Here is a 57,671-nt window from a genome sequence, read left to right on the forward strand (position 1 = left end):
AACTCCCCGATGGCCATCAACTGTGCCGCGGCGGCCTGGCTTTCCATCCGCTGACCGGCCCGGATCGCCTCGATCCAGCCCCGAGATTGCTCGGTCGGCGTTTTCAGGACGTGGTGCCACACCTTGGTCATGTCATCGATCCAGGCCCAATACAGCGACGGGTCCTCCCGAGGCGGCGGCGCCTCATCACACAACTGCTCGAACATACGTTCGATTATAGCAAATTCTGCTGACTTAGACTTCTGTGATGTCTCGGGACCATCTTCCGCGAGGCAGGCGTGGCTCGACTGGAACCGAAGAAGAAGCCTCGGGTCGGCGTGGCGGCGGTTCGCCTATCCGGCCCCGAATGCGTGCTGACTACTCGACGGCACCGAGTACGTTCTGACCGGCGGACGCACGCGCGTGATCCTGCAGCTCATCGACGACCACTCTCGCTTTGCCGTCGCCTGGCAGGTGGCGTGGGGTGAGACCGCCCAAGCCGTCATCGCCGTCTTCGTCAAGGCGGTCATCAACCGTCACCGATGTCTTGATATAGAACTGACACCGATGTCCTGAGACATCACACTCACTCAAACTTTCTGGCCGAGCTTTGTGGGTAGGTGGTAGATGAAGCCCGGCCCGAATCCGCCGAACGCGGGTGACGCAGCCCCGCAGCGGGAAACCGACTTGTCGCGGACCACTAGACTGGACCCCTGAATCGAGAGTCGAGGAGAGTAGTGGAGACCCAGCAGAACGGGGCCCAAACCGGAACCGCCCGGGTGAAACGGGGCATGGCAGAGATGCTCAAGGGCGGCGTCATCATGGATGTCGTCACCCCAGAGCAGGCCCGGATTGCCGAAGGCGCCGGCGCCGTCGCAGTGATGGCGCTGGAACGGGTACCCGCGGACATCCGCGCCCAGGGTGGGGTATCGCGGATGAGTGACCCCGACATGATCGAGGGCATCATCGATGCGGTCACCATTCCGGTGATGGCCAAGGCCCGGATCGGGCACTTCGTCGAGGCGCAGATACTGCAGAGCCTCGGGGTGGATTATGTCGATGAATCCGAGGTGCTTACCCCGGCCGACTACACCCATCACATCGACAAGTGGAACTTCACCGTGCCGTTCGTGTGCGGTGCCACCAATCTGGGCGAGGCGTTGCGACGCATCACCGAGGGTGCGGCGATGATCCGATCCAAGGGCGAGGCCGGCACCGGCGACGTCTCCAACGCGACCACGCACATGCGCGCCATAGGCGGTGAGATCCGTCGGCTCACCTCGTTGTCTGAAGACGAATTGTTCGTTGCCGCAAAGGAATTGCAGGCGCCCTACGATCTCGTCGTGGAGGTCGCCCGCGCCGGCAAGCTGCCGGTCACGCTGTTCACCGCCGGCGGCATCGCGACCCCGGCCGACGCCGCGATGATGATGCAACTCGGCGCCGAGGGCGTGTTCGTCGGCTCGGGGATCTTCAAGTCCGGCGATCCGGCCCAGCGGGCCGCGGCGATCGTCAAGGCCACCACCTTCTATGACGATCCTGACGTGCTGGCCAAGGTGTCGCGCGGCTTGGGCGAAGCGATGGTCGGCATCAACGTGGAGGAGATCGCGGAGCCGCATCGCCTGGCCCAACGCGGCTGGTAAGAACTATCCGTGGCGATCGAAGAGATCCTCGATCTCGAGCAGCTCGAGGTCAACATCTACCGCGGTAGCGTGTTCAGCCCGGAATCGGGATTTTTGCAGCGCACCTTCGGCGGTCATGTGGCCGGTCAGTCGCTGGTCTCGGCGGTGCGCACGGTCGACCCGCGCTACCAGGTCCACTCGCTGCACGGCTATTTCCTGCGCCCGGGAGACGCCAAGGAACGCACGGTCTTCATCGTCGAGCGGACCCGCGACGGGGGGTCGTTCGCTACCAGGCGGGTCAACGCGATCCAGCACGGCGAGATCATCTTCAGCATGGGTGCGTCGTTCCAGACCGACCAGGAAGGCATCAACCATCAGGACGCCATGCCTGCGGCGCCGCCACCGGATGGACTGCCCGGCCTGAACTCGGTGAAGGTATTCGACGACGCGGGGTTCAAGCAGTTCGAGGAGTGGGACGTCTGCATCGTGCCGCGGGAGAACCTGAAGCTGTTGCCCGGCAAGGCTTCCCAGCAGCAAGTGTGGTTCCGGCACCGCGACCCGCTGCCCGACGACCCGGTGCTGCACATCTGTGCGCTGGCCTACATGAGCGACCTGACCCTGCTGGGCTCGGCGCAGGTCAACCATATGGAGGAACGCCAGCACCTGCAGGTGTCGTCGCTGGATCATGCGATGTGGTTCATGCGGGCATTCCGCGCTGACGAATGGCTGCTCTACGATCAGTCCTCGCCGTCGGCCGGCGGGGGCCGCGCGCTGTGCCAGGGCAAGATCTTCAACCAGAGCGGCGAGATGGTGGCCGCGGTGATGCAGGAGGGGCTGACCCGCTTCAAGCGTGACTACCGGTCGTGAGCCCACCGCGGATCGGGGTGCTTGCGCTGCAGGGCGACACCCGCGAACATCTGGCCGCCCTGCGTGAAGCCGGCGCCGACGCGCTGACGGTGCGCCGCCGCGCCGAACTCGACGCGGTGGACGGGCTGGTGCTTCCGGGTGGGGAGTCCACCGCAATGAGCCATCTGTTGCGTGATTTCGACCTGCTCGAGCCGTTGCGCGCGCGGCTGGCCGACGGGCTGCCGGCGTACGGGGCGTGCGCCGGAATGATCCTGTTGGCCACCGAGATTCTCGATGCCGGAGCCGACGGCCGCGCCGCGCTGCCGTTGCGGGGGATCGATATGACGGTGCGGCGCAACGCCTTTGGACGTCAGGTCGATTCATTCGAAGGTGATATCCCGTTCGAGGGGTTGGATTCTGCGGTACGTGCCGTGTTTATCCGGGCACCCTGGGTCGAGCGGATCGGCTCGGGCGTGCGGGTGCTGGCCCGAGCGGCCGGGCACATCGTGGCGGTACGCCAAGGTGCGGTGCTGGCGACGGCGTTCCACCCGGAGATGACGGGAGACCGGCGGGTGCATCGGTTGTTCGTCGAAATGGTCGAGGGCCGCCACTAGGTTCAGAGCACCGGCCGCATGATTCACACGACTCGAAGAGCGGCATCGCCGCAGCGGCAACCCCAGCCGACGACTACGCGGCGGATAAATCGACCGGACTACGGGGTTCCATCGATGCCGGGCGAGCCGGGTGGTGTACCGGCGCCCGCAGCTCCACCGCTGCCGCCAACGGCGTTGGCGGGGTTGCCGAAGTTGGTTGCGTTGCCGCCGTCGCCGCCGTCGCCGCCCGCGCCCGCGCTGCCGGTCCCGCCGTTGCCTCCGGCGCCCGCTGTGGCGGTCACCGTGGACGCCGCGTTGTTGATGATCGCCGCACCGCCATTGCCGCCGTCACCGCCGGTGGCCCCGTTGGTCCCGGCGGCCCCGTCACCGCCGGTGGCGGTGCCCAAACCCTCGGTGTATGCGTAGCCGCCGTTGCCGCCGTTGCCGCCGCCGGTAGTCCCGGTGCCGCCTGCCGCGCCGTTGGCGCCGACGGCGTTGACCACCGAGCCGTTATTACGAATGATCGTCGAGCCGCCGTCGCCACCGTCGCCGCCGCGCCCGGCGGTGCCGGTGCCGCCTACCCCGCCCGCACCCGCGTTGACCTGCCCGGACCCGCGGGCTTCGGCGTAGCCGCCGTTGCCGCCGTTGCCGCCGGTGGCCCCGCTGGTCCCGGCGGCCCCGTTACCGCCGGTCGCGGTGCCTGACCCGGCGGTGCTCGCGTTGCCGCCGTTGCCGCCGTGGCCGCTACCGGTGGTGCCGGTGCCGCCTGCCGCGCCGTTGGCACCGGCCACGTTGAGCGCCGACGCGCTGTTGAGGATGGTCGCCGAGCCGCCGTTGCCGCCGTTGCCGCCGCGCCCGGCGGTGCCGGTGCCGCCTACCCCGCCCGCACCCGCGGTGGCCTGTCCGGACCCTTGGGTCTCCGCGTTGCCCCCGTTGCCGCCGTTGCCGCCGGTGGCCCCGCTGGTCCCCGCGGCCCCGTTCCCGCCGGTGGCGGTGCCTGACCCGGTGGTGAACGCGTTGCCACCGTCGCCACCGTTGCCGCCGCCGGTGGTGCCGGTGCCACCCGCGGCGCCGTTGGCGCCGGCCGCGTTCAGCGCCGAGGCGCTGCTGGTGATGACCGCCGAGCCGCCGTTGCCGCCGTTGCCGCCGCGCCCGGCGGTGCCGGTGCCGCCCACCCCGCCCGCACCCGCGGTGGCCTGCCCGGACCCGGAGGTCGTGGCGCTACCGCCGTTGCCGCCGTTGCCGCCGGTGGCCCCGCTTGTCCCGGTGGCCCCGTTCCCGCCGGTGGCGGTGCCTGACCCATCGGTGAACGCGTCGCCGCCGTTGCCGCCGTGGCCGCTACCGGTGGTGCCGGTACCGCCGGCGGCGCCATTGGCACCGACCGCATTGGCCGCCGACGCGCTGTTGAAGATGGACGCCGCACCGCCGTCGCCGCCGTTACCGCCGCGCCCGGCGGTGCCGGTGCCACCCAGCCCGCCCGCACCGGCGTTCACCTGCCCGGACCCGAAGGTCGTGGCGCTACCACCGTTGCCGCCGTTGCCGCCGGTGGCCCCGCTGGTCCCGGTGGCCCCGTCGCCGCCGGTGGCGGTGCCTGACCCGGAGGTGGACGCGTGGCCGCCGTTGCCGCCGTTGCCCCCGCCGGCGGTGCCGGTGCCGCCCGCTGCGCCGTTGGCGCCGACCACATCGGCCGCCGACCCAGCGTTGAAGATGGACGCCGAGCCGCCGTCGCCGCCGTTACCGCCGCGCCCGGCGCTGCCGGTACCACCCACCCCGCCAGCACCCGCGGTGACCTGCCCGGACCCGCTGGCTCTGGCGTCGCCGCCGTTGCCGCCGTCACCGCCGGTGGCCCCGCTGGTCCCGGCGGCCCCATTACCGCCGGTGGCGGAGCCCGACCCGGAGGTGAACGCGTAGCCGCCATTGCCACCGTCGCCCCCGCCGGTGGTGCCGACACCGCCAGCGGCGCCGTTGGCGCCGACCACGTTCAGCGCCGACCCGCCGTCGTAGATGGCCGCCGCGCCGCCGTTGCCGCCGTTGCCGCCGCGCCCGGCGGTCCCGGTACCGCCCACCCCGCCCGCACCCGCGGTGACCTGACCGGACCCGTAGGCCTCGGCGTTGCCACCTCTGCCGCCGTTGCCGCCGGTGGCCCCGCTGGCCCCAGCCGCCCCGTCGCCGCCGGTGGCCGTGCCCGACCCTAAGGTGGTCGCGTTGCCGCCCTTGCCGCCGTCGCCGCCGCCAGTGGTCCCGGTACCACCCGCCGCGCCGTTGGCGCCGACCGCGTTGCCTGCCGACCCGCCGTTGAAGATGGCCGCCGAGCCGCCGTCGCCGCCGTTGCCGCCGCGCCCGGCGCTGCCGGTACCACCCTCCCCGCCCGCACCCGCGGTGACCTGCCCGAATCCGGACGTCGTGGCGGTGCCACCGGCGCCGCCATCGCCGCCGGTGGCACCGTTGGTCCCGGCCGCACCGTCACCGCCGGTGACCGTGCCCGACCCTGTGGTGTACGCGCTGCCGCCGTTGCCGCCGTTGCCGCCGCCGGTCGTGCCGGTACCACCCGCCGCGCCGTTGGCTCCGACGACGTTGACCGCCGACCCGGCGTTGTAGATGGACGCCGAGCCGCCGTCGCCGCCGTTGCCGCCGCGCCCGGCGCTGCCGGTACCACCCACCCCGCCAGCACCTGCGTTGGCCTGCGCCGACACCCCGTGGGCCTCGGCGTAGCCGCCGGCGCCGCCGTTGCCGCCGGTGGTCCCGCTCGTGCCGGCGCCGCCGGAACCGCCGGTGGCATCACCCGATCCGTAGTTGTTCGCGTCGCCGCCCCTGCCGCCGTCACCGCCGGCGCCGCCGACACCGGGCGTCCCGCCCTGGCCACCATCGCCACCGGTCACGGCAGCCGCAGTAGTCAGGCTCACCGATCCACCGTCGCCGCCGCGGCCCCCCGCACCCCCGGTCCCCAAAGATCCGCCGGTCCCACCGGTACCTCCCGTACCGGCCGCCCCCCCGGCGCCCGCAGCACCGCCCTGCCCGCCGGTGCCGCCGGTACCGCCGGTCACCCCCGTCGCCGCGCCGTCGGCGCCACGCCCGCCGTCCCCGCCAATACCGCCTTGTCCGCCCGAGCCATTAGTACCCCCGACGCCGCTGTTCCCGCCCGTGCCACCGGCCCCACCCGCGCCTCCGGAAAGCCCGGTAGCACCAGTCCCGTCACCGAGCACACCGCTGGCGTCGGCGCCAATAGCGCCGTTACCGCCGACCCCGCCCTGCCCACCCGTGCCGGCCGCGCCTGCCACACCGCCCCCGGACCCGCCTGCACCACCGGCACCGGCCGCACCCCCGGTGCCCCCGCTGCCCCCGGCACCCCCGGCCGCACCGGCAGCCGAAGCACCGTCACCGCCTAAACCACCCGTACCCCCGCTACCGCCCATGCCGCCGCTACCGCCATTACCAAAGAACAACCCGTGCGCACCACCAGCACCACCCTGGCCACCGGCCCCACCAACAGCCCCAGACACACCTGCCGCGCCACTACCCGCGACCGCTGACGCCCCCGTGCCACCGTTTCCACCCATCCCACCGGCCCCACCGGCCCCGCCCTGACCGAAGAAGAATCCACCCGCACCGCCTGCACCACCATTGCCGCCCGCCGTGCCTGCCACACCCGCTGCACCGTTGGCGCCCGCACCACCGTCGCCACCACGGCCCCCAGTGCCGAACAACCCCGCCGACCCGCCCGCTCCACCGTTTTGCCCGGCCGCCCCCGCCGCACCGCTTCCGCCGTTGCCGAACAACAAGCCACCGTCACCACCGCGACCCCCCGCCGTAGTGGCGCTGGCTCCATCACCGATCAATGGCCGTCCCAGCAACGCCTGCGTGGGCGCATTGATCACCCCGAGGAGCAACTGCTCAATGCTGGCGGCCTCCGCCGCGGCATACGCCTGACCGGCCCCGGCCAAGGTCTGCAAAAACTGCTCATGAAACCCCGCCGCCTGCGCACTCAAGGCCTGATACTGCTGCCCGTGCGCCCCGAACAGGGCCGCGACGAGCGCCGACACCTCATCACCAGCTGCCGCCGCCAACTGCGTCGTGGTCGCCGCGGCCGCAGCGTTCGCTGTCTGCACCGCCGCCCCGATGCCGGACACGTCACCGGCCGCCGCCGCCATCAACTCAGGAACAGCAAACACATACGACATCGACGACCCTCACCTTCACGACACGATCCCCAGGCCCGTCCGGCGATCATTGGCGCGAAGCGTAACCCGTGCATTGCAACCCGTTCGTCAATTTGCTGGAACTGCTTTGTGCGAGTGTCGCGCCGACAATACGAGCGGACACCACCCCACCGATTCAGGGTTACGGGGTAGCGGTTGCGTGGCGGTTGTCCCGGCGGAGGTGGATCAAGCCGGGCGAATCAGGCGCCACGTAGACTCGATGGGCGAACTTTTCAGCGAAAGAGGTAAGTCAGAGTCATGAGCGGCCATTCCAAGTGGGCCACCACCAAGCATCAGAAGGCCGTCAAAGACGCCCGCCGCGGCAAGGAATTTGCCCGGCTGATCAAGAACATCGAGGTCGCCGCCCGCACCGGCGGGGGAGACCCGGCGGGTAACCCGACGTTGTACGACGCCATCCAGAAGGCGAAGAAGACCTCGGTGCCCAACGACAACATTGAACGGGCCCGCAAGCGCGGCGCTGGTGAGGAAGCCGGCGGTGCCGACTATCAGACCATCATGTACGAGGGCTACGGACCCAATGGTGTTGCGGTACTGATCGAATGCCTGACCGACAACCGCAACCGCGCGGCCGGCGAGGTCCGGGTGGCGGTCACCCGCAACGGCGGCAATATGGCCGACCCCGGGTCGGTGTCGTACCTGTTCACTCGCAAGGGCATCGTCACCCTGGAGAAGAACGGCCTCACCGAGGACGACGTGCTGACGGCCGTGCTGGAAGCCGGGGCCGAGGACGTCAACGACCTCGGCGACAGCTTCGAGGTGATCTCCGAACCCACCGACCTGGTCGCGGTACGCACCGCCCTGCAGGAGGCCGGTATCGACTACGAGTCCGCGGAGGCCAGCTTCCAGCCGTCAGTCAGTGTGCCGGTCGACGTGGAGGGCGCCCGCAAGGTGTTCAAACTGGTCGACGCGCTGGAGGACAGCGACGACGTGCAGAACGTGTGGACCAACGTCGATCTGTCCGACGAGGTGCTGGCCGCGCTCGACGAGGAGTAACTGCGGTTAGGGGTGCCACCGGCTCGCGGTGTGCACCACCATCCCGCCGGCCTCGGTGGGGTACAGGTGCCAGGTCCGCCACCGCCATCCGGCGCCGTCGGGCTCGGCGGCCAGTGCCGTCAGTGCGGCGTCGTCACCCGGGAACACCCCGCCCAGCCAGCCGGTTTGACCTGCGCACTGGGTCCGCAGTTCGCGCGCAAGCGCGCGGAATCCGGCTGCGTCATGCCCTTCGATATGTGAGCGCAGGGTGTAGCCGGTTGCTTCGGAGCGCTCGGGCAGATTGCCGCCGGCAGTGCAGGACACCTGCTCGGAGAACCGGAGGCCGCCGTGCTCGGCGACCACGACATGCGACGCGCCCAGCACGCCCAGCAACAACGCCCCGCCGCGCGGATGGTCCAATCGACAGGTCGCCAGCGGGTTGGGGGCGGCCTCGTTGAGTGTCAATCCCAACCGTGCTCCGGATACGTCGGCCGGGGTGACGGCTAGCTGGTGGAGCGGCACGGTTCACAACCTACCCAGCGTGTCCCTGGCCGACGATGTCACCGGCACCGGTTACGCTATCGAACAGCTGTTCGGTGCGACGTGGGGAGCTGTGGTGCGGGTGATGGGCGTCGATCCCGGGTTGACGCGATGCGGGCTGTCCCTGGTGGAGAACGGGCGCGGGCGGCAGATCACCGCGCTGGACGTCGACGTGGTCCGCACCCCGTCGGGCGAGCCGTTGCATCGAAGGCTGCTGGCCATCAGTGACGCAGTCGAGCACTGGCTGGACACCCACCATCCGGACGTGCTGGCCATCGAGCGAGTGTTCTCCCAACACAATGTGTCGACGGTGATGGGCACCGCGCAGGCCGGTGGCGTGATCGCGCTGGCAGCGGCCAAGCGCGACATCGAGGTGCACTTCCACACGCCTTCAGAGGTCAAGGCCGCGGTGACCGGCAACGGCGCCGCCGACAAGGCGCAGGTTACTGCCATGGTCACCAGAATCCTTGCGCTGCAGGCAAAGCCGACGCCGGCCGACGCCGCCGATGCGCTGGCGCTGGCCATCTGCCACTGCTGGCGGGCGCCGATGATTGCGCGGATGGCCGCGGCTGAAGCGCTGGCTGCGGAGCATCGGCGCGCCTACCAGGCCAAGCTGAAGGCCGCCCGATGATCGCGTCGGTGCGCGGTCAGGTGCTCCTCGTGGCGCTGGATCATGCGGTCATCGAGGCGGCCGGCGTCGGGTACCGGGTGAATGCGACGCCGTCGACGCTGGCCACGCTGCGGCAGGGGAGCGAAGCCCGGTTGATCACCGCCATGATTGTGCGGGAAGACTCGATGACCCTGTACGGGTTCTGCGACGGCGAGACCCGGGACCTGTTCCTGACGCTGCTATCGGTGTCCGGGGTGGGGCCGCGCCTGGCGATGGCGACCCTGGCCGTGCATGACGCAGCCACCCTGCGGCAGGCGCTGGCCGACGGTGACGTCACCGCTCTTACCCGGGTGCCCGGCATCGGCAAGCGCAGCGCCGAACGGATGGTGCTGGAGCTGCGCGACAAGATCGGCGCGGTGAGCTCAGCCGGCCCGGCGGCCGCCGCGAACGGCCACGCGGTGCGCGGTCCGGTAGTGGAGGCGTTGATCGGCCTGGGCTTTGCGGCCAAGCAGGCCGAGGAGGCCACCGACAAAGTGCTGGCTGAGCACCGGGAGGCCACCACATCGACGGCCTTGCGGGCTGCGCTGTCGCTGCTGGGCAAGAAATGAGCGACGACTTCGACGAGCGCGACGTGGCCCCGACGCTAGCCGTCGGCGAGGGCGACATCGACGGCAGCCTGCGGCCGCGTTCGCTGCGCGAGTTCATCGGGCAGCCGCGGGTCCGCGAGCAGTTGCAGCTGGTCATCGAGGGTGCCAAGAACCGGGGCGGAACTCCCGATCACATCCTGCTGTCCGGGCCACCCGGATTGGGTAAGACGTCGTTGGCGATGATCATCGCCGCCGAGCTGGGATCCTCGTTGCGCGTCACGTCGGGTCCCGCCCTGGAGCGGGCTGGTGACCTGGCCGCGATGTTGTCCAACCTGGTCGAGCATGACGTGCTGTTCATCGATGAGATCCACCGCATCGCCCGGCCCGCAGAAGAGATGCTCTATCTGGCCATGGAAGACTTCCGGGTCGACGTGGTGGTCGGCAAAGGTCCGGGGGCGACATCCATTCCGCTCGAGGTGGCCCCCTTCACTCTGGTCGGCGCGACCACCCGGTCCGGGGCGCTGACCGGCCCGCTGCGGGACCGGTTCGGTTTCACCGCGCACATGGACTTCTACGAACCCGCCGAGCTGGAACGGGTGCTGACCCGCTCGGCCGGAATCCTGGGCATCGAGTTGGGCCGCGAGGCCGGTGCGGAGATCGCGCGCCGCTCGCGCGGGACGCCGCGGATCGCCAACCGGCTGTTGCGCCGGGTCCGCGACTACGCCGAAGTGCGCGCCGACGGTGTCATCACCCGCGATGTCGCCAAGGCGGCGCTGGAGGTGTACGACGTCGACGAACTGGGCCTGGACCGGCTCGACCGGGCGGTGTTGTCGGCGCTGACCCGCAGCTTCGGCGGCGGGCCGGTCGGGGTGTCCACGCTGGCGGTGGCGGTCGGCGAGGAGGCCGCGACGGTGGAGGAGGTGTGCGAGCCTTTCCTGGTACGCGCGGGCATGGTGGCACGGACACCACGCGGCCGGGTAGCGACCGCGAAAGCCTGGACGCACCTGGGCATGACGCCACCGGCGGGAGTCAACCAGCCTGGACTGTTCGACTAGGAGGACGTGAGATGGTCACTGCCGCTCTGGTTTTCGCCGCTCTGGCTGCGGTGCTGCACGTGTACATCTGGACCATGGAGTCGTTCACCTGGACGTCGAAACGCACCCGCGCGACCTTCGGCACCACCGCGGAGGAAGCCGAAACCACCAAGCTGCTGGCGTTCAACCAGGGCTTCTACAACCTGTTTCTGGCCGTCGTCGCCGGTGTCGGCATCGTCTTGGTGCTGCTGGATCGCCGGGTCCCTGGCGCCGCGTTGATTTTCGCGGGCGTGGGGTCGATGGCGGCCGCTGCGGTGGTGCTGCTGATCTCGGCGCGCAATAAGGCGCGGGCGGCGGTGACTCAGGGTTTATTCCCGGTGATCGCGCTCGGCCTCCTGGCAGCCTCGGTCGCGCATCCCTAGCGGAGTGTCTGCAGGTCTCGCCGTAAGGGTGGCCAGCCGGGGTCAGCTGGACCGCCCGGGGAGACCGGCGGTGGTTTCGGTGGGGCCGTACGCGTAGCCATTACCTCCGCCGCCTCCCATGCCCGGTCTGGTGCCGCCGTTGCCTCCATAAAGGTTGAAGCTATCAGCGGCACCCACTCCGCCCTCCCCGCTCTTCGACCCGGTTTCTGCGCCGCCGTGACCATTGCCGCCGGGCGCACCGACTGCGGGTGGCACACCCTGAACCCACCCTGCCGCACCGCCGCCGCCTCCGCCGCCGTTGCCGCTAGCAGCCCCGGCCCCACCGCTGCCGCCGACGCCGCCCATAGAGAGCTGGTAGGTGGCGTTTCCACCGTGGCCACCGTTTCCTGCGACACCGCCGGGACCTCCGGCCGCGCCACCTCCACCGCCACCTCCTGCGTATGCTCCGTTGCCGGCCGACGCGCCGGCGCCGCCGCCGCCGCCGCCCCCGCCATTTCCGCCAGTGGTGCCGGTGGCGGTCCCACCTCCACCGCCGCCTCCGCCGCTGCCCCCACCGGCAAGAGCGTTGGTGGCCGAGTTGAGGGCCGGTCCGCCGGTACCGCCACCGCCGCCCTTGCCTCCGGTTCCTCCGATTGCGGAGCCGCCTCCGCCATTGCCACCGTCCCCGCCGGCGCCACCGCCGCCGGCGCCGCCCCCGGATGCGAAACCGAACGCGGTGGCGGTGTTCGAGCCGCCGTTGCCTCCGTTGCCGCCTTGGCCGCCGTTGCCGCCGTTGCCGCCCAGGGTGTTACCGGCGCCGGGTGTTCCGCCGTCGCCGCCTCTGCCGCCGTTGCCGCCCATGCCACCGCGGGCGCTGGCGGTGCCGGTGGTGCCGGTGTTTTGGCCGCCGTTGCCGCCGTCGCCGCCTTGGCCGCCGTTGCCGCCTTGGCCGCCGTTGCCGCCGCCGGTGCCGTTGATGCCGTCGCCGCCGGTGCCGCCTTTACCGCCTTGGCCGCCGGTGCCGGCGTTGCCGCCGGCGGTGGGGGTGGTTGCGGTGGTTCCGGTGGTGCCGGCGGCGCCTTGGCCGCCGTCGCCGCCTTGGCCGCCGTTGCCGCCGGTGCCGTTGGAGCCGGTGGTGGCGTTGTCGGGGGCGGCGCCGGCTGCGCCGGCTTTGCCGCCGGTGCCGCCTTGGCCTCCGGTGGCGCCGGCGCCGCTGGTGGTGCCGGTGTTGGTGCCGCCCAGGCCGCCGGTGCCTCCTTGACCGCCGTTGCCGCCGTTGCCGGCTTGGCCGCCGCCGACGCCGCCGATTCCGGCTCCTGCGGCACCGCCTTGGCCGCCGGCACCGCCCTGGCCGCCCTGGCCGCCGGCCTCGGGTGTGGCGCTGGAGGCGCCGGTGGTGCCGGTGGCTCCCTTGCCGCCGTTGGCGCCGTTGCCGCCGTTGCCGCCGGCGCCGATGGCGCCGTTGGTGCCGCCGTGGGTGCCGGTGCCGGCAGCGCCGGCGCCGCCGCCGTTACCGCCGTTGCCGCCGCGAGCGCCGGCGCCTCCGGTGGTGCCGGTGTTGTCGCCGCCGTTCCTACCGTCACCGCCGTTGCCGCCTTGACCGCCGTTGCCGCCGTTGCCGCCGCCGGTTTGGCCGATCCCGGCGCCGCCGTCACCGCCGGCGCCGCCTTGACCGCCGTTGCCGCCGTTGCCGCCGTCGGTGGGCGAGGTCCCGGAGGTGGCGGTGATTCCGTTGGCCCCGTTGCCGCCATGGCCGCCGTTACCGCCCTGGCCGCCGGTACCGATGGCACCGTCGGCGCCGCCGTGGGTGCCGGTCCCGGCGGCTCCGGCGTCACCGCCGGTGCCACCCTTGCCGCCGACGGCGCCCGCACCGCCGGCAGCGCCGGTGTTGTTGCCGCCGTTGCTGCCCTGGCCGCCGGTGCCGCCGATACCGCCCTGGCCGCCGTTACCGCCACCGGTGTTGTCGATACCCACACCACCGGCACCGCCGGCGCCGCCGGCGCCGCCCTGGCCGCCCTGGTTGCCCGGCGCCGGGGAGATGCCCGCCTTAGCCGGCGCTCCCGCAGCGCCCCCGCCGCCGTTACCGCCTAGGCCGCCGTTGCCGCCGGTGCCGTTGCTGCCAGCCACACCGTTGTCGACCGTTTTGCCGGCCGCGCCGGCATCCCCGCCGGTGCCGCCCTGACCACCCTGACCACCCATACCGCCGCCGGTGGCGCCGGTGGTGGTGGTGCCGGTGTGGGTGCCACCCAGGCCGCCGCCACCACCTTGACCGCCGCTGCCGCCGTCACCGGCCTGCCCGCCGCCCACACCGCCGATTCCGGCTCCTGCGGCACCGCCTTGGCCGCCGGCACCGCCCTGGCCGCCCTGGCCGCCGGCCTCGGGTGTGGCGCTGGAGGCGCCGGTGGTGCCGGTGGCTCCCTTGCCGCCGTTGGCGCCGTTGCCGCCGTTGCCGCCGGCGCCGATGGCGCCGTTGGTGCCGCCGTCGGTTCCGGTGCCGGCAGCGCCGGCGCCGCCGCCGCCGCCGCCGTTGCCGCCTTTGGCACCGGCACCTCCGGTGGTGCCGGTGTTGTCACCGCCGTTCCTACCGTCACCGCCGTTGCCGCCTAGACCGCCGTTGCCGCCGTTGCCGCCGCCGGTTTGGCCGATCCCGGCGCCGCCGTCACCGCCGGCGCCGCCGTCACCGCCGTTGCCGCCGTTGCCACCGTCGGTGGGCGAGGTCCCGGAGGTGGCGGTGATTCCGTTGGCCCCGTTGCCGCCATGGCCGCCGTTACCGCCCTGGCCGCCGGTACCGATGGCACCGTCGGCGCCGCCGTGGGTGCCGGTCCCGGCGGCCCCAGCGTCACCGCCGGTGCCACCCTTGCCGCCGACGGCACCCGCACCACCACCAGCGCCGGTGTTGTTGCCGCCGTTGCTGCCCTGGCCGCCGGTCCCGCCGATACCGCCCTGGCCGCCGTTACCGCCACCGGTGTTGTCGATACCCACACCACCGGCACCGCCGCCACCGCCGGCACCGCCCTGGCCGCCCTGGTTGCCCGGCGCCGGGGAGATGCCCGCCTTAGCCGGCGCTCCCGCAGCGCCACCGCCACCGTTACCGCCCAGGCCGCCCTGGCCTCCGGTGCCGTTGCTGCCAGCCACACCGTTGTCGACCGTTTTGCCGGCCGCGCCGGCATCCCCGCCGGTGCCGCCCTGACCACCCTGACCACCCATACCGCCGCCGGTGGCACCGGTGGTGGTGGTGCCGGTGTTCGAACCCCCGAGGCCGCCGCCACCACCTTGGCCGCCGCTACCGCCGTCACCGGCCTGCCCGCCGCCGACACCGCCGATGCCTTTGCCGCCGTCGCCGCCGCCACCACCGGCACCGCCCTGGCCGCCCTGAGCACCGGGGGAGGGGGCCAGGAGGTCGTCGTTGCCGTTGACTCCGGTGGCGCCGCGGCCGCCGTCACCGCCCGCACCGCCCCGCCCGCCGCCGCCGTGGGCGCCGTCGGCGCCGCCCTGGACACCTTGGCCGCCGGCCCCGGCATCGCCGCCGGCGCCGCCCTGGCCGCCGTCGGCGCCTTTGCCGCCGCCGCTGGCTCCGGTGGTGGTGGTCCCGGTGTGGGTGCCGCCCGTACCACCATCACCACCGGCCCCGCCGATACCGCCGGTGCCGCCGTTACCGCCGCCGACCCCGTTGATCCCGGCGCCGCCGTTACCGCCCTGGCCTCCGGCCCCGCCCTGCCAACCCGCGGTGCCCGCGGTGGGGACAGTCGAGGAGAGCCCGGTGGTCCCGAGATCGCCGCGCCCGCCGGTGCCCCCGGTACCGCCGGTCCCGCCGCTGCCCGCGCCGCCGCTATGACCGTGGGTGCCGAACACTCCGCCCGATCCAGCGGCCCCGCCCAGCCCCGCACCGCCACCGGTGCCGCCGGTACCGCCGGTGCCGCCCTCGATCTGGTAACCGAGACCGCTACCGCCCTCACCGCCCATGCCGCCGGTCCCGCCGATCCCCCCGACACCGCCAGACCCCCCAGCGCTGAACAACCCGTAGGCCGAACCGCCGTCCCCACCAAGACCCCCGGTGCCCCCGTTAAAACCCAGACCGCCCTTACCGGCGCTCAGACCACCACCAGCGGTCCCGGTCTGACCGGTACCGCCTTGTCCGCCGATCCCGCCAGCACCGCCATCACCAGCCCCCCCACCGAACAGGGCCCGCCCAGCCCCACCAGCACCCCCGGTGCCACCCGCTCCGCCCACACCGCCAAAGCCATCTCCGCCGCTACCGCCCACCCCGCCGACCCCGCCGAACCCGGCCAACCAACCCCCGGACCCGCCGGCACCACCGGTGGCGCCGATCCCACCCGCCACCCCGGTGCCGCCCCTACCGCCGGCCCCACCATTGCCCCACAAACCCGCATCACCACCCCGACCACCGGCCTGCCCCACCGCACCCGAGCCGCCGGCCCCACCGTTGCCCCACAAAATCCCGCCATCGCCCCCCGCCTGGCCGGTGCCCGCCGCCCCATTGGCCCCATCACCGATCAACGGCCGACCCAGCAACGTGTTCGTCGGGGCATTGATCACCCCCCACACACCCTGCTCCAACACCTGCAACGGCGAAACATTCACCACCTCCGCAGCCCCATAGGCCGCCCCCGCACCACTCAACGCCGCCACGAACCGCTCATGAAACACCCCCACCTGCACACTGAGGGCCTGATACTCCGCACCGAAAGTGCCGAACAACCGCGCCACCGCCGCCGACACCTCATCACCGGCCAACGGCGCCACCCCCACCGTCGCCGGCCCCGCCGCCAACGCCGCCGCCCGCACCACCTCCCCAAGACGACCCAACTCACCCGCCGCCACAGAAACACCCTCAACCGAAGCAACCACAAACGACGACAATTCAGGTCCTCTCCCAAAGACACCACAACGCGAATTCGCGAGAAACGCTACACGCGACACACCCTCACCACAGCCAATGCCAGAAATTGAAAGAAATGTCGTATTGAGCGTTTGCGGCATGTTACGAGTCGTTCATCAGTGCTGGCGAATGAGTTGGACTCGGATGACGTCCCGAACGCCGATGTACTGGCCTTAGCTGCAGTTGTCTTTCAATACACGAACAAATCAGAATACGTGGGTGAATTAATTAAGTTGGGCGCAGCACGGACCGGGGTGATCACCGCGCCACGGCGCAAGGCCGCAGCGCCGACGCAACGGGTTCTCAAGGCAGACAGAGCGTTACGACAGGGGCATGCCTGCTGAATGAGCGGTCGTCGCGCAATGTGGGTGGGCGCCGGTTCGAGGTCGAAACTTCGCGGTGGTGGCAGCGGGGCGTAGGCGAGTAGTCCCCAATTAATAGTGAACGCGACTCGCCGATCCCAAGAAACGTCCACGGTTCAACCACCCAGCGACGCGTTAGCCTGTGCTGCAACAGTCAGCACAATCAGCGGTTTCCCGTATTGAGGCCGCACGACCTGCCTTACCTACCTGACCGCAATATTTGAATTTCATTCGAGTCTGCCAAAAGGTCGCAGTCTCACATGTAGCGCGACGGCGTCCGTTGTGTATGTGGCAGAGAGCAGAGATGGTGCTGTTGCGCGACCGGCGGTTAGTCGGATGGCGGCCACGGAGGAGAACAGCCTGGGGCCGCGCAGATGCAGCGGGTCCTGTCGCTTGAGCGACTAGGCGTCCGGGTACCCACCCAGGTACCTACCGAGGGAGATGCCATGAAAACCGTCGAGGACCGTCGCGCCCGAAGCCGCATTCCGCGTTCGCGCGGCGCCGTCACTGGGTTGCTCCTAGTCATTCTGGGCGTCTGGGGAGCGCTGATCCCGTTCGTCGGCCCCAATTTCGACTTCGCCTACACCCCCGGACAGGCCTGGACCGCGGCACGTCTATGGCTGGAAGTGCTGCCGGGCGTGGCCACCGCGCTTGGCGGTCTGTTGTTGATCGCTGCCCGGAGTCGCGGCCCCGCGATGCTGGGCGGATGGCTGGCCGCCCTCGGCGGCACCTGGTTCGTGGTCGGCACCGCTTTCGCGCCGATTCTGCGGATCGGCAGTGTTGGAGACCCGGTCGGCGCGTCGGATGCCAAGCGCGCTGCTGTGCAGATCGCGTACTTCTCCGGGCTAGGTGCGTTGATCATTTTTCTCAGTGGGGCGGTCTTGTCGCGCTTAGTGGTTCGGTTAGCACGTGACGTTCAGTCGGTGCCGTCGGCCCAGCCGGTGGAGGCTCGGTCCGAGCAGCAGTACACCGGCTTGGTCGAGCCGGATCGCGACCCGCAGCAGACGGATGTGCTGACCACTCCGCGCGACCAGTACGTGCCCGCCGAAGGGCACAAGCGTGGGTTGTTCCGACGGCACCGCACACCGGTCGCGCACCAGTAGTGAGCACTGGCAGGGGCCTGACCGGGCTGTGACCAGCTCGGTCGGCGCCATCTTGGGCGTCTGGGACCGGGGTGCCGCCGCTGAAATTGGGGTTTCCACCAGTCCGCTGGTATCAAGCGCTGCGTTGTCAGCCGGATTGGCCATTACCCCCTACCAGATCATCAATACCGTTGTCGGGGCGGCGCCGGGGCATTTACATGCGCCCGTTACTACGCATACGCCAATGAATCCGGATACGTGACTGAATTCAGTGCGCGGAGGTCCGCGCCAGGGCGCAAGTTCCACCACTCGGCGGCACCGTACTCGGCGACGCCGCGATGAGTGCGCAAGGTGTGCAACGTGTTTCAGTGGAAACGACTACCGGTCCAGCGCGATGCGACCGGTGACACGGGATGAATAGGTGGCTCGAGGCCGCATGGGAACTGTGACAGCGGCGGAAAACGAAAAATGAACCCTCATTGCGAAATCGCTGAGCTGCAGTGCAGTTCAGCGGCGATGCTTCGCAGGGGTAGCGATGGTCAGTGCCGCGCGTTAGGCAGCTAACTCTTAACGCTACGTGAAATTTCAGAGCGGCGTCGCTACCGCCTCTATTGAGGCTGACAATTGATTAATCTTTAAACCGATTAACAGGCTGCGGATCCACGGCGAGGGGCCGGTGACTGTAGTGCTGCCGGTGCCCTCGCGGATGTGGGAGACGTCATTCATGTCATTGGAGGTCATCACTGCGAAGCACCCAGCTCAGCCGCTGCGGAACTGGGCAACCTTGCGTCCTCGCTGAGCGCGGCCAATGGTGCCTGTTCGACGGGCTCAATGGAACATCGTCATTCCGACTAAAGCACCGAAAAAGCAGGTGCCCGGCTGACCAAGCCGGACACCTGCCTCAACCGTCGCCCCACCTACAGCAAGCCGAGCAACTGCAGATCGCTGGCGTACTTTTCGATGACCACCGGCGTGACATGCGGGATGTCCTTGTCCGGTCCGATCTTGGCTTCCTGCACTGCCGCGCGGAACCGGTCCGTCGGGGCCATCGAACCGTTGATCGGCTTCTCCGGCTGCTGGTAATTGTGCAGCAGTGGCAGCAATGAGTACTGCCGTTGCCGTTCCGGCAGACCCCGCAGCGAGGTCTCGAAGCGTCGCAGCCACTGCTGGTAGTCGCCGATCCGCTCGATCGCATACCCGGCGTCCACCAGCCAGTCGATGAACTCGTCGAGGCCGATGCCGTCGTCGTACGGGTTCATCACGTGGTAGGTCTGGAACCCGATCTCGGGAACCTGCGCACCCAGCGTCGAGATCGCGTCGGCGATGAACTCCACCGGCAACCCGTCATAGTGGGCGCGCTGACGGTTGCCATCGGCGTCCAGTTCGTAGAACGACTTGGGCGCGATGCCGGAGGCCACCACACTCAGGATGGTCCGGGTGAACATGTCCGGCAGGTTCAGCTGACCGGCGTAGGTGGTGTCAGCCAGGATCATGTCGCAGCGGAACACCGCTACCGGCAACCCGCACAGGTCGTGCGCCTCGCGTAGCAGCACCTCACCGGCCCACTTGCTGTTGCCGTAGCCGTTGGCGTAGCTGTCGTTGATCTTGCGTGTCGCGCTCATCACCCGGACGTCGGCGTCCTCGACGAACTTGCCCGGTGTGATCTGGTCGCCGACTCCGATGGTGGAGACGTAGGTGTACGGCTTCTGCTTGCTGGTCAACGCGATCCGGATCAGCTCGGCGGTGCCCAATGCGTTGGGCCCGAACAGTTCGCTGTACGGGAGCACGTGGTTGACCAGGGCGGCGGGGTCGACGATGAGGTCGACGGTGTCCGCCAGCCGCTGCCAGGTCGCAGCGTCCAGACCCAGGTTGGCCTCGCCCTTGTCGCCGGCGATCACCTCGAGGTGATCGGCCGCCAGCTTGCGGTAGTGCGCCAGCAGCTTGGGGTCACCGCTGTCGAACGTCCGGTCCAGGCGCTCACGGGCGTCCGCGTCACTCTTGGCCCGTACCAGGGCGATGACTTTGCCGTCGACCAGGTCCATCCGTTCCAGCCAGTCCAGCGCCAGGTAGCGGCCCAGGAAGCCGGTGGCGCCGGTCAGCAGCACGGTGCGCACCTCAGTGGCCGGTCCGGGCAGCTGCGGGGCGGCGGCCAGGGTTGCGGCGTCGATGAACTTGTCCAAGGTCAGGTCGGCGGCGTGCACCTCGGTGGCGCCCCGCCCGTGCACCGAGGCGAAGGTAGGCCGCTTGGATCCGGCCTGCTCGGCTTCGATGTAAGCGGCGACAGCGGCCAGGTCGTTGGCCGGGCTGACGATCACGCCCACCGGCACGTCGACGTCGAAGATCTCGTTCAGCAGGTTGCCGAACGTCAACGCGGACAACGAGTCGCCGCCGAGATCGGTGAAGTGCGCCTCGGGAGACACCTCGGAACTGGCTGCCCCGAGCATGGCGACGGCGGCCCGGGTGACGGTGGCCAGCACGGGGGCGTCCTTGCCGGTGCGGCGAAGTTCGCTCAACTCGTTGGCTTGGCCGGCGGCCAGGTCGGCATACAGCTGTTCCAACCGCTCCCCGTAGTGCGCCTTGAGCTTTGGCCAGGCCAGCTTGCGGATGCCGGTCAACAGGCCGTTCTCCAGGGTGAACGGCGCGGTCTCGACGATGAAGTCGCGCGGCACCTCGTAGGACTGCAGGTCGGCGTCGCGGGCCACGGTCTGCAATGAGTCCGCGATCAGCGGCTTCAGCTCGTCGACGGAATACCGCGCCAGCGCGTCTTCGGTGGGCACCACGACCGCCAGCAGGTAGGGGTGTGCGCTGTTGCCGTAGACGTAGATCTGCCGGACCAGCGGGCTGTTGCCGAACACCGCTTCCAACTTGGCGACGGTGACGAACTCGCCCTGCGCCAGTTTCAGCACGTTGTTGCGTCGGTCGACGTAGACCACCCGGTTGGGACCGACCTCGGCGACGACGTCGCCGGTGCGGTAGTAGCCGTCTTCGTCGAACACGTTCGCGGTGATCTCGGGCCGTTTGTAATAGCCGGGGAACATGTTCTCGGTCTTGAGTAGCAGCTCGCCGCGCGGATAAGGCCGGTCGGTGTTGAAGTAGCCCAGGTCAGGCACGTCGGCCAACTTGTAGTCGATCACCGGTGGACGCTGCACTTCGCCGTCGAACAGGACCATGCCGGCCTCGGTGGAGCCGTAGCCGTCCAGCAGGTGCATTTCGAGCAGCGACTCGACCCAGGCCTTCAGCTCCGGGGAGGTGGGCGCCGAGCCGGTCATCGCGAAGATGAACCGACCGCCGAGCAGCTGCTGGCGCTGCCTGACCAGCACCTCGGCCGGGTCGGCGCCGTTGTCGACCTCGCGCAGGAATTCGCCGTACAGCGTCTCCCAGATGCGTGGCACGAAGTTGAGCTCCGTAGGCCGCACCAGGGCCAGGTCTTCGAGCAGGGTGGACAGGTCACTCTTGGCGGCGAAGTACGCGGTACCGCCGTTGCCGAGCGTGCCGTAGAGGATGCCGCGGCCCATGACGTGGCTCATCGGCATGAAATTGAGGGTGATCGACGCGGCGGTGGGGCCGAACCAGTTCTTGGCCGACCGGCGGAACATCTTGGCGACGTTGTGCTGCGGGTACATCGCACCCTTGGGCGCACCGGTGCTGCCGGAGGTGTAGATCAACAGCGCCAGCGCATCCTCAGCCACGTCAGCTACCGGGGCGCCCGGTAGGGCTTCGCCACGTCCGAGCACGTCAGCCAGCGTTTCGACCGGCACGCCGGAGTCGGACAGGGCTGCCACGGCACCATCGAGGGCCTCCCGTTGGTCGTCGACCTCGGGGTGGTAGTCGAACACCACCAGCTTGGCGGGGGTGAACCCGGCGCGGATCAGCTGCACGGCGTCGGTGAGCTGGTTGATGCTCGCCGCGAGCAATCGGGGCTCGGTCTCGGTGACGATCGGCTGCAGCTGCGCGATCGAGGCGCTGGTCTGCAGCGGAACCGAGACGGCGCCCATGCTGCCCAAGGCCATGTCGATGCTGGTGTAGTCCACGCTGGTGAAACCGAGCACGCAGACCCGGTCGCCGGCCTGCACGCCGTCGGCGGCCAGGGCGTTGCCGATCGCGGCCATGCGGTCGCCGAGTTCGCCATAGGTGATCGTCTCGAAGCGGGGGAGAAGTTTGAGGGTGGTGCGTCCGGTCGCAGGGTCGGCGATGAACTCCACAGCGCGCTGGCCCAATGCGGGCCGGGCAGCGTAGCCCTGCACGACGGTCTGCAGCACGTGCGGGAGCCGCAACTCCGGGCGCTGCAAGGCCTCGGCGACGGCTGGGTCGGGCTGGGCGGCGGCGAATTGCGGATCGTTGGCGACGAGGTCTTGGGTACGGCGGGTGAGCTGCTCTTCTTCAGTGATGGTCGACATGGCAATCCTCTTCGAACGAAAAATTTGCTTTGAAGGCTAGGTGCGCTGCGTTGCGCTGACTATAAGAACGTTAGCAAAACTAACATTATTCCTCAACGGCCCCGACTGGGGAGTGCCTGTGAGTTGCAACACCGGTGTCAGCGTGGTATTCCACCCCGGTGCCGTCGCGCGTTCGAGGTCTGCAGCCGACGGAAACTAGATGTCGGCCAGCAGGCCACCGATGATCTCGATGCCTTCGGACAGTAGGTCGTCGCTGATGGTCAATGGGGGCAGCAGCCGGATGATGTTGCCGTACATTCCGCAGGTCAGCACGACGACTCCGGCCGCGTGGACCGCGGTGGCCAGCCGGGCGGTCAGCTCGGGGTCCGGCTCGGCGGTGCCCGATTTCACCAGCTCGACGGCGATCATCGCGCCGCGGCCCCGCACGTCGCCGATCCGGTCGTCGCCGGCCTGCAACCGCAGCAGCGGCTCGGTGACCAGCCGCTCGATTTCCCGGGCCCGCTCGATGAGGCCGTCGGACTCGATGGTCGCGATGGTGGCCAGTGCCGCCGCGCACGCGACGGGGTTGCCGCCGAACGTGCCGCCCAGTCCGCCGCCGTGCGCGGCGTCCATGATCTCGGCGCGGCCGGTGATCGCGGACAGCGGCAGCCCGTCGGCGATGCCTTTGGCAGTGACGATCACGTCGGGCTCGATGTCCTCGTGTTCGCAGGCGAACATCGCCCCGGTACGCGCGAAGCCGGTCTGCACTTCGTCGGCGATGAACATGACGTCGTTCTCCCGGCACCAGCGCAACAGCGTCGGCAGAAAACCCTCGGCGGGCACGATGAACCCGCCTTCACCCTGAATGGGCTCGATGATGACCGCGGCCAGGTTCTTGGCCCCGACCTGCTTGTCCATCACGCTGATCGCGCGGGCCGCCGCTTTCTCCCCATCGGTGGCCAGTTCCTTGTCCAGCAGCCCGTCCCGGTAGGGGTAGGACATCGGTGCGCGATAGATCTCCGGCGCGAACGGGCCGAACCCGCTCTTGTATGGCATGGACTTGGCGGTCAGCGCCATCGCCATATTGGTGCGCCCGTGGTACGCGTGGTCGAACGCCATCACCGCAGGCTTGCGGGTGTGGGACCGGGCAACCTTGATCGCGTTCTCGACGGCTTCAGCCCCGGAGTTGAACAGCACCGAGCGCTTTTCGCCGGCGCCGGGGGTGATGCGGTTCAGTTCCTCGGCGACGGCGACATACCCCTCGTACGGCGTCACCATGAAGCACGTGTGGGTGAACTCGGCGACCTGCCCGCGCACCGCCTCGACGACGGCCGGTGCCGAGTTGCCGATCGTGGTCACCGCGATGCCTGAACCCAGGTCGATCAGGCGGTTGCCGTCGACGTCCTCGATGATGCCGCCGCCGGCGCGGGCGACGAATACCGGCAGGGTGACCGCGACGCTGTGGGAAACCGCGGCAGTGCGGCGTTTGTTGAGTTCCAGCGACGCGGGACCCGGGATTTCGGTGACCAGATGACGGCTTTGCTCGAGGCTGGCCACGGACCGCTCCTTCCGCGGCGCGCCGGTCACGTCGCGAATGAAAGCCTAACCGCTGGCCCGCATCCGGCGGGCCGTTGGGCTGCGCCACCCGTGGTGGGGTCGGTTTGCGACGTGCCCGAATGGCAGACTGGACCGTTGACGACGTGATCGAGCGCCGGGTCCGACTGGCGCCGTCCCCGATTTTTCGCGGGATTTTCGAACACTACCGATACGAGAGACAGGCTTTTCGATGCAGAGTTTGATGTTGTTCGCGCCGTTCCTGATCATCATGGCCGGCTTCATGTTCATGGCTTCGCGGCGCCAGCGGCGGGCCGTGCAGGCGACCATCGACCTGCACGAATCGCTGCGGCCGGGGGACCGGGTGCACACGACCTCAGGGCTGGAAGGCACCATCGTCGGCATCACCGAGGACGACGTGGAACTCGAGATATCGCCAGGGGTGGTGACGACCTGGATGAAGCTGGCCATCCGGGACAAGATCCTGCCCGATGACGACGACGCGGACGAGGACTCGGCCGTCGCCGCCGCGGAGGACGCCGACGACGAGACGCACGTCGCCAAGGATTCCTGACCGGGGCTACCTGCCGCGTCCGTGACGCTGGTCTGAACGCGGCACGTAGTCTTTCCGGAAGCTCGCACGGGGCAAGTACCGATTTCAAGGAGAAGGAACGTGGCATCGTCTTCTGCGCCGGTGCAGCCTGCCCGCTACCTGTCGGTGTTCCTGCTCATGCTCGTCGGCGTCTATCTGCTGGTGTTCCTCACCGGCGACAAGAAGGCCGCGCCGAAACTGGGCATCGATCTGCAGGGCGGCACCCGGGTGACGTTGACGGCGCGTACCCCGGACGGCAAGCGTCCTAGCCCGGAAGCGCTGGCGCAGGCGCGCGAGATCATCAACTCCCGCGTCAACGGCCTGGGTGTGTCCGGCAGTGAGGTGGTCGTCGACGGCGACAACCTGATCATCACGGTGCCCGGCAACGACGGCAACGAGGCGCGCAACCTAGGGCAGACCGCCCGGCTCTACATCCGTCCGGTGATCGACACCCGGCCGGCGCAGGCGATTCCCGAAGAGCCCAGGCCGGCCGAGGAGCAGCCGGCCCCCGGTGCTCCGGCGCCCGGTGGAACGGCTCCGGCCCCGGGTGCCCCGGCTCCGGCCCCGGGTGCCCAGGCCCCGGCGCCGGGCGGTCCGGCATCCGGTGCCCCGGCTCCCGCGTCCGGCACCCCGGCGCCACCCCCGCGTGGACAACCACGGCCCTATCCGCAGGATCCGGCGCCGAGCCCGTCGCCTGCCCCCAGCCCGGCGCCTGCGCCCGGTCCGTCGCCTGCGCCCAGTGGGGAGCCGGCGCCGCCCGCAGCACCTGCGCCCCCCGATCCGCGCCAGGCTCTCGCAGAGCGCATCGCGCAGGAGAAGAAGTGGCGGCAGAGCACCAGTCAGTACATCCAGATGATCGCCCTGCAGTTCCAGGCCACCCGATGCGGTAAAGAGGACATCCTGGCCGGTAACGACGACCCGAACCTGCCACTGGTCACCTGCTCGACCGACCACAAGATGGCCTACCTGCTGGCGCCGTCGATCATCAGCGGCGACCAGATCCAGGACGCGTCGTTCAACCAGGACCAACGCAGCCTCGGCTGGGTGGTCGATCTGCAGTTCAAAGGTCCCGCCACCAGCGTCTGGGCCGACTTCACCGCCGCCCACACCGGCACCGAGACAGCCTTCACGCTGGACTCGCAGGTCGTCAGCGCGCCGCGGATCAGGGAGCCGATCCCCGGTGGACGCACCCAGATCAGCGGGGGCGAGCCACCTTTTAGCTCGGCGACCGCCAAACAGCTTGCGAACGTGCTGAAGTACGGCTCGCTGCCGCTGTCCTTCGAATCCTCAGAGGCCCAAACTGTCTCTGCGACACTGGGTCTGTCGTCGCTGCGGGCCGGTCTGATCGCCGGCGGGATCGGGCTGCTGCTGGTGCTGGTGTATGCCCTGCTGTACTACCGGGTGCTGGGATTGCTCACGGCGTTGTCGCTGATTGCTTCCGGCGCAATGGTTTTCGCAATTCTGGTGCTGCTCGGCCGATATATGAACTACACCCTGGACCTGGCCGGTATCGCCGGTCTGATCATCGGTATCGGTACGACGGCGGACTCGTTCGTGGTGTTCTTCGAGCGGATCAAAGATGAAATCCGCGAAGGCCGTTCCTTCCGGTCGGCGGTTCCGCGTGGTTGGGCACGGGCACGCAAGACCATCGTTTCCGGCAACGCGGTCACCTTCCTGGCTGCCGCCGTGCTCTACGCCCTGGCGATCGGCCAGGTCAAGGGCTTCGCGTTCACCCTGGGCCTCACCACGATCCTCGACCTCGCCGTCGTGTTCCTGGTGACCTGGCCGCTGGTGTACCTGGCCTCCAAGTCTTCGCGGCTGGCCAAGCCGGCGTACAACGGCTTGGGCGCTGTGCAGCAGGTCGCCCGCGAACGCCGCACCGCGTCTGCAGGTGCCCGCTCGAGCAACACCAATACGGGACGGGGATAATCGATGGCCAAAGACCCCGAGGACCGCTCGGCCACCACCGACAGTGCGAAGGCGGCCAAGACGACGCCGGCCACGAAGCCGGCCGCCAAGCCCGCCCGCCCCACGGCGCGCAAGACCACCGCGGCCAAAGCCGCCAAGTCGACCGCGGCCAAACCCGACACGACGACGGCGGCGACAGCACCTGCCAAGGTCGCAACCGAGGAAAAGTCCAGCGTCGCAGCCAAAGACGACAGCACGGAATCACCGACGGCCACCACGGTCGCTGTCACAGACACCCAACCGGACACCGCCGGCGGCCCTAAGCACAGCTTCCTGTCCCGGCTCTACACCGGTACCGGCGCCTTCGAGGTAGTGGGACGCCGCCGGCTCTGGTACGGGATCAGCGGCGCCATCATGGCGATCGCGGTCCTGGCGATCCTCATCCGCGGCTTTGCGTTCGGCATCGACTTCAAGGGCGGCACCACGGTGTCACTGCCCGCGGCCGGGGCCGCCGGCACCATCCAGGTCGCCCAGGTCGAAGACATATACACCAAGGCGATCGGCAAAGATCCGGAATCGGTGGTCAGCGTCGGCAAGGGGTCGTCGGCCACCGTGCAGATCCGGTCCGAGCACCTCACCAACGAGCAGACCGAAAAGCTGCGCAACGCGCTGTTCGACGGGTTGCAGCCCACGGGTGCCGACGGCAAACCCAACAAGAGCGCGATCAGCGACGCCGCGGTCTCCTCGACCTGGGGTGGTCAGATCACCAAGAAGGCGATCCTGGCGCTGGCCGTGTTCCTGGCGCTGGTCGCGGTCTACATCACCGTGCGTTACGAGCGGTACATGACGTTGTCCGCACTAGCGGCAATGGTTTTCGACATCACGGTCACCGCCGGCGTGTATGCCCTGGTGGGTTTCGAGGTCACCCCGGCGACGGTGATCGGGCTGCTGACCATCCTCGGCTTCTCGATCTACGACACCGTCATCGTGTTCGACAAGGTCGAGGAGAATACCCACGGGTTCCAGCACACCACCCGGCGCACTTTCGCCGAGCAGGCCAACCTGGCGGTCAACCAGACGTTCATGCGCTCGATCAACACCAGCCTCATCTCGGTGCTACCCGTTGTTGCGTTGATGGTGGTGGCGGTGTGGCTGCTGGGGGTGGGCACGCTCAAAGACCTGGCGCTGGTGCAGCTGATCGGCATCATCGTCGGCACCTATTCGTCGATCTTCTTCGCCACACCGCTGCTGGTCACATTGCGCGAACGCACCGAACTGGTGCAGACCCACACGCGTCGGGTGCTGCGGCGGCGCGGGGTGGCCGTCCCGGCAAAGGCGTCCAGCGCCAAGAAATCTCGCGGGAAGCCCCCCGTCGATAAGACCGATGACGAGCCCGGCGACGACGAGACAGAGCAGACCGAGGCGGTCTCGCTCGCCAAAGCAGAAACTGACACCCCACCGGCCGCCAACAAACCGGCCCCCGGTGCGCGACCGGTGCGTCCCACCGGCACCCGGTGTCCCACCGGCAAGCGAAACGTCGGCAAGCGGTAGGCGCATGGCCACCCGGTGTCGCTGGCGAAAAGCTCTGCTGGTCAACGGCGTTGCCGCTGTGCTGGCGGCGGCGGGCCTGTCCGGATGCTCGGGCAGCGCAGCGGGCCAAATCGAGTACGTGGTCGACGGCATGGTGACGACCTATAACACCAACACCACCGTCGGCGCCGCATCGGCCGGGGCCCAGGCGTTCGCGCGGACCCTGACCGGATTCGGCTACCACGGACCCGACGGGCAGGTGGTCGCCGACCACGACTTCGGCACCATCTCGGTGGTGGGCGGATCTCCGCTGGTGCTCGACTACCAAATCGCCGACAACGCCGTCTATTCCGACGGCAAACCGGTGACCTGCGACGACCTGGTGCTGGCCTGGGCCGCCCAGTCCGGGCGGTTCGGTGGGTTCGACGCGGCCACCCAGGCCGGTTACGTCGACATCGCCAATATCGAGTGCACGCCGGGCCAGAAGAAGGCCCGCGTGTCGTTCATCCCGGACCGCGGCGTCGTCGACTACACGCAGCTGTTCACCGCGACGTCGATGATGCCGTCGCACATCCTGTCCGACACGTTGGGTTCCGACATCACCACGGCCCTGTTGACCAACAAGGTGTCGGTGGTGGAACAGGTTGCGCGACTGTGGAATACGACCTGGGATCTCAAGCCCGGAGCCGATCTCAAACGTTTTCCGTCGTCCGGTCCGTACCGGATCGAGTCGGTACTGGACGGCGGCGGAGTGGTGCTGGTGGCCAACGACCGCTGGTGGGGCGCCAAGGCGATCACCAAGCGCGTGACCGTGCGACCACAGGGCGGCGACATCCAGGATCGGGTCAACAACCGCCGGGTGGACGTGGTCGACGTGGCGGCCGGGTCGTCGGGAGCGCTGGCCACCCCGGACGATTATCAGCGCACCGACTCGCCCGCGGCGGGGATCCAACAGCTGATCTTCGCCCCGCAGGGTCCGCTGGCCCAGATCCCGTTCCGTCGGGCATTCGCGTTCTGTACACCCCGCGACGTGATCGCGCGCGACGCCGCGGTGCCGATCGCGAACTCGCGCCTGTCCCCGGCCACCGAGGACGCGCTGTCCGCCGCGGACGGTGCGGGCGAAGCCGGCCCGTTCAACAAGGCCAACCCCAACGCCGCCCGCGACGCGCTGCGCGGCACGCCGCTGACGGTGCGGATCGGCTACCGCGGCCCCAACGCCCGCCTGGCGGCCACCGTCGGATCCATTGCCGCGTCGTGCGGGCCGGCCGGGATCACCGTGACGAACGTGACCCTGGACACTTCGGGCCCGCAGGCGTTGCGGGAAGGGAAAATCGACGTGCTGCTGGCCGGCACGGGCGGCGCCACAGGCAGCGGCTCCACGGGTTCCTCGCCGATGGACGCCTACGCCTTGCACGGCGGCAACGGCAACAACCTCTCGGGTTACGCCAATCCGCAGGTCGACGGGATCATCGGCGCGCTGGCGGTGTCCGCCGACCCGGCCGAACGGGCCCGGTTGCTGGGCGAGGGCGCGCCGCTGTTGTGGGCGGACATGCCGACGTTGCCCTTGTACCGGCAGCAGCGGACCCTGCTGACGTCCAAGAAGATGTATGCCGTCAGCAAGAACCCGACCCGGTGGGGGGCGGGCTGGAACATGGACCGATGGGCTCTGGTGCAGTGAAACTACGGGTGCCGTGACCGACGTCGCCGCTCTGATCGACGGTCTGACCCGCAGGGTCGCCGACTTCCCCGAGTCCGGGGTGCAGTTCAAAGACCTCACCCCGGTCTTCGCGAACGCCGATGCGATGGCCGCGATCACCGAGGCGCTGACCGAAGTTTCCGTCGGCGCGGACCTGGTGGCCGGCATCGACTCCCGCGGTTTTCTACTGGCCGCCGCCGTCGCCACCCGGCTGCGCACCGGTGTGCTGGCCATCCGCAAGGGCGGCAAATTGCCGCCGCCCGTGCTCAGCGAGGACTACCAGCGCGAATACGGCGCCGCCACCGTGGAGATTCCAGCGGACGGAATCGAGTTGGCCGGTCTGCGCGTTGTGATCATCGACGACGTGTTGGCCACCGGTGGCAGCGTCGGCGCCGCACAACGGCTGCTGCAGCGCGCCGGGGCCCACCCGACCAGTGCGGCGGTGGTGGTGGAACTGCCCGGGCTCGGTGGTCGCGAGGCGGTGGCGCCGTTGCCGGTGCACAGCCTCAGTCGCGCCTGACAATCCACTTCCCGCGATATCCTCTAGGTCGGAGGTGACCAGTGACCAACGTGGCGGACGAACAGAGCACGCTGCAGGCTGTCGCCCCGGCTGCGGAAACGCCGTCCGGCCCGCCCACCGAGCCGCTCCCGATACCTCCCGCCGAGCCGGTCCCGGCACCTCCCGCCGAGCCGCTGAAGTCCAGCAGCAGCGCGTCCCGCCGGGTGCGGGCGCGACTGGCCCGCCGGATGACCGCGCGCAGCAGCGCCATCAACCCGGTGCTGGAGCCGCTCGTCGCGGTGCACCGGGAGGTCTATCCCAAGGCGGACCTCTCGCTGCTGCAGCGCGCCTATGAGGTGGCCGACCAGCGGCACGCCAGCCAGTTGCGGCACTCCGGCGACCCCTACATCACCCACCCGCTGGCCGTGGCAAACATTCTGGCCGAGTTGGGCATGGACACCACCACCCTGGTGGCCGCCCTGCTGCACGACACCGTCGAAGACACCGGTTACACCCTCGAGGCGCTGTCCGAGGAATTCGGTGAGGAGGTGGGCCATCTCGTCGACGGCGTGACCAAGCTGGACCGCGTGGTGCTGGGCAGCGCCGCTGAGGGCGAGACGATCCGCAAGATGATCACCGCGATGGCCCGCGACCCGCGGGTGCTGGTGATCAAGGTGGCCGACCGGTTGCACAACATGCGGACCATGCGTTTCCTGCCGCCGGAGAAGCAGGCCCGGAAAGCCCGCGAGACGCTGGAAGTCATTGCGCCCCTTGCGCATCGGCTGGGGATGGCCAGTGTCAAGTGGGAGCTCGAAGATCTGTCGTTCGCGATTCTGCATCCCAAGAAGTACGAGGAGATCGTGCGGTTGGTGGCCGGGCGCGCCCCGTCCCGGGACACCTACCTGGCCAAGGTGCGCACCGAGATCACCACTACGCTGAGTGCCTCCAAGATCAAGGCGACGGTGGAGGGCCGCCCCAAGCACTACTGGTCGATCTACCAGAAGATGATCGTCAAGGGTCGCGACTTCGACGACATCCACGACCTGGTCGGCATCCGTATCCTGTGTGACGAGATCCGGGACTGTTATGCCGCTGTGGGCGTGGTGCATTCGCTGTGGCAGCCGATGGCGGGACGGTTCAAGGACTACATCGCCCAGCCCCGGTACGGGGTGTACCAGTCGCTGCACACCACCGTCGTCGGCCCGGAGGGTAAGCCGCTGGAGGTGCAGATCCGCACCAGCGACATGCACCGCACCGCGGAATTCGGTATCGCCGCGCACTGGCGCTACAAGGAAACCAAGGGCCGCAACGGTGTTCCGCATCAGCACGCCGCCGCCGAGATCGACGACATGGCCTGGATGCGTCAGCTGCTCGACTGGCAACGGGAGGCCGCCGACCCCGGGGAGTTCCTGGAGTCGTTGCGTTACGACCTTGCGGTGCAAGAGATCTTCGTGTTCTCACCCAAGGGCGACGTGTTCACCCTGCCGGCCGGCTCCACGCCGGTGGACTTCGCCTACGCCGTGCACACCGAGGTCGGCCACCGCTGTATAGGCGCCCGGGTCAACGGCCGGCTGGTGGCGCTGGAGCGCAAGCTGGAAAACGGCGAAGTCGTCGAGGTTTTCACGTCGAAGGCGCTCAACGCCGGTCCGTCGCGGGACTGGCAGCAGTTCGTGGTGTCGCCCCGCGCCAAGACCAAGATTCGCCAGTGGTTCGCGAAGGAGCGCCGGGAGGAGGCGCTGGAGACGGGCAAGGAGGCGATGGCCCGCGAGGTGCGTCGGGCCGGACTTCCGTTGCAGCGCTTGGTCAATGGTGAGTCGATGGCGTCGGTGGCGCGCGAACTGCACTACACCGACGTGTCCGCGATGTACGCTGCGATCGGCGAAGGGCACGTCTCGGCGCGGCATGTGGTGCAGCGGTTGCTGGCCGAGTTGGGCGGCATCGACCAGGCCGAGGACGACGTTGCCGAACGGTCGACCCCGGCAACAATGCCCCGGCGCCCGCGCAGCACCGAGGACGTCGGGGTCTCGGTGCCCGGCGCGCCCGGTGTGCTGACCAAGCTGGCCAAGTGCTGCACGCCGGTGCCCGGCGACCAGATCATGGGATTCGTCACCCGCGGTGGTGGTGTGAGCGTGCACCGCACCGACTGCACCAACGCCGCATCGCTGCAGCAGCAGGCCGAGCGCATCATCGAGGTCCTGTGGGCGCCGTCGCCGTCGTCGGTGTTCCTGGTCGCGATCCAGGTCGAGGCGCTCGACCGGCACCGACTGCTCTCCGACGTCACCCGCGTGCTGGCCGACGAGAAGGTGAACATCCTGTCGGCGTCGGTCACCACCTCCGGCGACCGGGTGGCGATCAGCCGCTTCACCTTCGAGATGGGCGCCCCTAAGCACCTGGGGCATCTGTTGAACGTGGTCCGCAACGTGGAGGGCGTCTACGACGTGTACCGGGTGACATCCGCGTCCTAGGTCGGTTCAATCGATTCGGACGACGGCGTACCGGTCGGGTCGCTCGGCTCGGGCTCCGGCGTCGTAGTGCTGCTGCTCGTTTCGCTGAACGTCGTCGTCGTCGTGGTGGACGGTGGAGCGGTGGGGGGACCGTCGTCCGCGGCGAAGAACGCGACCAACGCGGCTACCAGGACCAGCAGCAATCCCGAACCCGCAACCGTCGCGATCAGCACCGTACGGCCGCTTCCCGCCTTGGCGGGGGTCGGTGGATCGGCGATGCCCTCGGAATCCACCGGCCGCAGCCCGGTGGGCGCCTCGGCCGGCGGCGGCGGGGGCAGGGGCAGCGCGGCCCCACCCAACGCCGCGCGCGCGGCGTCGGCGAGCTCGGTGACGGTCTGATACCGGTCTTGCGGGTCTTTGGCCATCCCGCGCGCGACCACCGCGTCGAAGGCCGGCGAAATACCGGGCACCAGGACCGTCGGTCGCGGCGGAGGGGAGTGCAGATGGCCCGAGATCTGTTCTGCGAACGACTCGCCGGGGTACGGTCGCGCACCCGTCAGGCACTCGTAGAGCACACAGCCGAGCGCGTACACGTCAGCCCGCGAATCGGTTGTGCCACTGAATCTTTCCGGCGCAAGATAGGCCAGGGTGCCCATCGTGGTCCCGGTCCCGGTGAGGGCGGTGTCGGTGGTGGCGCGGGCCAGCCCGAAGTCGATCAGGTAGACGAAGTCACGGGCCGCGGCGACCAGGATGTTGGACGGCTTGACGTCACGATGCACCAGCCCGGCCCGGTGCGCGCTGTCCAGTGCTGCCGCGGTCTGCTCGATGATCGCCACCGTCTGTTCGGGGGTCAGCCGGCCGCCGTTTTCGACGATGAACTGGGCCAGATCCCGGCCCTCGACCAGGCGCATATCCACATACAGGCGACCGTCGATCTCACCGAAACTGTGGATGGGCACCACATGCGGATCGTTCAGGCTGGCCGCGGTGCGGGCCTCGCGGCGGAATCGGTGCTGGAACTCCTTGTCCTCGACCAGATGCGGCGGCAACACCTTGATCGCGACGATCCGGTCGGTCTCGGTGTCGTAGGCGCGGTAGACCTGCCCCATACCGCCGCGACCCAGCAGTCCCTGCAACTGGTATCGACCGAATGAGGTTTCGGCCACGAGTCCTCCTCCCCGGTGAGCCCGCCTTCGGGGACCCTAGCCGTTAAAGGCCGCCGTTGCCTGAAGGATCACTAATCCGTTCGTAGCGAGGTGATGGTCACGTCGACGGCCGGTCGTGTCTGGTCGCCCATGCCCACCACACCGCCGGCGGCGATCTTGTCCAGGGTGGCCAGGCCGTCGGCCTGGATGGTGCCGAACACGGTGTAGTCGGGCGGCAGCGCGGAGTCGCGGAAGACCAGGAAGAACTGGCTGCCGTTGCTGTTGGGCTGTTTGGAGTGGGCCATGGCCAGCGTGCCCCGCGGATAGATGACGGGTTGTTGCAGCTTCGGATCGCCGGGCTGGAACTGGTTGCTGGGGAACTCGTTGGCGAACTCGTAACCCGGGCCGCCCGTCCCCTCGGCTTTGGGGTCGCCGCACTGCAGGATCGACAGCCCCGGAGATGCGACCATCCGATGGCACTTGGTGTCCTTGAAGAAGTCCTGATTGGCCAGGCTGACAAAACTGTTCACCGTGCACGGCGATTTATTGTTGGCCAGCATCAGGCCGATGTTGCCCTGATTGGTGCTCATGCTCGCGCTGACCTCGGCCGGCTCGGTGGGCACCTTGCCGGTGCGCGGCGGCTTCACCGGCTTGGCGGCCGGCTCCGGCGACGCCGGGTACTGACAATTGGCGCCCACATTGGCCGGCGGCTTGAACTCCGGCATGGGCCCGGCGCCGCTGACGTCCACCGGCGGCAGGTTGCCCTGGGGTCCCGGTGCGGCGCTGCTGCTCGGCGTGGACGACGCCGACGGGGTGGCTTTGTGGTCGTCCTTCATGAAGACGAAGACGACGAGCGCCGCCACCACGGCGACCACTGTGGCCGCGGCACCGGAGATCAGCATGATGCGGCGTCTTTTAGCCTGCTTGGCGCGGCGTTCGAGCTGCCGTTCGAGTTTGCGCTTGGCGGTCTCACGGCGCTGTTTGTTCGTTGGCACGGCCGCTATCATTCCATGGCGCGGTACGGCGTTTTCGTCGCCTGTGGTCCGGGATGGGAAACTGGGCACCGTGTTGATCACCGGATTTCCCGCCGGGTTGCTGCAGTGCAATTGCTATGTGCTGGCCGAGCGACCAGGTACCGACGCCATCATCGTCGACCCCGGGCAACGGGCGATGGGTCAGCTGCGGCGCATCCTGGACCAGCACCGGCTGACCCCGGCCGCGGTGCTGATCTCCCACGGCCACATCGACCACATCTGGTCCGCCCAGAAGGTGTCGGACACCTTCGGCTGCCCCACCTACATCCATCCCGAGGACCGATTCATGCTCTCCGACCCGATCTACGGCTTGGGACCGCGCGCCGCGCAGCTGGTCGCCGGCGCATTCTTCCGCGAGCCCAAGCAGGTCGTCGAACTGGACCGCGACGGTGACAAGATCGACCTCGGCGGCATCTCGGTCAACGTCGACCACACCCCCGGGCACACCCGCGGCTCGGTGTGCTTCCGGGTGCTGGCCGACAAAGATCTGGTGTTCACCGGCGACACGTTGTTCGAACGTTCGGTCGGGCGCACCGACCTGTTCGGCGGCAGCGGCCGCGACCTGCTGCGCTCCATCGTCGATAAACTGTTGGTGCTCGACGACGCCACCGTGGTACTTCCGGGGCATGGCAACAGCACCACCATCGGCGCCGAGCGTCGTTTCAACCCGTTCCTCGAAGGTCTGAGCTCGTGAGCGACTTCGTGGCCCCGAAGGGCGTTCCCGACTATTTCCCGCCGGAATCGTCGCAGTTCGTCGCCGTGCGCGACGGGTTGTTGGCGTCGGCCCGGCGGGCCGGGTACGGCCACATCGAGCTGCCCATCTTCGAGGACACCGCGCTGTTTGCGCGCGGCGTGGGCGAATCCACCGACGTGGTGTCCAAGGAGATGTACACCTTCGCCGACCGCGGCAACCGCTCGGTGACGCTGCGCCCCGAAGGCACCGCCGGGGTGGTGCGAGCGGTGATCGAGCACGGTCTGGACCGTGGCGGGTTGCCGGTCAAGTTGTCCTATGCCGGGCCCTTCTTCCGCTACGAGCGTCCGCAGGCCGGCCGGTACCGGCAGTTGCAGCAGGTCGGTGTCGAAGCGATCGGTGTCGACGATCCCGCGCTGGACGCCGAGGTGATCGCTGTGGCCGACGCCGGATTCCGATCGCTGGGCCTGGCCGGGTTCCGCCTGGAGATCACCTCGCTCGGCGATGACAGTTGCCGTCCGCAGTATCGGGAACTGTTGCAGGATTTCTTGTTGGGCTTGCCGTTGGACGACGACACCCGGCGGCGCGCCGAGATCAATCCGCTGCGGGTCCTTGATGACAAGCGGCCCGAGGTGCGGGCGATGACGGCGCAGGCGCCGGTGTTGCTCGACCACCTCTCCGATGCCGCCAAGCAGCACTTCGACACCGTGCTGTCGCATCTGGACGCGCTCGGTGTGGCGTATGTCATCAACCCGCGGATGGTGCGCGGGCTGGACTACTACACCAAGACCACTTTCGAGTTCGTGCACGACGGACTGGGCGCCCAGTCCGGCATCGGCGGTGGTGGGCGATACGACGGTCTGATGCGCCAACTCGGCGGCCAGGACCTGTCCGGCATCGGTTTCGGGCTCGGCGTGGACCGGACGTTACTGGCGCTGCGTGCCGAAGGTAAAAGCGTGGGGTCGACGGCGCGCTGCGAGGTGTTCGGGGTGCCGCTGAGCGACGCGGCCAAGCTGCGCCTGGCGGTGCTGGCCGGGCAATTGCGGGCCGCCGGCGTGCGCGTCGATCTGGCCTACGGCGCCCGGGGGCTCAAGGGCGCTATGCGGGCCGCGGATCGCTCGGGGGCACGGTTCGCGTTGGTGGCCGGCGACCGTGATCTGGACGCCGGCACCGTAGGGGTGAAGGATCTCGGTTCCGGCGAGCAGGTTTCCGTGCCGATCGATTCGGTTGTCGCTGACATGCTTTCGCGATTGCGTGACTCCGAGCTCTAGTGATGACAGTGCATGGAGGCATCGGTTATTCACTGCCACGCTTCGAAAAGGCCGGGTGCGTCCTCGGGTCGGTCCACCTGATGCTGCGGGGTATGTGAGTAGACTCACAGCCGCTGATCGAGGGGGTTCGACAGCGTTAGCTGTTTTCCGTTCGCGTTGAGGAGGCCCCCGGTGTCGTACGTCGTCGCGGCCTCTGAGCTGTTGGCGACGGCCGCGCTGGAGTTGGGCGTGATGGAGTCGGCGCTGAGTGCGGTGAGCAGGGGCGCCGCGCAGTCCACCACGTCGCTGGCAGCTGCGGCAGCCGACGAGGTGTCAGCGCGGATCGCTGCGTTGTTCGAACGACATGGCCGGGAATTCCAGGCCGTCTCGGTCCAGGCAGCTCAATTCCACGGGCAGCTGGTGGACAATCTGACGGCGTCGGCACGGACGTATCTGAGCACCGAGATCGCCAACGTCGGACAGCTGTGGGGCAGCCCGCTGATCGGTGCTGGTGCCGAACTGCCGAACGCGGCGGCAGGCGTGCGCTTGACAGTCCCCGGTGCCGGACCGCTTTACAATCCGCGCTTCGTTCTCGAGCTGCCGTTTTTGGGACTTCCGCTGCTTGCTGGCGGTGTGCCGGGCCCGATCTCGGCGTCCCTGCTACAGGGCTACGAGCTGCTCAACGGGGCGATCGGGGGGAGGTGGTTCCCGGACAGCATCGCTTCGGTGGTCAATTACCCCGCGAGCATCGGCATCTTCAGCGGCAGCCTGAATGCCCCGGGCGCAAACGTGGCCGTTGCCATCGGCCGATTGGCACTGCACAGTCAGATCCTCGACGCGGTGGCCACGGCCGGCGGTTCACCGGTACAGATCGCCGGCTTGTCGATGGGATCGCTCGTCGTGAACAGCGAGCTGGCGTATCTGGCGGCCGACCCGACCGCACCACCGGCTCATGCTCTGCAGTTCACCGTGTTCTCGAGTCCCGAGTTGGGCCTGGCTCGCACCTACCTACCGACCGGGACGCATGTGCCGCTGATCGACTACACGAGGCAGAGCTTGCCGAACACCCAATACGACGTCAGCGTGGTCTTTGGTCAGTACGACGCCTTCGGCAACCCGCCCGATCGGCCCTGGAATATTCCAGCGGTGGTCAACGCGCTGTTCGGGACGATCTACCAGCACAACACCACATCGCTCGTGTCGTTGGCGGACACCGTGGAGCTGTCCAGCGTTACGACACCGGCCGGCGGCACGATCACCACCTACATGGTGCCCGCGCCGATCCTTCCGATGCTGTTGCCGCTCGCGCAGCTCGGTGTTCCGCAACCCATCGTCGGCTCCCTCAATTCATTGCTGCAGCCGATCGTCAATGCCGGTTATTCGTCACTGACGCCAGCGGCGGGACCCTATTTTTCCGGCGGATCCCTGGTCGGCTTGTTGTGATGCTGTCCTGACAGCCGCAGACGTCGTCCACCTTGACTTGTCATCGAACTATTGTTCGAATAGGGCAATGCGTTGGACCGGCCAAACGGTTGCCGTCAACGGCACACCCGTCGATGATGGCGCGCTGCCCGGGCTGCAGCGGATCGGCTTCGTCCGCAGCGTGCGGGTGCCGCAGTTCGAGGGCATGACGTTTCACGAGGTGTTGTGCAAGTCGGCGCTGAACAAAGTGCCGGACGCGACAGCACTGCCGTTCAGCTACACCGTCAACGGGTACCGCGGCTGCTCGCATGCCTGCCGCTATTGCTTCGCCCGGCCCACCCACGAATACCTGGACTTCGACTCCGGCGCCGATTTCGACACCCAGGTCGTGGTGAAGACCAATGTGGCCGAGGTGCTGCGCCGCGAACTGCGAAGACCGTCGTGGCGGCGTCACACCGTGGCGCTGGGCACCAACACCGACCCCTATCAGCGCGCCGAGGGTCGTTACGCGCTGATGCCCGGCATCATCTCTGCGCTCGCCGAATCCGGCACGCCGATGTCGATCCTGACCAAAGGCACCCTGTTGCGCCGGGATCTGCCGCTGATCACCGAAGCGGCGCAACGGGTTCCGCTGTCAGTGGCGGTGTCGCTGGCGGTGGGAGACCCGCAGTTGCATCGCGAGGTCGAGCCGGGCACGCCCACGCCGCAGGCACGGCTGGGTCTTGTCACCGCAATTCGCGACGCGGGCCTGGACTGCCACGTCATGGTGGCACCGGTGTTGCCGCACCTGACCGACTCCGCTGAGCACCTCGACGAGCTGCTGGGTCTGATCGCCGCGGCCGGGGCAACCAGCGTGACCGTCTTCGGCCTGCACCTGCGCGGCTCGGTCCGCGCCTGGTTCATGTCGTGGCTGGCCCGCACCCACCCGGAACTGGTCGGCAGGTACCGGGAGCTGTACCGCCGCGGCGCATATCTGCCGGCCGACTACCGCGCCGTGCTGAGCGAACGCGCCCGCCCGCTGGTCGCCAGGCACCGATTGGGCGGGGACCACCGACCGTCGTCACCGGCAATGGAAGCGGCCGTCGCGCCGGAACCCCTGCAGCCGACGCTGTTCTGAGTCAATCGCGACGCGGCTTGGTCAAAGTGAACTGATCGATCGGGGTCACGGCGCCGTACGGCCCGGTCACCGCGTAGTGCGTCGCCTTGATCGACGTGTTGCCCCCGGGCCGCCCAGGATCGACATCGAAAGACGAGAAGCCGTAGGGATTGTCGCGGTCACGGAATGCCGACCAGGGCGCGTCCTCCAGCACGTATATCGGTGTCCGGTGACCATTTTCCGGGTCGATGCCGCCGACGCCGGTGATCACCCGGCATTTCAGGTCCGCGAAGAACTTGCCGTTGGTCGGCTTCGAGGTGCCGCCCCCGCCGATGACGAGGTGCACCGTCCCGCGGGTCGGGTCGATCACGTCGGTGCGGGTGTCGACGGGGATGGGCGTTCGGGTGTCGGTGCCGAGTGCGCCGCGCAGTGGATGCGAGCGTTCGTAGTGATGCTCGTGGCCGCACAGCACCAGATCAACCTGGTACTGGTCGAACAGTGGCAGCCAGTCCTGCCGGATCCCCAGATCCGCCCCGTTGGCCTCGGCGGTGGATATCGCCGTCTGATGCATGCAGATGACCAGCCAGTCAACGTCGGGATCGCGCCGAGCCGCCGCGAGTTCTTTTTCCAGCCAACGTCGTTGCTCGCCGCCGGAGTACCCGTGCACGTAGGAGTTGCCGGCGTCCTGCAGCGCTACGTCGTCGTTCTGCAAGGCGATGACCCGCACCGAGCCGGCGGTGAACGAGTACCACAGGCCGGCGAACTCGGCACCGGCCCCCGAATCCGGCACCGCGAAGAACGTCTGAAAGGCGCCGTAACCGATTGGGCCGTTGCCTTTTTCGTTCTCGTGGTTACCCGCCGCCGGCATCCACGGTCGGTAACGCGCGGACCGGGTGTTGTTCTGGAACCAGTCCGACCAGGTGCGCACCCGATCGCTGGCGAGGTTGGCGTAGCACAGGTCACCGTTGACCAGATTGAATAGCGGCGCCATCCGCTCGATTGCTGCAGTGGTGTCGCCGGCCGCCGGTGACCCGATGTGGTCATTGGTGTACGTGCCGTTGACCAGTGTGTCCAGCATCGGCGTGGACTGGTCACCGAAACTGGTGAAGCGCAATGCCTTTCGGCCGGACGGGGCGGTTCGCAGGGTGCCCAGTTCCGGGGTGGCGCCGTCGTGCACGGCGGCGTACACGTAGTCGGTGTCGGGCGTCAAGTTGGACAGGCGCGCGTGATTGACGCGAATTTCTCTGTTGGATTTGGCATCTCGGTAGGTCCGTGTCTCGGCCGCCACCACGCTGCCGAACCCACCCGTCGGCGTGCCCAGCAGCACCCGGGGGTTGCGCACGGCGTCGGTGGTGTGCCAAGAGACCACCGCCTCCGTCCCGGCGTTGCGGCCGAACTGCAGATGCAGCCCGCCCACCGGAGGCGCGCCGACGCGATCGGGCTGGTACCAGACGCCGGGACCGCGGGACCGCAGCAGCGCAGTACCCCCCACCCCCGCGCCGGCGCCGAGCACCGCCGCCGCGGCCCCGGTTCCCAGCAGCGCGCGCCGGCTGACGCCGGTGCGTTGCGGGTCGTCGGTCATGGCTGCTTCATACCGCAGGCGGGTGAACACCAACGGAACGAGCCCAGGTAACGAATCCGGTAGCGTTTCCGATATGACGAACGTGCGAAAACTGGCGAGCGCGGTCGCAGCGGGCTTCCTCGGCGCGGCCGTGGTGGCCGCGACCCCGCCTGCGGCATCACATGCGGACCCGACGGGGCATCAGGTCACCTACACCATCGTCACCACCGGCAATCTCACCGGCAGTCTGCGCTACATCACCAGCGATCCGCCGAACCAGGCGGCCTTCGACGCCAATTCGGCGCAGTTCATGACCACCGTGCCGACGACGTTCAGCGGCGGAGAACCCCTGGTCTACAACGCGACGCTGACCAACCCGGGGCAGTGGGCGTTCATCGCTGCCAGCGGTTCCTGCCGGTGGCCCGACTGCAGCTCCGGCAACATCGCGGAGATCAAGTGTCAGATCGCTGTTGACGGCCAGGTGGTGGTGACGCAGAACGCCACCACCGCGGTCACCTGCGCTACGCGTCCCTGGTAACCGGCGCCGCGGGGAGCCGTCGGCCCCAATGGGCGCGGAATTAGCGGTTACCGGCGCACTACGGTGGTTCGCGTGGTCACCGATGCTCAGGTCGAGCGCTGGCGCGCCGCCGTTCGCACTGCGCTGGACGCCTGGGTCGAGAATGCCGACCCGACGCTTGGCCGCGACGTCGCCGAGTTCGTCGCTTCCGGAGACGCCGGGCCAGATCTAGTCGAGCGGCTGACCGCCGTCGGCGGCATCAAGACGTGGGAAACGTTGCCGCGCGACGATCGCTTGAAAGACGCTCATGCGTTGCTGCACACCATGCCTGCCCGAGTTCGACTGCGCTGGGCGGAGATGGTGCTGCTGCTCAAGCGGTACACCCTGACGCTGGCGCCGATTGCCGGCGGCGACGCCATCGAGAACCTGATCTGTGACCTCGTCGGCGAGTGGAGTTCGTTGGAGAGAAATTTCCCGGATCTCCCCGTCGGCTACGACACCCTGGATGAGATGGTTGTGGCGGCGGGCGGCAGGAGCGGCGAGTTGCTCGCGGCAGCGTTCAGCAGAGCCGCGGACCGGCCCAGCGGTTGGATGTGGCCGACCCGCAACATCCTGCTGTCGACACGCGGTTATGCCGCTGCCGTAGTCCGGCACGCCGCCGAACTCGCGCCGCTGGCCGCCGCACAAACCGGCGAGGACATCCGCGAGCGAGTGCTCGACTTGCTCGAACCTCTGGACGGCACTGCGCTCGCGGCCTTCGCGGACACCTTGGCCACGTTCATGGTGGAGGCAACCGGCAATGTTGCTGTTCGTGCCGAGCGGCTGTGTGGACGTTGTGATAGAGCGGCGCTCTTTGCCGCGTTTCAGCGTCAGGTCTCCGGGCCCCCGGCGCGCCGAGCCGCCGCCTTGCGCGCTGCATGGCGGTATGCCGATATCGACGCCGATCGCCAATGGGCAACGGCCACAGCACAATCCGACCGCGCGCCCAGCGTGCGCCTGATCGTCGACGAATGGCGCGATGCCGCGGCGCCGATTATTCCCCTCCCCGAGCCGGGGCCGGGGTGGCCGGTCGTTGATCCCACGCCGGTCCGCCCAGCCTTGGAAAGGCTTTTCGCGCGGCTCAATTCGATAGTCGTGGGCAACGATTGGGGTGGCAGCCCGCCGCCGCTGATGGGTGCGGAAGACTTGCTGACCGTCGAAACGATGCTCCGTGCCGGCCGGGCACCCGACCGGAAGAATCCATGGCCGCGGTTCGCGAATTATCGAATGCGCGAAGCGATCCGCGAATTTGCGGAGGCGGAGCATGTCGACATGGTGGTGCTACTGGTGGTGTGTCACTACCTGAGGGACCATCCCTTCGATTTCTACGAGTTCGCCGATGCTGTGCACGCCAAACTCGGCGGCCCGTCGCTGGCTGAGCTGGCCGGCTTGCTCGGTCACTTGACCGAGCAAGCCGACACCGGGCTGGTTTACCACTACGCGAAGGGCAACATAGGGCAGGGTTGGCCCTCCGCCGATGTGCTTCCGTTCCTCACTGCGAACGCTCAGTATCTGGCCGATAGGGCGATGAACGCCAGCCCCCACATCGAGTCGCCCAAGGTCTATTGGGACCTGCTGGCCGAACTTCCGGTGCTGCCGCCCGACGCGGCCGACGCACTGTTTCCCGCCGCTCTGGGGCCTAAGACCAGCAATCGGGCGCAAGCTCAGCGGGTTCTCGCCAAAGCTCCCGACCGTCGCGCCCGCATCTACACCGCGTTGGCTGACGGCCGCGTCAAGGTCCGACTGGCCGCAGCTCAATGGATAGCCCACACCGCAGACCATGCGGACGTGCCGCGGTTGGAGACCTGCCTGCGGATCGAGACCGACGACCGCGTCCGGGGGGCTCTGTTGGGGGCGCTGACCGCAGCGGGAAGGCCTGCGGCCGACTATCTGACACCCGAGCATCTGATTGCCGAAGCCGAAACGGCGCTGCGCAAAGATGCGCCGGCCGGCTTGTCCTGGTTGCTCTGGGAGCGGGTGCCGACGATGCGTTGGGAGCAGGGCCTGGCACCGGTGCCTGCGTCGGTCGTGCGTTGGCTGGTCATCAAGGCGTGTGAGGCCAACGACCCTGCGCCGGACGGAGGGCTGCGACACCACCTTGCGTTGTTCGCCGCCGAAGATCGATTTGCGTTGGGCGACTTCCTGATCGATGCCTGGACGACGGCTGACGAGTACGCCTTTCATTCCCGCCAGACTGCCCAGCAGACGGTCTCGGCCATCAAGTCCAAGGGCGTGCTGGCGGTGGTGGCCGCTTGCGCCAGCCCCAATGCGCCGACGCTGGCGGAGGAATTCCTGCGTAGTTTCGACACGGCGCGGATGGCGCAATGCAGCGCCCTGTTGACCATGCTCGGGCATATCGACAGCGTCGACGCCGTCCGGGTCCTCACGTCGGTGGCGTATCGGTCGAAGTCGGCTCGGCTGATCGAGGAGGCCGCCGCGCAACTGGCCGAGTTGCCCGCTCGGTGGGGATGGTCGGCGGACGAGGCAGCTGACCGCACAGTTCCCTACGTCGGATTCGACAACGCGGGCCGGCTGCAACTGAGTTACGGGCCCGAACCGTATTTCGCTGTGCTACAGGCGGATCTGAGTATCACGGTGTACGACGGCGACGGAAATCCGTGCACGAAAGGGGACCTGGCCGGTCCGTACAAGACGGTCCCGCGCGCGTATCTGGCGCGTGCCCGCAAGCTGCTCGCCCCGGTGGTCACCGCGCAGACCGCTCGACTGGCCGAGGCGATGCACCGGCAGCGCCGGTGGTCCGTGGCGGAGTTCGAACGCTATGTCCTCGGGCATCCGGTGCTGAGCCGATTGGCGTGCCGGTTGGTTTGGGTCGCCGAAACCGACTGCGGTCCAACGCTTTTCCGACCGCTCGGAGCTACGGCCGGGCCCGCTGGGACAGTTACCGTTCGAGTGGCGGGGGACGCCGACATGACCGCTGAGCAGGCCGCTGGCTGGCGCGCGGTGATCAATGCCGGAGACGCACCGCAGCTGTTCGACCAGGGCTAATCTGTGCGTCGGCGGTCGGGTTCTGCATGCGCGACGACGACGACGTCAGCCGGGACCCCGCCGACCGCCCGTAACGTATGCCCGACGGAGGCGTCGAAGTACGCGCTGTCGCCGGTGCCCAGGGTCACGGTCTGCTCGCCATAGCGGAGTTCGACGACTCCGGCGTGCACGAATACGAACTCCTGGCCGCTGTGGGTGGGATGCGGATCGTCGGCGGCGGCACCGGTTGGCCGAACTACGAACGGCGACATGGACTTTCCCAACAGCGAGGTGGCCAGCGCGCGGTAACGCCCCGGGTCGGGCTCGGCCCTGTCGACGACGAACGTTTCCTCGGCCGGGCTGTCGGAGAACAACCGGGCGACGTCGACGTCGAGCGCGCGAGCGACTTTGAGGGCCGCTGCTATCGACGGCGTGCTGTGCCCGCGTTCGACCTTCGACAGGTAACTCTTGGTCAGGCCGGCCCGCTCGGCCAGCTGCTCGAGGGTGAGTCCGCGTTGCCGGCGAACGGCACGGAGCAGTGCGGTCACCGGCCCAGCCTCTCATGACACAAAGTTTCCTATGCGGTACATTGTGTCACATGGTCGCCGGCTCCACGTTCTCCGACTCGAAAGCGGAACTGATGCGCCGCGCCCAGGAACAATTGGACGCCGAATCGGTCGACGGGCATCTGACCACCCGCCAGCAGGTCGCGTTGACCTGCCGGGTGCTGTTCGAGGCCGGCCACGACTCCGGGCTGGCCGGACAGATCACCGCCCGCGCCGAGCAGCCCGGCACCTACTACACCCAGCGCCTCGGCCTGGGCTTCGACGAGATCACCGCAGGCAACCTGCTGCTGGTCGATGAAGACCTCAACGTGGTGCAAGGCGAGGGAATGGCTAACCCCGCCAACCGTTTTCACAGCTGGATCTATCGGGCTCGGCCGGATGTGCAGTGCATCGTGCACACCCATCCCTTTCACGTCGCGGCGCTGTCCATGCTGGAGGTGCCGCTGATCGTCTCGCACATGGATACCACGCCGCTGTATGACGACTGCGCGTTCCTGGCCAACTGGCCGGGCGTGCCCGTCGGCAACGAGGAAGGCGAAATCATCACCGCCGCACTGGGAGACAAAAAAGCGGCGCTGCTGGCCCACCACGGACAGCTGGTAGCGGGGGCCAGCGTGGCGGAGGCGTGCTCGCTGGCGGTGCTCATCGAGCGCGCCGCCAAGCTGCAGCTCGCCGCCATGGCGGCGGGTGCGATCCAGCCGCTACCCGACGAGTTGGCCCGCGAAGCACACGACTGGACCCTGACCCCGTCGCGAAGCCGGGCGAACTTCGCCTACTACGCCAGACGAGCGCTCCAGCGGCACCCCGACGCGCTCACCGCCGGCTGAAAAGGAGCAATCGCGTGCCCACCGTTCACGGGATCATCGCCTACCCGGTCACGCCGTTCGGCGACGACGGCATCGACACCGAGCGGCTGGCCGCGCTGGTGGACCGGCTGGTCTCGTCCGGAGTCCACGCGATCGCCCCGCTCGGCAGCACCGGGGAGCTGGCCTACCTCGACGAATCGGAATTCGACACCGTTGTTGACACCACGCTGGGCGCGGTAGATGGCCGGGTGCCGGTGATCGTCGGTGTCTCAGATGTGACGACCGCCAAGACAATTCGGCGTGCCCAGTACGCGCAGCGGGCCGGCGCCGATGCGGTGATGGTGCTGCCGGTCTCCTATTGGAAGCTGTCCGACCGCGAGATCACGCAGCACTACCGCAGCATCGGTGAGGCTGTCGGAATCCCGATCATGGCCTACAACAATCCGGCCACCAGCGGCGTCGACATGCGTCCCGAATTGCTGGTCGAGATGTTCGACGGCATCGACAACCTCACCATGGTCAAGGAGTCCACCGGCGACCTGTCCCGCATGCAGCGCATCAGAGAACTCAGCGGCGGAAGGCTGCCCTTCTACAACGGCAGCAACCCGTTGGTGCTCGACGCGCTGAAGGCCGGTGCATCCGGATGGTGCACGGCCGCACCGAATCTGCGTCCCCAGCCGTGCATCGAGCTGTACGACGCGGTGCGCGCCGGCGATCTGGACCGGGCGCAGGGGCTGTACGACGACCTCAAACCGCTGCTGCAGTTCATCGTGGCGGGCGGGCTGCCCACCACCGTCAAGGCCGGACTGGACCTGCTCGGCACACCGGTCGGCGATCCCCGGGCACCGCAATTGCCGCTGGACCAGCAGGGCCGCAGCGCATTACAGCAGATCCTGACTTAACCCAGGTCGTTGGTGGCGAAGGTATCGCACTTGTTCGGGTCACCGTTCTGATATCCGATGGTGAACCACTTCTGGCGCTGCGCCGACGAGCCGTGCGTCCAGGATTCGGGGTTGACGCGACCGTTCACCTGCTCCTGGATACGGTCGTCGCCCACCGACGCCGCCGCCGACAAGGCATCGGAAATGTCCTTGTCGCTCAACGGGTTCAGGAACGGTTTGCCGGTGCTCTCCTGCGTGACGGTGGAGGCGTAGTGCGCCCACACCCCGGCGTAGCAGTCGGCCTGCAGTTCGGTGCGCACGCCACCACCTTTCGCGCCCTGCGCGCCGGACTGGGACCGGCCCAGGGTGCCCTGCAGATTTTGGATGTGGTGGCCGTACTCGTGGGCTACCACGTATTCCTCCGCGAAGGGTCCACCGCTGGACCCGAACCGGTCCACCAGCACCGAGAAGAAGTCGGTGTCGAAATACGCCGTCTTGTCCACCGGGCAGTAGAACGGTCCGACCTCGGTGCTGGCCGGTCCGCATCCGGTGCTCACCGAGCCGCTGAACAGCCGCATCTTGGGCTTGGTGTAGCCGCGAACCAGCTGCTTCCACACCGCGTCCAGCGAGTTACCGGTGGCCACCACCCGGCACTGCACGTACCTGTTGGCATCGGCCCCGGTCTTGCACTTGGTCAAGTCGAAACCGGGCGCCACGTCGCCGCTGGTGTCCACCGGCTGCTGGCTGACGATCCCGCCGGGGTCGACGCCCAGGAGCATCGCGACCACCACGATCAGCAATCCGCCGATCCCACCGCCGATGGCGATCGGACCCATCCCGCCACCGCCGCCGGACGAGGACGCAGAACTGGTATCGATCTGCATACCCTCGTTGAAGGTCATCGCACGCTCCCCGGAATCAGAGTTTGGTTACCGCGCCGCAATCAGCCTATCGCTGCGCTGTGGCGAATCGGTTGTCGGTGTAAGTACGCAGCGTGCGCAGGAATCGGCGCAGCGTGAGGTTCAGCAGCGGCGCGAACAGCGGCATCGCCAGCCGCGCCGGCCCGGCCGGTTGCACGGCCATGGTCCAGTTCAGCCGGCAACCGCCCCGAATGGCCTCAACCCGGTAATCCTCGGCTAGCGCAGCGAAAGTTTGCGTCGAGCTTCCGTTGAAGCGGAATGCGATGCGGCTGAACGGTTCCCAAGCCAGAAATTCCTCGCTGACGACGATGCCGCCGCGTAGGTCGGCGTTGCGGGTGGTGCCGACGCCGAATGGCTTCGGGCTGGTCCAGGTCACCGTCTTGATTACGGCGACCCAGCGCGGCCACGACTCGGCGTCGGAGAAGACCTCGAATAGCTGCTCGGGCGTGATGGCCAGGTCGACGCTGTTGCGAAACCGGAAGCGGGCGTTGTCGATGAAGTCCAGACCGACGTGTTCGCACGGGTGCATGGCCTCAGACATTAGCCGGGGCCTTCGCTGGCCGCGGCCAGCAACGGCACGATCACGTCGCTGATCGGGGTGGGCAGCCCGTGCCTGCGCGCCCGGCGGACGATCACCCCGTTACGCAGATCCCATTCCAGCGGTCGGTGGTGTTCGCGATCGGTCAGTATCGAAGTCGTCATGTCCTCGGGCACCGCCCGGAACGAATCGACGATCTGCCCAACGACGTCGTCGTCGAACTGGGCACCCTCGGCGCGGGCCACCGCGACGCATTCGGCCACATATCGGCGCGAGAGGGCAGCCACGTCGTCGCGGCGGAACATGCCGGATCGCCGCCCGGTCAGCACCATCAATCCGGCCAGCGCGTTGAGCAGCAGCTTGCGCCACGTCACGGTGGTGAAGTCGGGGTCGCAGTCCACCCGACAGCCCCCGGACCGCAGTAACTCTGCAACAGCTTCGGCCGCGGGTCCGGTGGGCAGCACCAGCGCGGCTTCCCCACGCAACCGCACCCACCCGTCGGGCTGGGTTTCTGCGGAGTACCACACGCTGCCGGGCACCACGGTCGACGACGGGCACAGCGGTTGCACCTGCTCGACCTGCTCGACGCCGTTCTGCAGCACCGTCACCACCGTGCGCTCATCACATAACCGAGTCAGCCAGCCTGCCGCGGCGTCGTTCTGGGTCGCCTTGACGGCCAGGATCACCACCTCGACCGGGCCGTCGACGTCGGCGGGGTCGGTGTGCACCGGCCCGGGCACCACAATCGCTGAACCCCCATCGGGCCGCAGTTCGATGCGTTCGCGTGGGGTATGGCCGCACAGCGACACCGGGTGACCGGCGCGGTGCAGCAGCGCGGCGACCGTTGTGCCGACGGCGCCGGGGCCCACGAGTGCGACAGAGGTAGGAATACCGGCAAAAGTACCGGGCGGAACCCGCCCTTTAGACTGGGCAGTCATCCAACCCAGGTCTGAAGGAGTTTTTGTGCTGCGCAGCCACGCCGCGGGTTCGCTACGGGACAGCGACGCCGGACAGCAGGTGACGTTGGCCGGTTGGGTGGCGCGCCGCCGCGATCACGGCGGTGTCATCTTCATCGACCTGCGTGACGCGTCCGGCGTCGCCCAGGTGGTCTTCCGTGAATCCGAGGTGTTGGCCCAGGCGCACCGGCTGCGCTCGGAGTTCTGCGTCGCCGTCACCGGCGTGGTCGAGATCCGCCCGGAAGGCAACGCCAACCCCGACATCGCCACCGGCGACATCGAGGTCAACGCCACCGCGCTGACCGTGCTGGGGGAGTGCGCGGCGCTGCCGTTCCAGCTCGACGAGCCGGCGGGGGAGGAGCTGCGGCTGAAGTACCGCTACCTGGATCTGCGCCGCGACGCACCGGCTGCGGCAATCCGGTTGCGCGCCAAGGTGAATGCCGCCGCCCGCGAGGTGCTGGGCCGGCACGACTTCGTCGAGATCGAGACACCGACCATCACCCGGTCCACCCCGGAAGGCGCGCGTGACTTCCTGGTGCCAGCCCGGTTGCGGCCGGGCACCTTCTATGCGCTGCCGCAGAGCCCGCAGCTGTTCAAGCAGCTGCTGATGGTGGCCGGCATGGAGCGCTACTACCAGATCGCCCGCTGCTACCGCGACGAAGATTTCCGTGCCGACCGCCAGCCCGAGTTCACTCAGCTCGACATGGAGCTCAGCTTCGTCGACGTCGACGACGTCATCGCGATCTCCGAGGAGATCCTGGCCGCGCTGTGGGCCCTGATCGGATACCAGATCCCCACCCCGATCCCGCGGATGACCTACGCCGACGCCATGCGCCGGTTCGGCTCCGACAAGCCCGACCTGCGCTTCGGTCTCGAGCTCGTCGAATGCGCAGAGTTCTTCAAAGACACGACGTTCCGGGTTTTCCAGGCACCTTATGTGGGTGCGTTGGTGATGCCCGGCGGGGCGTCCCAACCGCGGCGCACGCTGGACGGCTGGCAGGAATGGGCCAAGCAGCGCGGGCATCGGGGCCTGGCCTACGTGCTGGTGGGTGACGACGGCACGCTGGGCGGACCGGTCGCCAAGAACCTGACCGACGCCGAGCGCGACGGCCTGGCCGCTCACGTCGGCGCCGGCCCGGGCGACTGCATCTTCTTCTCGGCCGGCCCGGTGAAGCCGTCGCGCGCACTGCTGGGGGCGGCGCGCTCGGAGATCGCTCACCGGCTGGGTCTGATCGAACCCGGCAGCTGGGCGTTCGTCTGGGTGGTGGACCCGCCGTTGTTCGAGCCGGCCGACGACGCGGTGGAGGCCGGCGACGTCGCTGTCGGTTCCGGGGCGTGGACCGCGGTGCACCACGCATTCACCTCGCCGAAGGCCGAACACCAGGGCATCGTCGACAGCGACCCCGGCGCGGTGCTGGCCGACGCCTACGACATCGTCTGCAACGGCAACGAGATCGGCGGCGGCTCGATTCGTATCCACCGGCGCGATATTCAGGAGCGGGTGTTCGCGGTGATGGGCCTCGATCCCGCCGAAGCCGAGGAGAAATTCGGATTCCTGTTGGAGGCGTTCACCTTTGGCGCGCCGCCGCACGGCGGGATCGCGTTCGGCTGGGACCGGATCAATGCGTTGCTGTCCGGCGTCGACTCGATCCGCGAGGTGATCGCGTTCCCCAAAACCGGCGGTGGCGTCGACCCGTTGACCGATGCGCCCGCGCCGATCACCGCGCAGCAGCGCAAGGAGTCGGGAATAGATTTCACGCCCAAGCCGGTTCAGGGGGCATGACCGACAGGGATCTGGCTGAGCTGGCCAAGACGTTCAATCAGGACATCATCGCGGAGTTCCGCGCCAACGACGGGAAGGTGGGCGGCCAGTTCGAAGGCGCCGACCTGTTGCTGTTGCACACCACCGGCGCCAAGTCCGGCGAGCAACGGATCTCGCCGCTGGCCTACTTCGACATCGACGGCAAGCTGATCATCATCGGGTCCTTCGCTGGGGCGCCGGTGAGTCCGGCGTGGGTACACAACCTGCGGGCAAATCCTGCTGCCCGGATCGAAATCGGCACCGACGCCTACGACGTGACCGCGCGCGAACTGCCCGCCGAGGAGCGCGACGCGCTGTTCGACAAGGTCACCGCCAAGGCGCCCGGCTTCGCCGAGTATCAGTCGAAGACCACCCGGGTGATCCCGCTGTTCGAATTGCAGCGCGCACGCAGCGCAAGGGCAGCGGCAATGGCTACGACGACTTAGCCAGGAACTCCTTCACCAGCCGCCGCGGCGCCTGGGTCAGCCACGCCTCGGTGATCAACTCCTCGAGCTCGAAGAACCCGATATCGGCCAGCGTGACCAGCACGGCCGGGTAGCCGTCGAAGTGTGGGGTGGTGAAGTAGATGTCCGGCTCGTCGGCGATCAGCGCGAACTTCACGCCCTCGTCGGGCACCCGTACGCCCAGGATGTCGCCTGTCGGCGGCTGCACCCCGTGGCGCGTCAGCGCTTCGATGTCCGACCTGCGCAACGGGCGCTCCCAGGCCAGCAGCTTCTTGCCGACCCGCCAGTCGTGCTGTGAATGTTCGACGACCAGCGGCAACTCGGCGGCGATGCGCGCGACGTCGTCCCAGGTAGCCACGCCTCTCATTGTGCGCGCGTTTGCCGTGCTGAGGAATATCCAGCGCAGAAATCAGCCCACCGACATCGTTTGCTCGGCGGTCTGCTGCCCGCTCAGCCAGGTCACCAGCTTGTCGTAGACCGACGGGTGGTTGAGCAGATCGAAGTGGTTGAGGCCGGCCAGGATGAGCCCGTGTGCGGCGTCGAACGGGATCGACCGGTACTTGCCCTGACCCGCCGCGCTCTTCGGCCGGACCAGGTGGTCGCCCATCAGCAGACCCACCGCACGCGGCGCGGCGGTGGTGGAGACGAAGTGGTAGACCGCGCCGGGCAGGAACGGCACCTCCTGGCACCGGTCGCGCAGGAATTCGTCCGGGTCGCAGTCTTGCCAGTCTTCGTCGAGCAGAGCGCCGTAACGCAGGTCCTTCACGCCGGCGCTGCGGGTGTTGAGGAACTTCGACACGCCTCGGGTCTCAGGAAGCTGCGCCAGCACGAAGGATGCGGCGTTGACACCCTTTTCCAGGTCGGCTCCCAGATGCGGCGAGCCCAGGCACACCACGTGGGACACGTCGTCGGTCCACGCGTGTTCGTGCTGCTGGCCGTAGTGGCACGCGCTGCGCGAGACCAGCCCACCCATGGAATGGCCCACCAGCACCAGTTCCTCCACCGCAACCGGCCACACCGCGTACAGCCGATCGATCAGATCGGCCAGCGCCTGCCCGTTCTGGGAGATGTGCAGGCCGCTGTTGTAGCGCAGGTAGACCGGCGTGTAGCCGAGGTCCTTGCGCAGGCGTTTGCCGTAGGGGCGCAGTTCTTCGCCGGTGCGCGGTGCGCGCCACCAGGACCGCTCGGTCATGCACCAGCCGTGGGTGAAGACCACGATCCGGCTGGTGGCTTTCGGGAACGCCGTGGCGATGGCGTCCCTGCTCAACCCGACCGGCAGCCCCTTGCGGCGGATCTGCATGGTGAGCGCCAAGCCGTTGTCGCGGTTGGTCATCTCGTCGCCGTAGATGCCATTGAGCGCGGCCAGCACCCCGGCGATCCGGGGCCGGGCCTCGATCGTCTCGTCGTCCTCATTGCTGCACGTGTTGGCAGCCAACGCCCCGGCGCCGTAGAGGGACCCGCGCACCGCGTGGTCCACCAGGCTGTAGATGGCGGACGCGGTGGTGTCGTGCACCACCCGCACCGGCGCGGCTGCCGGGCCGATGGTGCCGAAGACCCGGCCGGCGATACCCCGATGAATGTCCCGGACCAGCGTGGTCAGCACCCGGGTGCCTTCCCCCGCGAGATCGGCCAGCGAACGGATTTCGTCTGCCTGCACAACAAGCTCCTTTCGGCGTTTCAGTGAACAAGTGTTCCCGTTTCGCGTCCGATTGCAAACCGGCCGGCCAGATTCCCGGGTCTGCCCGCCGCAGCGCCGGCCGGCCCCCAGTAGGTTTGGGCATGTGACGGACTTTCGGGACACCAAGCGCTACCGGGTCACGCATCGCACCGAATACCGCTACTCCGACCTCGTGACCGGCTCCTACGGTCGCGGGTTCCTCACCCCGCGTGATTCGCTGCGCCAGCGCTGCGTCGCGCACCGGCTGGTCATCGACCCGGAGCCGGCGGACAGATCCACCAGCCGCGACACCTACGGCAACATCAGCTCGTACTTTCACGTCACCACACCGCACCGCGCGCTGACCATCATCAGCGACTCGATCGTCGACGTCGGACTGCCAATCGCCGACCTCTACACCAGCGGGCCGGCGCTGCAACCGTGGGAGGCGGCCCGCCCGGCCGGGATGCAGGGCGCGCTGGCTACCGATTTCACCCTCGACCTCACCCCGCCCGAGATCACCGACGAGGTACGCGACTACGCCGCACCCAGTTTCGCGCCCGGCCGCCCTCTGGTGGAGGTGTTGCGCGACCTGGCAAACCGCATCTACACCGACTTCACCTACCGTTCCGGTTCGACGACGGTTTCCACACGCGTCAACGAGGTTCTGACGGCGCGTGAAGGGGTATGCCAGGACTTCGCGAGGCTGGCGATCGCCTGTCTGCGCGCCAACGGTTTGGCGGCTTGCTACGTATCGGGATACCTGGCCACCAACCCGCCCCCCGGAAAGGATCGAATGATAGGCATCGACGCGACCCACGCCTGGGCGTCGGTATGGACGCCGCAACAGGCGGGTCAGCACGAGTGGATGGGGCTCGACCCCACCAACGACGCGCTGGTCGATCAGCGCTACATTGTGGTCGGGCGCGGCCGCGACTACGCCGATGTGCCACCGCTGCGCGGCATCATCTACACCAACTCCAAGCGCAGTGTCATCGACGTCGGTGTCGACGTCGTCCCATTCGAAGGTGATGAACTCTATGCGTGATTTCAGTTGTCCCAACTGTGGCCAACGCCTGACATTCGAGAACTCGGCCTGCCTGAATTGCGGCAGCGCCCTTGGCTTTTCGCTAGAACAGATGGCGCTGCTGGTGATCGCCAAAAAGGAAGAAGACAGCGACCACGCCGGCGCCGTCGCGGCTGCCGAATATCAGCTGTGCGCCAATCTGTATGTGGCGGAATGCAATTGGCTGGTCCCGGTCGATCCGCCGGGCACCCTGTGCGAGTCCTGCTCGCTGACCATCGAGCGGCCCAACGATGACGACACGGTTGGTCTGCCCGAGTTCGCCCGGGCCGAAGCGGCCAAGCGGCGTCTGGTCGCCGAACTGCACGAACTGAAACTGCCGATCATCGGCCGTGATGAAGATCCGGACTACGGACTGGCCTTCCGGTTGCTGTCCAGTGCGCACCAGAATGTCATCACCGGTCACGAAAACGGCGTCATCACATTGGATCTGGCTGAGGGTGACGACGTGCACCGCGAGCAGTTGCGGGTGGAGATGGACGAACCGTACCGCACCCTGCTCGGGCACTTCCGCCACGAGGTGGGCCACTACTACTTCTACCGGCTGATCCAGTCGCCGGAGTACCTGGCGCGGTTCAACGAGTTGTTCGGAGACCCCGACTCCGACTATCAGGCGGCGCTGGACCGGCACTACAGCGAGGGCGCACCGGACGGCTGGGAGAAGAACTACGTCTCCTCGTACGCGACCATGCACCCCGCCGAGGACTGGGCGGAGACGTTTGCGCACTACCTGCACATCCGCGACACGCTGGACACCTCGGCGTCCTGCGGCCTGGCGCCGGCGGCGGCCACGTTCGACCGACCGCCGTTGGGACCCAGCGCGTTTCCCACCATCATCGACATGTGGCTGCCGTTGTCGTGGTCGCTGAACATGGTGAACCGGTCGATGGGCCACGACGACCTGTATCCGTTCGTGCTGCCGCCGGCGGTGCTGGACAAGATGCAGTTCGTGCACACCGTGATCGACGAGACCACCGCGGCCGCCTGAGCTCGGCGCCGCTACGCGGGCATCGTCCGGCGCTCGTCGGGGCCACCCCACAGGGGCTGCATGCCGCCGGGCAACGCCAACTGCGTCGCGGCAAGCGCGTCGGCCAGGTCGCGCAGTGCGGCGTGCACCCAGGTGAGCAGCTCGGCCAGTTCTTCGCGGTGCCCGTCGACCAGCTCTTCCAACTCGGCGGGATCCGAGCGGCGCAGCCGGGTGCCGATCTCGTCCACGATCCGTTCCGGGCGTGACGAGCCCGACGAGCCGGGCAGGTCTTTGAGGCGCGCGCGCAACCGCTCCACCTGGTACAGCAGCGAGCGCGGGTTCTGCGGGTCGAACAGCATCAGTTCGGTCACCGCGGCCACGCTGACCTTGCCCAGCGTGCGACGACGGTAGATGACCGACGACTCGCAGGCCACCAGGGTGGCTTCCACGATGGACTGTTCGGCCACCGTGCCGCGCACCGTGGTCAGCGTGTCGGCCAGCAGCGCGGTCAACCACAGCCCGCGCTCGATCCGCTTGCCGATGTCCATCATCGTCCAGCCCACGTCGCGCACCATCGACTCGCCGGCCACCCCCGACAGGGTCAGCATCCCGGCCAGCGCCTGCGACTGCGCGGCGGCCAGCAGCGCATCGGCCTCGGCCAGCGACTGCGGCGGGTCGGACCGCAGCGCGACGGCGCGTTCGACACTGGCCAGCACCATCCAGGTGTCGTTGGACAACTGGTCGCGCACCGCGCGCGCCGACAGCGCCAGCCCTTCCACCGACTGGATCAGCGAACCCGGCCGGTCCAGCTCGACCGTCATCGACCACAGCATCGAAGGAGCCACCGCGATCATCTCGGCGTGGTCGTACTCGGTGGCACCGCCTGCGCCGGTGTCGGTCCCGGTGATGCGGCCCAGCGCGGCCATCAGCACCGGCACGCACTCGCTTTCCTCGCTGTCCTGATGGTGGCGGTAGACGTGGTAGCGTTCGCGCGCCACGATCAACAGTCGCGCCATGTTCTCGGCGCGCTCGCCGTAGCGTCCCATCCAGAACAGATCGGACAGCACCCGTGGCGAGCTGACACCCCAGGTGCCGGCGCCGGTCTTGGCCGGCTGCGGCGCCGAGGGCAGGGTGACCGTCTCGGCTGTCGCGCGTTCCGTCGGGCGCACCCACACATCTTTGGCCGCAACGGTTTTCATGGTGTATGCAGCCGAACCGGGGGCGGTCACATAGCCCAGGCCGCCGATCATCGGGGCGTACCCGCCGCGCTGGGCGACGGTGAACAGCCGCATCCCGACACCGGCCGAGGACAGCACGCCGGCATGGTCGGTGGGGGCCGAGGAGAAGGTGGGCAGCACCTGACCGGCCCACCGCCACGGCACCGCTTCGATGCGGGCGGTCAACTCGGCGAGCTGCGCGGCCGACAGCGTCGGGCCGACCAGGGGTTCCCCGCCGTCCACCGGTTTGATCAGCAACGACGGCAGGTTCGCCAGCAGGTGGGAGAGCTCGGCCGGGATGCCGCCCCAGTAGACGGGTGCGGTCTGCAGCTGCAGGTCCTCGCCGAGCAGCCGCTCGGCCAGCTCCGGCAGGAAGCGCAGCAGCCCGGGGCTTTCCAGGATGCCGCTGCCCAGCGTGTTGACCACGGTCACCGTGCCGCGGTGCAGCGCCTCCACCAGCCCGACCACGCCCAGGCGGGAGTCGGCGCGCAGGTCGAGCGGGTCCACGTAGCTCGCGTCGACCCGGCGCAGCACCACGTCGACGCGTTTGAGGGTGCCCAGCGACCGCATCCACAGCTTGCCGTCGCGCACCACCAGGTCCGCGCTCTCCACCAGCGGGAAACCCAGGAGCGTGGCCAGATACGCCTGGTCGAACGCGGTCTCGGAGTAGATGCCGGGGCTCAGCACCACCACCACCGGGTCCTGCACCACGTCCGGCGCGGCGTCGATCAGCGCCAGCCGCAGCGCCTGCGCGAACGGGGTGTTCGCCCGCGGCGCGATCTGCTCGTAGAGGTCGGGGATCGCGTGCGCCAGCACCCGGCGATCGGCCAGCGCGTAGCCGGCGCCCGACGGCGCCTGAGTCCAGTCCGCGTTGACCCAGAAGTTGCCGTCGGAGCGCCGGCTGACATCGCAGCCGTGCATGAACAGCTGATGGTGCCCAGGCACGGTGATGCCGTTGGCGGGCCGGATGTAGCCGGGATGGGCAAAGACCAGCTGCGCGGGCAACAGTCCTTCGATGAGCAGCCGGCGCGGGCCGTACAGGTCGGCCAGCACGGCATCCAGCAGCCGCGAGCGCTGGACCAGCCCGGCTTCCAGCGCATCCCAGTCGGCCGCAGACACCACCAGCGGCAGGGTGTCCAGCCGCCACGGTCCGGGTTCGGGTCCGTGACCCGAGGCTGCTTCGCGCCCGGCCTGTCCGTCCGAGACCCCGGTGTAGGTGATGCCGTCGTGGTCGATCAGGCTGTGCACGACCGACCGCAGCCGGTTCAGGCCGCTGCGGCCGCGTTCGGCGATCGCGTCGGCAAGCTCGTCCCAGCCCGGCCGGACGTTGCCGTCGGCGTCGACGAACTCGTCGTAACCGGCACCGGGACCGTCGCGCAGATCGAACAGCGCTTCCTGGGTGCGCGCGGTGCGGTATCCGGCCAGCAGACGGTCGACGTCGTAGGACTCCGAGGAAGCTGCCGACGCTGCACTGAGACCGAGTGTCATATCTGCGGACGCCACTACCGCTGCACGGTACGCACGCGACGCAGATCCAGGATGCCCGGCGCGCCGACGTCGGTGAACAGTCGCGCCTGCTTTTCGCGCAGACCGGCCAGGTCGAGCTTGCCGGGTGTGAAGCCGGACGCCTCGAAGCGCCGCGCCCGGCGCGACTCGGCGGCCACGGCGTTGACCGGGGGCATGTCATAGGCAAGCCCACCGGGGTGAACGACGTGGTAGGTGCAGCCGCCGCG

General features: G+C 68.6%; 43 protein-coding genes and 2 pseudogenes (1 of these 45 running past the window's edge). 28 read left to right on the plus strand and 17 right to left on the minus strand.

The window, feature by feature from the left end:
• A partial coding sequence (locus tag ACZYZ9_RS04110; protein WP_463824953.1) for a hypothetical protein occupies positions 1-206 on the minus strand: 206 nt, incomplete at its 3' end.
• Between the two features lie 45 nt (positions 207-251).
• Here ACZYZ9_RS04110 and ACZYZ9_RS04115 point away from each other — a divergent pair.
• The 4 genes and pseudogenes from ACZYZ9_RS04115 to pdxT all read left to right on the plus strand — a co-directional run.
• Positions 252-507: pseudogene (locus ACZYZ9_RS04115) on the plus strand (IS481 family transposase); the annotation flags it as partial.
• A 209-nt stretch (positions 508-716) separates the two neighbouring features.
• On the plus strand, positions 717-1,619 hold the full coding sequence (gene pdxS, locus ACZYZ9_RS04120; protein WP_463824954.1) for a pyridoxal 5'-phosphate synthase lyase subunit PdxS: 903 nt from the start codon (positions 717-719) through the stop codon (positions 1,617-1,619).
• A 9-nt stretch (positions 1,620-1,628) separates the two neighbouring features.
• Positions 1,629-2,465, plus strand: coding sequence for an acyl-CoA thioesterase II (tesB, locus tag ACZYZ9_RS04125; protein WP_463824955.1), 837 nt, complete (start codon positions 1,629-1,631; stop codon positions 2,463-2,465).
• Entirely contained in the window at positions 2,462-3,058 is a 597-nt protein-coding gene (gene pdxT, locus ACZYZ9_RS04130; protein WP_463824956.1) for a pyridoxal 5'-phosphate synthase glutaminase subunit PdxT, read from the plus strand. The genes tesB and pdxT overlap by 4 nt, the downstream gene beginning before the upstream one ends.
• A 98-nt stretch (positions 3,059-3,156) precedes the next feature.
• On the opposite strand, the gene ACZYZ9_RS04135 is transcribed toward pdxT, so the two are convergent.
• Positions 3,157-7,215: a PE family protein gene (locus ACZYZ9_RS04135; protein ID WP_463824957.1), complete on the minus strand. Its 4,059-nt coding sequence runs from the start codon at positions 7,213-7,215 to the stop codon at positions 3,157-3,159.
• A 276-nt stretch (positions 7,216-7,491) separates the two neighbouring features.
• Between ACZYZ9_RS04135 and ACZYZ9_RS04140 the strand changes: the two genes are divergently transcribed.
• Entirely contained in the window at positions 7,492-8,247 is a 756-nt protein-coding gene (locus ACZYZ9_RS04140) for a YebC/PmpR family DNA-binding transcriptional regulator (RefSeq protein WP_463824958.1), read from the plus strand.
• 6 nt (positions 8,248-8,253) lie between these two features.
• On the opposite strand, the gene ACZYZ9_RS04145 is transcribed toward ACZYZ9_RS04140, so the two are convergent.
• Positions 8,254-8,748 (minus strand): DUF2617 family protein, encoded by a 495-nt coding sequence (locus ACZYZ9_RS04145; RefSeq protein WP_463824959.1) that lies wholly within the window; start codon positions 8,746-8,748, stop codon positions 8,254-8,256.
• Positions 8,749-8,842: 94 nt separating this feature from the next.
• On the opposite strand from ACZYZ9_RS04145, the gene ruvC reads away from it, so the two are divergent.
• The 4 genes from ruvC to ACZYZ9_RS04165 are packed head-to-tail and all read left to right on the plus strand — an operon-like array spanning position 8,843 to position 11,419.
• Complete coding sequence (gene ruvC, locus ACZYZ9_RS04150; RefSeq protein WP_463825431.1) at positions 8,843-9,397, plus strand: crossover junction endodeoxyribonuclease RuvC; 555 nt, start codon at positions 8,843-8,845, stop codon at positions 9,395-9,397.
• Positions 9,394-9,984, plus strand: coding sequence for a Holliday junction branch migration protein RuvA (ruvA, locus tag ACZYZ9_RS04155; protein ID WP_463824960.1), 591 nt, complete (start codon positions 9,394-9,396; stop codon positions 9,982-9,984). The genes ruvC and ruvA overlap by 4 nt, the downstream gene beginning before the upstream one ends.
• A complete protein-coding gene (gene ruvB / locus ACZYZ9_RS04160; RefSeq protein ID WP_463824961.1) occupies positions 9,981-11,018 on the plus strand; it encodes a Holliday junction branch migration DNA helicase RuvB in 1,038 nt (345 codons plus the stop codon). Before ruvA ends, ruvB begins: the two co-directional genes overlap by 4 nt.
• 11 nt (positions 11,019-11,029) lie before the next feature.
• A complete protein-coding gene (locus ACZYZ9_RS04165) occupies positions 11,030-11,419 on the plus strand; it encodes a DUF1304 domain-containing protein (RefSeq protein ID WP_463824962.1) in 390 nt (129 codons plus the stop codon).
• 42 nt (positions 11,420-11,461) lie between these two features.
• Here ACZYZ9_RS04165 and ACZYZ9_RS04170 read toward each other — a convergent pair whose 3' ends face one another.
• Positions 11,462-16,240, minus strand: a complete 4,779-nt coding sequence (locus ACZYZ9_RS04170; RefSeq protein ID WP_463824963.1) for a PE family protein — start codon at positions 16,238-16,240, stop codon at positions 11,462-11,464.
• A gap of 866 nt (positions 16,241-17,106) precedes the next feature.
• On the opposite strand from ACZYZ9_RS04170, the gene ACZYZ9_RS04175 reads away from it, so the two are divergent.
• Positions 17,107-17,763 (plus strand): hypothetical protein, encoded by a 657-nt coding sequence (locus ACZYZ9_RS04175; protein ID WP_463824964.1) that lies wholly within the window; start codon positions 17,107-17,109, stop codon positions 17,761-17,763.
• Positions 17,764-18,659: 896 nt separating this feature from the next.
• On the opposite strand, the gene car is transcribed toward ACZYZ9_RS04175, so the two are convergent.
• On the minus strand, positions 18,660-22,139 hold the full coding sequence (car, locus tag ACZYZ9_RS04180) for a carboxylic acid reductase (RefSeq protein WP_463824965.1): 3,480 nt from the start codon (positions 22,137-22,139) through the stop codon (positions 18,660-18,662).
• Between the two features lie 195 nt (positions 22,140-22,334).
• Positions 22,335-23,675: a 4-aminobutyrate--2-oxoglutarate transaminase gene (gene gabT, locus ACZYZ9_RS04185; protein ID WP_463824966.1), complete on the minus strand. Its 1,341-nt coding sequence runs from the start codon at positions 23,673-23,675 to the stop codon at positions 22,335-22,337.
• Between the two features lie 229 nt (positions 23,676-23,904).
• Between gabT and yajC the strand changes: the two genes are divergently transcribed.
• The 6 genes from yajC (at position 23,905) to ACZYZ9_RS04215 (ending at position 32,362) form a co-directional block, all read left to right on the plus strand.
• On the plus strand, positions 23,905-24,246 hold the full coding sequence (gene yajC / locus ACZYZ9_RS04190; protein WP_463824967.1) for a preprotein translocase subunit YajC: 342 nt from the start codon (positions 23,905-23,907) through the stop codon (positions 24,244-24,246).
• Positions 24,247-24,345: 99 nt separating this feature from the next.
• Entirely contained in the window at positions 24,346-26,193 is a 1,848-nt protein-coding gene (secD, locus tag ACZYZ9_RS04195; protein WP_463824968.1) for a protein translocase subunit SecD, read from the plus strand.
• A 3-nt stretch (positions 26,194-26,196) separates the two neighbouring features.
• Positions 26,197-27,723, plus strand: coding sequence for a protein translocase subunit SecF (secF, locus tag ACZYZ9_RS04200; RefSeq protein WP_463824969.1), 1,527 nt, complete (start codon positions 26,197-26,199; stop codon positions 27,721-27,723).
• 4 nt (positions 27,724-27,727) lie between these two features.
• The gene (locus ACZYZ9_RS04205; RefSeq protein WP_463824970.1) at positions 27,728-29,380 is read left to right on the plus strand and encodes an ABC transporter substrate-binding protein; all 1,653 of its coding nucleotides are present in this window, start codon (positions 27,728-27,730) and stop codon (positions 29,378-29,380) included.
• Complete coding sequence (locus tag ACZYZ9_RS04210) at positions 29,310-29,918, plus strand: adenine phosphoribosyltransferase (RefSeq protein WP_463824971.1); 609 nt, start codon at positions 29,310-29,312, stop codon at positions 29,916-29,918. Before ACZYZ9_RS04205 ends, ACZYZ9_RS04210 begins: the two co-directional genes overlap by 71 nt.
• A gap of 50 nt (positions 29,919-29,968) precedes the next feature.
• Positions 29,969-32,362 (plus strand): RelA/SpoT family protein, encoded by a 2,394-nt coding sequence (locus tag ACZYZ9_RS04215; RefSeq protein WP_463825432.1) that lies wholly within the window; start codon positions 29,969-29,971, stop codon positions 32,360-32,362.
• Positions 32,363-32,466: 104 nt separating this feature from the next.
• Here ACZYZ9_RS04215 and ACZYZ9_RS04220 read toward each other — a convergent pair.
• Together ACZYZ9_RS04220 and ACZYZ9_RS04225 are read right to left on the minus strand one after the other, a co-directional pair.
• Positions 32,467-33,507: pseudogene (locus ACZYZ9_RS04220) on the minus strand (serine/threonine-protein kinase); the annotation flags it as partial.
• A gap of 71 nt (positions 33,508-33,578) precedes the next feature.
• A complete protein-coding gene (locus ACZYZ9_RS04225) occupies positions 33,579-34,481 on the minus strand; it encodes a peptidylprolyl isomerase (protein WP_463824972.1) in 903 nt (300 codons plus the stop codon).
• Positions 34,482-34,551: 70 nt separating this feature from the next.
• Between ACZYZ9_RS04225 and ACZYZ9_RS04230 the strand changes: the two genes are divergently transcribed.
• The 4 genes from ACZYZ9_RS04230 to ACZYZ9_RS04245 all read left to right on the plus strand — a co-directional run bounded on the left by ACZYZ9_RS04230 (position 34,552) and on the right by ACZYZ9_RS04245 (position 39,000).
• The gene (locus ACZYZ9_RS04230; RefSeq protein ID WP_463824973.1) at positions 34,552-35,214 is read left to right on the plus strand and encodes an MBL fold metallo-hydrolase; all 663 of its coding nucleotides are present in this window, start codon (positions 34,552-34,554) and stop codon (positions 35,212-35,214) included.
• Positions 35,211-36,482 (plus strand): histidine--tRNA ligase, encoded by a 1,272-nt coding sequence (hisS, locus tag ACZYZ9_RS04235; RefSeq protein ID WP_463824974.1) that lies wholly within the window; start codon positions 35,211-35,213, stop codon positions 36,480-36,482. The genes ACZYZ9_RS04230 and hisS overlap by 4 nt, the downstream gene beginning before the upstream one ends.
• A gap of 171 nt (positions 36,483-36,653) precedes the next feature.
• Positions 36,654-37,904 (plus strand): PE-PPE domain-containing protein, encoded by a 1,251-nt coding sequence (locus tag ACZYZ9_RS04240; protein ID WP_463824975.1) that lies wholly within the window; start codon positions 36,654-36,656, stop codon positions 37,902-37,904.
• A 67-nt stretch (positions 37,905-37,971) separates the two neighbouring features.
• Positions 37,972-39,000: an Rv2578c family radical SAM protein gene (locus ACZYZ9_RS04245; protein WP_463824976.1), complete on the plus strand. Its 1,029-nt coding sequence runs from the start codon at positions 37,972-37,974 to the stop codon at positions 38,998-39,000.
• Position 39,001: 1 nt separating this feature from the next.
• Here the strand turns inward: ACZYZ9_RS04245 and ACZYZ9_RS04250 are convergent, their stop codons facing one another.
• Positions 39,002-40,561 (minus strand): purple acid phosphatase family protein, encoded by a 1,560-nt coding sequence (locus ACZYZ9_RS04250; RefSeq protein WP_463824977.1) that lies wholly within the window; start codon positions 40,559-40,561, stop codon positions 39,002-39,004.
• 73 nt (positions 40,562-40,634) lie between these two features.
• Between ACZYZ9_RS04250 and ACZYZ9_RS04255 the strand changes: the two genes are divergently transcribed.
• Positions 40,635-41,078, plus strand: coding sequence for a hypothetical protein (locus ACZYZ9_RS04255; RefSeq protein ID WP_463824979.1), 444 nt, complete (start codon positions 40,635-40,637; stop codon positions 41,076-41,078).
• 72 nt (positions 41,079-41,150) lie between these two features.
• Positions 41,151-44,102: a DUF4132 domain-containing protein gene (locus tag ACZYZ9_RS04260; RefSeq protein ID WP_463824980.1), complete on the plus strand. Its 2,952-nt coding sequence runs from the start codon at positions 41,151-41,153 to the stop codon at positions 44,100-44,102.
• Here the strand turns inward: ACZYZ9_RS04260 and ACZYZ9_RS04265 are convergent.
• Complete coding sequence (locus ACZYZ9_RS04265; RefSeq protein WP_463824981.1) at positions 44,099-44,629, minus strand: helix-turn-helix domain-containing protein; 531 nt, start codon at positions 44,627-44,629, stop codon at positions 44,099-44,101. The two genes, ACZYZ9_RS04260 and ACZYZ9_RS04265, sit on opposite strands and share 4 nt — an antisense overlap.
• 50 nt (positions 44,630-44,679) lie before the next feature.
• Between ACZYZ9_RS04265 and ACZYZ9_RS04270 the strand changes: the two genes are divergently transcribed.
• Entirely contained in the window at positions 44,680-45,474 is a 795-nt protein-coding gene (locus ACZYZ9_RS04270; protein ID WP_463824982.1) for an aldolase, read from the plus strand.
• A 14-nt stretch (positions 45,475-45,488) separates the two neighbouring features.
• Positions 45,489-46,355, plus strand: a complete 867-nt coding sequence (locus ACZYZ9_RS04275) for a dihydrodipicolinate synthase family protein (RefSeq protein WP_463824983.1) — start codon at positions 45,489-45,491, stop codon at positions 46,353-46,355.
• Here ACZYZ9_RS04275 and ypfJ read toward each other — a convergent pair.
• From ypfJ to ACZYZ9_RS04290, 3 genes are read right to left on the minus strand one after another with little or no spacing between them, the layout of a single operon-like run.
• Positions 46,352-47,236, minus strand: a complete 885-nt coding sequence (ypfJ, locus tag ACZYZ9_RS04280; protein ID WP_463824985.1) for a KPN_02809 family neutral zinc metallopeptidase — start codon at positions 47,234-47,236, stop codon at positions 46,352-46,354. The genes ACZYZ9_RS04275 and ypfJ overlap by 4 nt on opposite strands.
• A gap of 46 nt (positions 47,237-47,282) precedes the next feature.
• Positions 47,283-47,783 carry an SRPBCC family protein gene (locus ACZYZ9_RS04285; RefSeq protein WP_463825433.1) on the minus strand — a complete coding sequence of 167 codons (501 nt, stop codon included), beginning with the start codon at positions 47,781-47,783 and terminating at the stop codon, positions 47,283-47,285.
• Between the two features lie 11 nt (positions 47,784-47,794).
• Complete coding sequence (locus tag ACZYZ9_RS04290) at positions 47,795-48,682, minus strand: oxidoreductase (protein ID WP_463825434.1); 888 nt, start codon at positions 48,680-48,682, stop codon at positions 47,795-47,797.
• Between the two features lie 46 nt (positions 48,683-48,728).
• Between ACZYZ9_RS04290 and aspS the strand changes: the two genes are divergently transcribed.
• Positions 48,729-50,531: an aspartate--tRNA ligase gene (gene aspS / locus ACZYZ9_RS04295; protein ID WP_463825435.1), complete on the plus strand. Its 1,803-nt coding sequence runs from the start codon at positions 48,729-48,731 to the stop codon at positions 50,529-50,531.
• Entirely contained in the window at positions 50,528-50,995 is a 468-nt protein-coding gene (locus tag ACZYZ9_RS04300) for a nitroreductase family deazaflavin-dependent oxidoreductase (RefSeq protein WP_463824986.1), read from the plus strand. The genes aspS and ACZYZ9_RS04300 overlap by 4 nt, the downstream gene beginning before the upstream one ends.
• Here the strand turns inward: ACZYZ9_RS04300 and ACZYZ9_RS04305 are convergent.
• Positions 50,982-51,371: an MmcQ/YjbR family DNA-binding protein gene (locus ACZYZ9_RS04305; protein ID WP_463824987.1), complete on the minus strand. Its 390-nt coding sequence runs from the start codon at positions 51,369-51,371 to the stop codon at positions 50,982-50,984. The genes ACZYZ9_RS04300 and ACZYZ9_RS04305 overlap by 14 nt on opposite strands.
• A 51-nt stretch (positions 51,372-51,422) precedes the next feature.
• Positions 51,423-52,670, minus strand: coding sequence for an esterase/lipase family protein (locus ACZYZ9_RS04310; protein WP_463824988.1), 1,248 nt, complete (start codon positions 52,668-52,670; stop codon positions 51,423-51,425).
• Between the two features lie 124 nt (positions 52,671-52,794).
• Between ACZYZ9_RS04310 and ACZYZ9_RS04315 the strand changes: the two genes are divergently transcribed.
• Both ACZYZ9_RS04315 and ACZYZ9_RS04320 read left to right on the plus strand, forming a co-directional pair.
• The gene (locus ACZYZ9_RS04315; protein ID WP_463824989.1) at positions 52,795-53,718 is read left to right on the plus strand and encodes a transglutaminase family protein; all 924 of its coding nucleotides are present in this window, start codon (positions 52,795-52,797) and stop codon (positions 53,716-53,718) included.
• Positions 53,711-54,742, plus strand: a complete 1,032-nt coding sequence (locus ACZYZ9_RS04320; protein ID WP_463824990.1) for a zinc-binding metallopeptidase family protein — start codon at positions 53,711-53,713, stop codon at positions 54,740-54,742. The genes ACZYZ9_RS04315 and ACZYZ9_RS04320 overlap by 8 nt, the downstream gene beginning before the upstream one ends.
• Positions 54,743-54,753: 11 nt before the next feature.
• On the opposite strand, the gene ACZYZ9_RS04325 is transcribed toward ACZYZ9_RS04320, so the two are convergent.
• Together ACZYZ9_RS04325 and ACZYZ9_RS04330 are read right to left on the minus strand one after the other, a co-directional pair.
• Positions 54,754-57,426, minus strand: coding sequence for a circularly permuted type 2 ATP-grasp protein (locus ACZYZ9_RS04325; RefSeq protein ID WP_463825436.1), 2,673 nt, complete (start codon positions 57,424-57,426; stop codon positions 54,754-54,756).
• 14 nt (positions 57,427-57,440) lie between these two features.
• Positions 57,441-57,671: the 3' end of a transglutaminase family protein gene (locus tag ACZYZ9_RS04330; RefSeq protein WP_463824991.1), read on the minus strand. It continues 3,102 nt past the right edge of the window; 231 of the gene's 3,333 nt are visible here — the last part of the coding sequence; its start codon lies off the right edge, out of view — the gene reads right to left on this strand; the stop codon is at positions 57,441-57,443.

The organism is Mycobacterium sp. IDUB_28 (assembly GCF_055419285.1).

What these genes read in the sequence shown, in the direction of transcription:
- ruvA (WP_463824960.1), top strand. Translation starts at nt 9,394, where the DNA reads ATGATCGCGTCGGTGCGCGGTCAGGTGCTCCTCGTGGCGCTGGATCAT.
- secF (WP_463824969.1), top strand. Translation starts at nt 26,197, where the DNA reads ATGGCCAAAGACCCCGAGGACCGCTCGGCCACCACCGACAGTGCGAAG.
- ACZYZ9_RS04255 (WP_463824979.1), top strand. Translation starts at nt 40,635, where the DNA reads ATGACGAACGTGCGAAAACTGGCGAGCGCGGTCGCAGCGGGCTTCCTC.
- ACZYZ9_RS04205 (WP_463824970.1), top strand. Translation starts at nt 27,728, where the DNA reads ATGGCCACCCGGTGTCGCTGGCGAAAAGCTCTGCTGGTCAACGGCGTT.
- ACZYZ9_RS04325 (WP_463825436.1), bottom strand. Translation starts at nt 57,426, where the DNA reads ATGACACTCGGTCTCAGTGCAGCGTCGGCAGCTTCCTCGGAGTCCTAC.
- ACZYZ9_RS04175 (WP_463824964.1), top strand. Translation starts at nt 17,107, where the DNA reads ATGAAAACCGTCGAGGACCGTCGCGCCCGAAGCCGCATTCCGCGTTCG.
- ACZYZ9_RS04285 (WP_463825433.1), bottom strand. Translation starts at nt 47,783, where the DNA reads ATGCACCCGTGCGAACACGTCGGTCTGGACTTCATCGACAACGCCCGC.
- ACZYZ9_RS04140 (WP_463824958.1), top strand. Translation starts at nt 7,492, where the DNA reads ATGAGCGGCCATTCCAAGTGGGCCACCACCAAGCATCAGAAGGCCGTC.
- ACZYZ9_RS04135 (WP_463824957.1), bottom strand. Translation starts at nt 7,215, where the DNA reads ATGTCGTATGTGTTTGCTGTTCCTGAGTTGATGGCGGCGGCGGCCGGT.
- ACZYZ9_RS04320 (WP_463824990.1), top strand. Translation starts at nt 53,711, where the DNA reads ATGCGTGATTTCAGTTGTCCCAACTGTGGCCAACGCCTGACATTCGAG.
- ACZYZ9_RS04270 (WP_463824982.1), top strand. Translation starts at nt 44,680, where the DNA reads ATGGTCGCCGGCTCCACGTTCTCCGACTCGAAAGCGGAACTGATGCGC.
- ACZYZ9_RS04245 (WP_463824976.1), top strand. Translation starts at nt 37,972, where the DNA reads ATGCGTTGGACCGGCCAAACGGTTGCCGTCAACGGCACACCCGTCGAT.
- ACZYZ9_RS04250 (WP_463824977.1), bottom strand. Translation starts at nt 40,561, where the DNA reads ATGACCGACGACCCGCAACGCACCGGCGTCAGCCGGCGCGCGCTGCTG.
- ACZYZ9_RS04300 (WP_463824986.1), top strand. Translation starts at nt 50,528, where the DNA reads ATGACCGACAGGGATCTGGCTGAGCTGGCCAAGACGTTCAATCAGGAC.
- yajC (WP_463824967.1), top strand. Translation starts at nt 23,905, where the DNA reads ATGCAGAGTTTGATGTTGTTCGCGCCGTTCCTGATCATCATGGCCGGC.
- car (WP_463824965.1), bottom strand. Translation starts at nt 22,139, where the DNA reads ATGTCGACCATCACTGAAGAAGAGCAGCTCACCCGCCGTACCCAAGAC.
- ypfJ (WP_463824985.1), bottom strand. Translation starts at nt 47,236, where the DNA reads ATGACCTTCAACGAGGGTATGCAGATCGATACCAGTTCTGCGTCCTCG.
- ACZYZ9_RS04210 (WP_463824971.1), top strand. Translation starts at nt 29,310, where the DNA reads ATGCCGTCAGCAAGAACCCGACCCGGTGGGGGGCGGGCTGGAACATGG.
- ruvB (WP_463824961.1), top strand. Translation starts at nt 9,981, where the DNA reads ATGAGCGACGACTTCGACGAGCGCGACGTGGCCCCGACGCTAGCCGTC.
- ACZYZ9_RS04165 (WP_463824962.1), top strand. Translation starts at nt 11,030, where the DNA reads ATGGTCACTGCCGCTCTGGTTTTCGCCGCTCTGGCTGCGGTGCTGCAC.